This window comes from Rhodonellum sp. (assembly GCF_030656585.1).
GTDB classification, from domain to species: Bacteria; Bacteroidota; Bacteroidia; order Cytophagales; family Cyclobacteriaceae; genus Rhodonellum; species Rhodonellum psychrophilum.
Window position 1 is genome coordinate 1 of the sequence record NZ_JAUSPP010000059.1, and the last position, 57428, is coordinate 57428.

Below are 57428 nucleotides of genomic sequence, written 5' to 3' on the forward strand. Positions count from 1 at the left end.
CTTCAATAAAAGGGAAGTTGCCTCATATTCGGGAGCAAGTTCCCCTCTTCTGAAGAAACCCAATTCTCCCCCCTGAATGGCCGAGGCGGGATCTTGGGAGTATTGTTTGGCAAGCGTGGCGAAATCACTTTCTCCAGTGCCAATCATCCTTTTGAATTCGAGCATTTGTTTGACAATGTCATTTTTTACCTCTCTACTGACTTCGGGTTTTTTCACAATCTGCCCCACGGTTACTTCTGCAGAGAAAAACGGAAGGGAATCCCTTTGGATGGAATTGAAGAATTTCCTCACTTCAGCCGGAGATACAGCCAGACCTTGCGTGATTTTCCCCTGCATTTTTTGCACGGTCAACTGTTCTCTTAGCGCCTCCTCGATTTCTTTTTTCAATTGTTCTCCGGTTTTACCATAAATCTCAACTAGGGTTCCTTCGTCTCCCCCGAATTGCTGCATGACCATGGCAAATCTCTGGTCAGCTTGAATGATTACTTCAGCATCGGTTACCATGACCGAATCGATTTCCGCTTTGGCCATCATCAGCTTGTTGATCATCAAGGATTCGAATACCTCGCACCTTGTGGGTACTGGGAAACCTTCCTGAGACTGTCCTTGGGCTTCTAGGAATGCTTTTTGAAGATCCGATTCCAGGATGATGTAATTGTCAACTTTTGCGATGATCTTGTCCACCACCTGACCCGAAGTGGGCGTAGGTGTTGCGGGTTTGGCTGTCGCAGTAGTGTCTTGACCCTGTGCAAATGAAATTTCCTGCGCAAAGAACATCAGGAAAATTATCAGCAATCCATTTATCTTAGTCATATAATCTAATCTCATTGTTTTCAAGTGCTCGGTTGTAAATTTCTTTTTGGAGCGCATCGATTAAAGATACCCTTTTTTTATTGATCAGGATTTTGGAAATCTCATCTTTGACAAAGTCCAGTGGTGGAATTTGATCTTGCAATTTGTATTCCAATATTTTGAAGTAATAACGATAATCCTCATCGTCTACCTTTATCAATGAATTCTGCTTCAAGAGTTGCACCTTATTGTTATTGGAGACAAGGGGGGTGTTGATGATAATATCTTCAAATCTGACCCAGGTGGAGTCTTCAAGAAAGTAATTGACAGCATCCTTGAGTGCGATTTTTCTAACGTCCTCTACGGATTTGTTTCCGGAAAGCAATTTTTCAAGTTCCCGGTTTTGGCTGTTTCCTTTTTCCATCTTGAGGAAATTTGTCCGCACGATGATTTCCCGCAGGGTGAAATTTTTTTGATTGGCTGCGTAATACTCCTCTATTTCCTGCGGACTGATTTCTTGGTCTATTTTGGAGTTCACATAGGCTTTTTCATACTCATAGACCATTAGGGCATATTTGTAATCCAGGAGCTTTCTGTTGATTTCCGCCTCATCAAATTCCATGGATTTACCTGCCTCTCGAATCATCAGTTGTTTTTTGATCCAAGATTGGACATAGCGGTTGGCCATTTCCATGCTGTCTTCTGCAGTTGAACTTTCTGTTTTCACGAAGGAAAGCTCCGATTTTCTAAGGTGTTGGTTGGCCACTGTGGCCACGATGGGATCTGATTCGTCCAGTTCTTCCTGTGATTTGAATTTGAAAAGGTCACAGGAAGTGACGCTGATCCCAATGGTAACAAACAGCAGGAAATTACCTATTGACCACAGTTTCGAAAACCCTTTGTTTTTCGTCCTCATTGATCCTGATGATATAATTTTTTTTCAATATCCTGACCATGTCTTTTTCCAGATATTCCTGGAAATCCTGAATGACTTTCCCTCTGGTCTCCTCAAATTTTTTGGGCCCAGCAGGAACTTTCTCCCCGAGGACCAGAAAAACCACCTTTCCGTCTATTTTCAAATCTTGAAAAGTTTTAGTCGGATCGGCTTTTTTCAAGACGGGATGTGCCTCCAATTCGTAAATTCCTTCCTCCATTGTAAATGCCAAAGGATCTTTGTCCAAGAAGGTGTTTTCAAGTCTGTCCTGAAGATTGGGGAGCAATTTTTTGTCGGAAAGGAATTTTTTGACGGCTGGAGCCGACTCATCCTTGCCCATTTTGACGATCAGGGCATTTACCCGTTCTTTCCATTGATACCTTTCGATGTTTTCTGCGAAGAAATTTTGTTGGCCTAAGCTGTCCTCCAATGCTTTTTGCCAAACTTTCTCATTCATCAAAGAAAACAACAAGATGCCATCCCTGTATTCCTTGATCAGGAGCCTGTAGTCGTCATTGTTGGCCAAAAGATCGGCTTCTTCTGCTTCATTGAGGCTCACTTCAATAAACTTATCAAACCAAGACTTGAAGTATCCCTCTCCTGTGATGCGTACGTTTTGGCGGTCTGCTTTGGTAAAACCGAAAAAATCAGCAACCGTTTTGGGTTTGGCGTTAATCGTGAAAAGCGCGCTGTCCAGCAATTGTTTTTGCGAGACAATTTCCTGAATATTGTTTTTTTGATTTTCAGTATACACCTTTTTCACTTCCTCGATAAGCGCTTCATTTTCGACAAAGCCGAATTTTGATTTTTGCATCGCCAATACTTGGGATTGGATTAAGCCGGACCGGCTATCGCGTAAGATTTTTGACTTGATGGCAGCTTCCATCTCCTCATAGGGTGCAATGGGCTTTTTATCTTCAAGGCGAATGATGTGAAAGCCATAAAGTGTTTTTACTGGAGGAGAAATTTCACCTTCTTCCGTCAGGGCAAAGGCAACTCTCTCAAAATCGGGAAGTACTGCTCCTACACCAATCCAAGGCAGGTTTCCGCCAGTATTTTTGGTCCCCAAATCCTCCGAATAGGCCTGGCAAACTTCTTCCCAGATACTTTCGGGTTTTTGCAATTCGGTGTAGATGTCACCGATTTTGCGCAAGGCTCTTTCTTCGGAAACAGGGTCGCCAGCTTGGGTTCTTACCAGAATATGGGAGACCTTGATTTCACCAGGATTTGGTTTTCTATCTTCGAGTTTGATGATATGATATCCAAAATTGGTCAAAACCGGGGAGGAGATTTCCCCTGGATTGAGGGAAAATGCGGCATCCTCAAATTGGTACACCATCTGCAAAGCAGTGAAATAACCCAAACTGCCTTTGTTTTCTTTGGCCGAGGGGTCATCCGAGTATTTGGCCGCCAATTCATTGAAATCAGCACCTGCCTCCGCTTCCTTTTTTAGTTTTTCGGCCATGCGGAAAACAGCAATGGAATCTTCTCTGCTTGCATTGTTTGGGAATTGGAGCAAGATGTGGCTGGCTTTCACGACCTCCTGCATCCTGTTGTAGGCTTTCATCAATTCGCCTTCTTGGAGAGAATTTTTGATTAAAAAAGGTTTGATCAAGTCTTCCTTGAACATTTCAAATTCCCTATCAAATTCCTCAACCTTATCCAAGCCGAGGTTTTCGGCTTCTTTCACTTTTAGCTTGAAATTGATGAAAAGGGCTAGATTTTTTTCAAACTCTTCTGAGGTAAGCTTCTCATCCATTGTCTGAAACTCTCGGCTTTTGGAGAGAATGTGCAAAAATTCCTCTGAAAATACTTCCTCGTTTCCAATGATTAAAAGTGGCTTTGGTGTATTGTCTTGTAGGGTCTCTTGTGGAATTAGAGCTTTGGGGCTACAGGAAAAGACGAAAACCAGTATAACAATACATAAATGTTTGACGCTCATATTTAGTGACATGCCGAAAATGATACTGCAATGTTACAAATTAAAATGTAGAAATATTGGGCCAGAATGGAGAAAGAAGCAATTATTAACAATTATTTGGATTTTAGGTTCTTGAATAATCGACAGGTGTTTTCTGTTTCCGAAGATTCAAATTCGATTTTATCCATGATTTTTTTCACCAAAATAATACCCAATCCTCCCTTTCTTTTTTCTTTGATGACACGGGACAATTCAGGCTCTTTGTATTCCAAAAGGTTGAAGGCAACACCATAATCCTTTATTTCGAAAATCAAGCCTTCCTCGCTTTGTCTGGCGGAGAGTTCTATAAATTCAGTGGAATTACAGTCATGGGAATGGATGATGAGATTGGCGCACACTTCCTCGACGGCGAGGGTGACTTGGTGCTGTTCGATCTCTGGTAGTGGGGTAGTGATCAGAAAGTCGTTCAAAAACAATCTTAGCTCCGCAAGTTGTTGCGTATCACAATATAGTCTTAACTTATTTTGCATAAACGACTTCCAGCGCCTCCTCTTTAGTTTCTTTGATGTTGATCAATTGATCAAGGCCCAGAATGTGAAACACCTGTTGGACTTTATCACTCAAGCCAAAAATCACCAATACGATTTCTTTTTCTTCGAATTCTTCCAAATAGGACATGAAAACGCCAAGTCCGGCAGAGGATATGTATTCGAGTCCAGTTCCGTCAACAAGGATGCTTTTGGCATCTTCCTGGACCAATGTCTGGATAGCATCATCCAGTTCCACTGAATTGCTGGCATCCACTTCTCCAATCAATTGGAGGATGACACTTTTCTGGACAATTGTTTTTTCGATCCTTAACATGGTTTCTTATACGCTATTGAAATGCTTAAGTTATTGGTTGAAACGAATTACCATTACTGAATAATCATCATCGATAATTGCATTGTCACCTATAAACTCAAAAACACCCTGAATGATTTTTTCATTTATTATTTTTGCGGATTGGGTATGATTGGCTTTTACCAAAGCCTTCAATCTGTCGTAGCCAAACTCCTGTCCATTTCCGTCTTTGGCCTCCAAAATCCCATCGGTGTACATCACCAAGAGGTCATCTTTTTCATAATGGATTTCGTTTTCGTGGACATAATTTTCATAAAGCTTATTTCTGACAATCCCCAAACCCATTCCCCCAACACGTAAAAATTCACAGGAATCGGTGCTGGCATCAAAAAACAAAGTTGGGCAATGACCCGCTCTCGAAAAGTAGATGTTTTTGTTCTTGGTATCCAGGATATAATAAGTGGTGGTAATGAAATGGTTTTTTTCGAGGCATTTGCTCAGTGCGGTGTTGGCCTTGATCAAGAATTCGCCGGGACTGGGATCGATCTGGACCAGGCTGTGGAAGATGCCTTTCATTTGGGACATGTTGAACGCCGCAGACGTTCCCTTGCCCGAGACATCACCAATGATTACCGCAAAACGATGCGTATCGATTTGATGGGTATCATAATAATCACCACCAACTTCATCCGCGGCTTCGGAAAAGCCAAAGATCTCGAAGGTCTCATCATGGTTGAGTTGAGAAGGAAGTAGACTCCGCTGTACCTGTTGGGCTATTTTCAATTCCTCCTTGTACCGTTCGTTTTTGATGGCCTCATTGAGTAGCCTTGAGTTTTCGACGGAGATACAAGCCTGGCCGACAAAGGTGGATATGATGTTGATCATTTCCTTGTTGAACCCATCCTTTACTTCCTTTGCCAGGAAAATCCTGCCCATTGTTTCCTTATTGACCACCAGTGGAATGACCATGGCAGACTTGAATTTTGGATGCGGAATTTTACCATAAAAAACCTTTCTTTCATTCCCTTGATCCTGCCAGTTGAATTCCAAGAAAGGTTTTGCCATGTTGATCATCTCGTAGAGCTCTCTTCTTTCTTTGTTTTTCACAAACCGCTGATGGATAAAATGGGACTTATGGTCTTGTCTCAATTCAAGCCAAGCGGCATCGACATAGGCTGCACTCATGCACGAATCCACAAGAATGTCCAATACCTGGCTTTCATTTTCCCCTGGTTTGATGGATTGGCTTAGCCGCTGGAAGTTGATCACCTCCAAGAGTTTTTGTTCAAACACAGAGGAAGTCGGCAGGTTGAAAAACGTCACCAGGAAACTGAAAAGCGAGTAGATAAAGACGAATCCAAACAGCGAAAGGAGAAAGAGATTGTCCGTCAGGTTTACCAAGATATCTGCACTTTCACTGTAGGAAAGCAACTGGAAAAAGAGAAAACTGGTACAGAGCAGTATGATGCCCAAAAACAGGATCGATTTCCATTTCTCCTTGAAAGTCAGATAAGGAATCCACTTCAGGTTGGCGGAAAGACTGGTGCCAAAGATCAAGAGAAAAAACAATCCAAAAAGAAAGCTGTAATCAAGCGTGTTTTTGTTGAAAAATATGAAAAACATACTGATCAACAGGGTGATTTCAAATGCTTGCCATTGTTGGACAACCTTCTTGTTTTTTTGGTAAAGGATCAGATGCCGCCATAACAGCGTGCTTGAAATGAGAAATAAGGTGATAAAGGCAAAATTGACATGGTAGAAAAAATTAAACAGCAGGGGATCAGTCGCCAGCCTGCTTTCGCCGAGAAGATAATAAAAAAACATGATAAACAAAGAAACTGCGGTTGCCAAAATGCCGGTGGTGGCTCCCCGCCAAATCATATCCAGAAAATTGTTGTTCTCGCTTTTTTGGATGGAGTCATTGTAAAAAATGTACACCATTATGAAAAAAGAAATTTCCAGAACCCAGGAAATTTCAATGGAAATACCCGAATCAATTTGGCTTAAAACGGCAAAAATCCTTGATATATCTACAAAAAGTAAGGCAAGCCAAGTTAAAATGGCAACCAATAGACTTATCTTTCCGATATTTATGCTGGGGATTTTAAACATTATTCAAAGACAAGCGCAATAATACAAAACAAACTTAATAATCCCGTTCACGTTAGCCTGATCAAATATAAATTAATGTTAAAATATTTAAAGTTTCCCATGCGAAATCCCTACCCATTCCTGATTATCATGCTGATGTTTTTTACCGCCTGTACCACCTCGGACTTGAACAAAGTGCTGCAGGGTGTGGGCGGGCAATTGCCACTTTCACAACAGGAAGTCGCCGGAGGTTTAAAAGAAGCCTTGGTACAAGGCATCCAAAATGGAGCAGATAGGGCTTCCCAGACAGATGGTTTTTTCAAGAATGACCTGATTAAAATTCTACTGCCTGAAGATGCCCAAAGAGTAGAGAACACCCTGAGGCAGTTGGGACTTGGAGCAGAGGTGGACCGCGCCCTATTGGCCATCAATCGTGGTGCAGAAAGTGCCGCTAAAGAAGCCAAGCCTTTGTTTATCAATGCCATCAAACAGATGACCATCCAGGATGCATTTGCCATTCTTAAAGGTGAACCTGATGCTGCCTCTCAATACCTGAGGAGATCAACCGAAACCCAATTGATTGCCTTGTTTCAACCGAAAATCCAAGAGGCCTTGAATGAAGTTGGTGCAACCAAATATTACGGTGATTTGGCCAATGGCTATAATTCCCTTCCCTTGACCAGCAGGAAAATAAATCCAGATCTAAAAGAATATGTGACCGAAAGGGCCATTGATGGGCTTTTTAAATTGGTCATGGAAGAAGAAAGGAAAATCCGGGAAAATCCATTGGAAAGGTCGACGGCTTTGATGAAAAAAGTGTTTGCCGCCCAAGACAAGTAATTCACTACAAAAAAACCAATTCTTCTATCACACCTTTGCCAAACTGTTTTTCGATCAGGTCCATGACTTTGGACCTGTTCATGATCAGCTCTTTCTTGACAGGTCCGGAGGTGAGTTTGACAAAGAGTTTCTTTTCCTTGATATAAATCGAGCTGGTCCTGCTGGCGATGGTTTGACCAATGATTTCTGGCCAAGCTTGAATGATGCGCCTTTCGTCAAATTTATCCTTGAGTCTGTAGGCTTTCAGCAATTCCTCAATCGCATCTTTCAGAGGGGCTATCTCTTTTTTCCTTCCCGTAAAATCCTTGTGTTTTTCCATCCTTGGCTCAAAAGTAAATGGAATTTATGATATAAAAAGAGAAGCGGCAATACTATCGGCCAGGAGTTTTCCCCTTCTTGTCAGTACGAGATGATTTTTTAAATTCTCGACCAAACCTTCTTCCGTCAGTTTATTGAGGATCTCCTGATTTACCTTTAGGAGATCCAAGTCGAACCTTTCTGTGATGTAAGCAAGGTCAGTGCCCCAAATGGTTCGGATCGAGGTGAGGATATATTCATTCAGAAGGTCCATTGGGATCATTGAATCTACCTCAAACACAGGTTGATTCTGCTGTAAGTTTTTGATGTAATGGGCATTGTGTGCCCGATTGGATCCACGGTCCTGTCCATCAAAGGAGTGTGCGCTTGGTCCGATCCCGAGATAGGGGATTGCCTTCCAGTAATTGGTGTTGTGGAGTGCGAATGCTTCCTCCCGTGCAAAATTGGATATTTCATACTGAATGTATCCAGATTGGTCCATTGTGTCTTGAAGGATTTCGAATTGCCCGGCAGCAAAATCCTCCGAGGCAGGCTGGAAAATCCCTTTTTTTGTCCAATTCCCCAAGGCTGTCTTTGGCTCCACAGTCAGGCAATAGCTGCTGATATGTCCAGGGTCCTGGCCAAGTGCGATTTCCAAATCCTTCTTCCATATCTGGTGGTCGGGGGAAGGAAATCCATAAATAAGGTCAACGGAGAGTTTTTGAAACCCTGCCTGTTTTGCCAGCGCAATTGCATGCATTGATTCCTTGGCATTGTGTGCCCGGTTGTAGAATTTGAGGATCTGCTCATCGAAACTTTGGATGCCGATACTCAGCCTGTCGAAACCCAATGCCTTCAATTCCAGTAGTTTTGAGGGTTGAAGGTCATCAGGGTTGGCTTCAAGGGTCATTTCTTTCAAGGCCAAAGAATAATGCTTCGCAATCACTTCCAAAATTTGATCCATCTGAGCCAGCGAAAGCAGCGATGGCGTACCCCCTCCGAAATAAATGGTTTTAATCGGGTTTTCGGAAGGGAGATAGTTTTTTCTTAGGATCAATTCCTTGCAGATCATGTCCACCATTTCCTGCATTTGGGAAGCATTGGTGCTGAAATGAAAGTCACAGTAGTGACAAGCCTGTTTACAATAGGGGATGTGAATGTAGATACCGGACAATTTATTTACTTTTAGCCACACAAAGATAACCAAACTAAAGCGCTGACATTGAAACAAGTGGTATTTTTCCTGATATTTTTCCTTTCGCTTCTGGGGCAGCAGGCTTTTTCGCAGGAGAAGAAATGGCTCCAACTGGAGCTCTCCGGAGGAATCACCCAGCGGCAAATCCTTGCCTTTGAGGATACATTGGGCTTGGTGAATTATGTGAAAAGCCGATACCAAGAGATCGCATTGTTGGGATATCTGAATCCTTTGGCAATGCCTCAGTCTTCCTCTTCGGACACATTGTCTCTCCATATCCAAACCGGTGAGCGGTTTGAATGGCTGCATCTCGGGAGGGGAAATGTGGACCCGCTGCTGTGGGTAAAATCCGGGATTGATGTCAAACAATTCCAGAACAAGCCTTTTGAATATGAGGAGGTGGCCAAAGTTTTCGCAGTGCTTTTGAGGGAATCGGAAAATTCAGGGTTTCCATTTTCCTCCATCAAATTGGACAGTATCCAAAGGGCGGGGAAGGGTTTTTCGGCCTCTCTAAACCTTGATCCTGGGCCTTTCATAGCCTTTGATTCATTGCGCATCACGGGCAATTCCAAGATCAACCCCACCTATTTATCCAAGTTGCTCCAGATCCGTCCGGGGGATCCTTTTTCCCAAAAAAAAGTGGATCAAGGCATCGGTCAAATTAAGAATCTTCCCTATCTACGATGGGAGGGAGAGCCAGAATTGAGTTTTCAAAACGAGGAGGCGATACTTTATCTTCCCCTAAATGATCGCCGGATGAATACTTTGGATGGCATCATCGGCTTTCTTCCCAATGAAATCGAAAATAACAAGTTACTGGTCACCGGACAATTTGACCTTGCCCTCTACAATGTCGGTGGAAGAGGTCGGAATTATCAACTCAATTGGCAACGCCTCAGCCAATACTCTCAAAATCTAAAAGTCTCTGGGATAGAACCGCTCATATTGGGGTCGATGCTGGATATAAAGGCCTCTTTTTATCTTCTAAAGGAAGATACTACTTTTTTGAATCGTGATTTCAGGGTGGATTTGGGTTATCGGCCCAGTGCTAATGGCTACCTGAGTTTCTTTTATAGAAGACAAGCTGGGGATTTGTTGGCGGTTTCGGATTTGGGTCAAATCACAACATTGCCTGAATTTTTGGATTTCAGATTCAATAATTATGGGGTCCAATATGAATTGTTTCTTTTGGATGATGTTTTCCAGGCAAGAAGAGGGTTTTACGGACAGTTTGAATTTGGGGTGGGGAACAAGTCCATTTTACAAAACACAGGCATACCCCAAAGCGTCTATGAAGGCTTGGACGCAAAAACGGTACAGTATTTTGTCAAAGGTGCTTTGAAAAAATATTTTTATCTCAATCAGAATTTTGGTGCATTTACTGGATTATCTGCTGGGATGATGGACAGCAAGAATCTTTTTGGCAACGATCTATATCGATTGGGAGGTTTGAAATCCATCAGAGGCTTCAATGAAAATTATTTTTTCGCGCAAAACTATATCTATTTCAATGTGGAGCCGAGATTTTATTTTGATACCTATTCTTATTTTCTGATTTTTGCAGACTTGGGAAGACTGGGAAACAATGTCCAGGGTTTTCCGGCGGATTACCCAGTATCTACAGGAGTTGGCATCAGCTTGGAAACCGGAAGCGGGATTTTCAACTTCATCTATGCCCTAGGGAAATCCAATGCACAGGAGTTTGTGCTCAATTTCTCAAAAATTCACTTTGGGTACACCGGAAGGTTTTGAACTATGATTTACAATAAAAGATTATTTTTCCTTTTCACATTGATTTTTTGCCTGCATTTTGGCACTGAAGGCCAGGTGATTGAAAATTATGAAAGTAAACTTAAGACAGTAGATCAGGTTGATGGATTCCAGTTGTCAGAGATGATCCAGGTCAACTTGGATGTGAAGAATTTCCCGCTTAGTGTTTTCAAAATCAGTATTCCTGCAACCTCAACCGTTTTTTTGGATCAAAAACTTTGGTTTTACGCTGTCAGGGACACGGCATTCCGAGTCCCAAGTTCTTTTTTGAGGGAGAATTTTAAAATGGCAAATGCAGGGAATTTGGAATTGACAGTCTTCAAAAAAGAAATAGTTAAAGAGGAGGTTTCCGTAATAAAGGGGTATTTCGGGGTGGAGACTTCGGAAACCGAAGTGAGACTGGTTGACAATTTGCCCCAGAAGCGAGCAAAGACCGAGTTTTATGATTTTTACTTTCTCGCATTGATAATCGTATTGTTTTTGGTTGCGATCTATAAAATGATTTATCCACTTGTGCTGGCATCCATTATTACCCCAGTATCGGTTTTTTCAGCGGAGGATTTCTCGGAGAGCAATTCCATTCAGAAGTTTTTTTCCGTTGATGTCATTTTTTATATCCTGATCGTCAACATGCTTTTGACCCTGCTTGTGATGGCGGTGATTCAAGGGTCAGGAATTTCCAAATGGTACACCTTTGTCGATGGAGACCTGAACCAGCTCTTTTTAAATTGGCTGCTCGTCACCTTGATCTTATTTGGAGTGACCATCCTCAAATTTTTATTTTTAAGATTTTTGGCCTTTATTTTTGACCTTGGGAAATTTGAATTTTCCCATTTCTTTTATTTGTTGAGGATCATTTCCATTTTGGTTTTTCTAATGGTGGTAGTAATCGCCCTGTTTGCGTTAAATAACCCGGTAAAAATTCCTTTTGCAATCAAATATGGCTTAACCAGCTTCTTCTGGGTTTATGTATTCGGTATTTTCATGTTATTTATCATAATGATGAAAAGAGTTTCGTTTAAAAAATACCATTTATTTGCTTACATTTGCACCGCAGAACTAGTCCCCTTTTTGATAATTGCAAAATTGATTCTTGGGTTGTACTGATTCTTACACAAGGTAAAATTTAGGAGAAGCGAAAGAAGATGACTAAATCTATTAAAGACAGATTCAATCCAGTGAGGAGTATATTAGTTTCACAACCAAAGCCAACGGATTTAAAATCCCCCTATTTCCAGTTGGCTGAAAAATATAAATTGAAAATTGATTTCAGACCATTCATTGTGGTGGAGCCAGTTTCAATCAAGGATTTTAGGAAGCAGAAAATAGATATCCTGAAGCATACCGCAGTTATTTTTACAAGTAGAAATGCAATTGATCATTTTTTCACGATTTGCAAAGAGCTGAAAATAGAGATGCCACCGGAAATGAAATATTTCTGTATCTCTGACCAAACCGCACACTACCTTCAAAAATACATTGTTATCAGGAAGAGAAAATTATTTGTAGGTCAAAAAACGGCTTCAGATCTTTTCGATTATTTCAAGAAGCATAAATCAGAGAAATACCTTTTCCCTTGTTCTGACATCCGAAAGGGTGAAATTCCTGATTACATGGAAAAGAACAACATTGAGTTCACGGAGGCGATTATTTATCATACCGTGTCGGCGGACCTTTCAGACCTGAGGGATATTAAATATGATGTTTTGGCGTTTTTCAGTCCCTCCGGGATCAAGTCACTTAAACAAAATTTTCCCGAGTTTGAGCAAAACAATACCAGAATCGCTGCATTTGGACCGACTACTGGCATGGCTGTAAAAGAACTCGGTCTAATCTTGGATATTGAAGCCCCCATGCCGAATGCTCCAAGCATGACTGGCGCCCTAGAGCTTTATATCAAGAAGGCGAATAATTTATTATAGCATCTTTTTAATCTTTTGTGGCCATTTTCAGTTTAAATGTGTAAAATAGAGACTTAAAAGATAAATCTTTTGATACATGGTTAAACTGAATTTTTCTCATCTTAGATTTTTCCTGATCCTTTCGGCCGGTCTTTTGTATGCTGTGCAATCCATTGCCCAGCAGGACGCGCAATTTACACAGTACATGTACAATGGCCTGTTTTACAATCCGGCATTTGCGGGAAAAGATGCAGGCTACCGATTTTCGGCTCTGCATCGGACACAGTGGTTGAATTATTCCGGAACCAACGGTCCAGCACCAGTTACTCAATTGGTAACTGCTTCGGGAACCCTGGGAGATAGAGGAATCGGATACGGCTTGACTTTTGTGAATGATAATATTGGGTTGACCAACAGCCAGGAAATCAATTTGGCGCTTGCGTATCACAGAAATATCAGAGGAGGAAAACTTAGTTTTGGAGTTAGTGGAGGGGTTTTTTCGAGCACCATTAATTTTGATGAATTCAATGTGGTCAATCCTGACCCACTTGTCCCAGATACTGGAAGTGAAACCCAGATGAATTTGAATTTTGGAGCAGGAGTGGTATTGGACAAAGGGAATTATTTTGTGGGCTTAAGTAGCAAACATCTCAATGAACCAGGATTTGATTTTGGGGATGGAGCAATCGATAACCAATTGAAAAACCATACTTATCTACTAGCAGGCTATAGGTTCAAGACTTTTGCTTTGTGGGTATTTGAACCAGTTTTTCTTTTAAAAACAGTTTCTTTCAATAATTTTTCTTACGATGTGAGCGTTATAGCAACGCATAAACAAAAAATAAGTGGGGGAATTGCATTTCGCGGCGAAGAGTCGGTATCATTATTGATAGGGTATAGCATTCTTAAGGACAACTCTTTGAAAATAGGATACGCCTTTGATTTGGTTGTGGGTGGACTTGATGCCAAATCACCTACCAGCCACGAGTTTATGTTAACGTATAATTTACCTTCTGTGTCAAGGGAATTGCAAAAAGTGATTCAGAGAACGCCAAGGTTTAGGTTTTAAAAAAAAATAATAATACCCGAAATTGATATGCAATTTGTGTTTTTCTCGGATTTTGCATTAAATTTCAGGCTCGTTAAATTTGAATTATCCTTAGTTATTTATATAACTTAATTTGTGTTGTTTATGTATACAAAAATGAACTCTAGGTTTTTACCCCTTATAGCAGGTTTTTTAGTCGCCGCTACTCTTCAAGGTTGCGGCCTTCTGGGGAAAAAAGGGTCTTCGAGTGAGAAAGACAATAGAAGGGGTGAAGTAACCGGCGTTCCAAAAAGAACCAACTGGCAACAAAACCTTCCCATCGATATGGTTGCAGTCAAAGCAGGTACTTTTTGGATGGGGCAAGCAGATGAGGACATTGGATATACCCAATCTGCATTTAACAAACAGGTTACCATCTCGGAATTTTTCATGGATAAGTATGAAGTATCCAACAACAAATACCGACAATTTTTGGAAGCGGTTAGAGCGGGGGAGTATTCTTACAGCACACCGACTACTTTAAAAGATCCACCACAATTCAATTTGGATGAGGTTATGCCAGACACTTCTGTTTGGTCTACTAGTTTTTCCTATCACTACGGAGATCCATTGATGGAATTCTATTTTGACCATCCAGCTTTTGACAATTATCCAGTTGTAGGAATCAGCTGGGAGCAAGCACAGAAATATGCGGAGTGGAGAACGTATCACATGAACGCCAACGATAAATCTGATTTTGATTTGCCGAGATTCAGGCTTCCTACAGAAGCGGAATGGGAATATGCGGCAAAAGGTGGAAAAGACATTGCCAAGTATCCATGGGGAGGTCCTTATATCAAAAACAAAAGAGGTTGCCTAATGGCTAACTTTAAACCAGGGAGAGGGAATTACATCGATGATGGATTTGCCTACACCGCCCCCATCGACGTCTTTGCACCAAATGGATTTGGCCTTTACAATATGTCTGGAAATGTTGCGGAGTGGGTACTTGATGCCTACAATCCAGTAAGTAGTGCACTTACTTGGGATTTGGATCCAATAAACCATGATCCCAACGAGCCAAGAAAAGTTGTTAGAGGTGGATCTTGGAAAGATGTGGCCCATTATTTGGAAACAAGTACAAGGACATATGAATACCAAGATGTAAAAGCTGCCCATATTGGCTTTAGAACCGCAATGACCTTTATCGGAAGATCTGGTTCAATGGATGTAAGTAATAATAGAAGAAGAAAAAGATAATTTTAAAATTTAAAACCTACCAACAACAAATCACCTTTATCACCAATGGAAAACAATAAAAATTCATTCAAGCACAAATTCTATTTTAGTATCATGCCTAAAATTTATGGTATTGGTGCATCTGTTGTTATTTTGGGAGCCATGTTCAAAATCTTGGATTGGCCATTTGCCAGTTTAATGATTGGGGTTGGTCTATCTACCGAAGCAGTCATATTTTTCCTTTCTGCATTTGAACCCAAAAGTGATGAGATTGATTGGACTAAAGTATATCCTGAATTGGCCGGTGAAGAACCTGCTGTTAGGAAATCAGTGAAAAGCGGTGGCGGTGAAAGTGTTTCACAAAAATTCGACGAAATGCTTTCCAATGCTAAAATCGGCCCGGAATTGATTGATAGTTTGGGTAAAGGAATGCAAAATCTTGCCTCTTCTGCCCAAAAGATGGGGAATTTGGCAGATGCTGCAGTTGCTACAAACGAATATGCATCGAATGTGAAAAACGCTTCAAAATCATTGGTGGAAATGAATCAGTCCTATGGCAAAACAGCTGCTGTTTTGACTGAACTTTCTGCTGCTTCTAGTGATGCCAAAGCGTATCATTCCCAAGTGTTGACTGTGACTAAGAACCTATCGGCCCTGAATGTAGTCTATGAAATGGAACTTCAGGATGCCAATAGTCATGTAAAAGCCCTCAATAAATTCTATTCCAATGTTACTTCCGCAATGGAAGGTTTGAGCGAAGCCGGTAAAGAAACCGAGGCTTTCAAAAATGAATTGGCAAAATTGAATCACAACGTGAGTTCTTTGAATAAAATATATGGTGGCATGTTATCAGCCATGAAATCATAGTCCTTTTATTAATTATTAATTAAGATTTTAGAAAAGAGCTATGGCTGGTACTAAAGAGACACCGAGGCAACGGATGATTGGAATGATGTACTTGGTGCTGACAGCATTGTTGGCACTTCAGGTAAGCAATCAAATCCTTCAGAAGTTTGTCTTGTTGAACGATGGTTTGGAAAGAACATCAAGGAATTATATTCAAAAAAATGAGTTTACAGTAACTTCTATTGAAAGTACAGTAGAATCGCAGGGAAACAATGCCAAAGATGTACCAAAAGTAGGTGCAGCAAAGGAAGTTAGGGTAATCACTTCGGAAGTGTTTTCGTATTTGGAGGATCTCAAGCAAGAATTGATAACGGTATCCAATGCAAAAAACGACCAAGGAACCTATAATAACTCCGCATTGAAAAATGTGGATGTACCTGGTAATATTTTCAATAACAATAAGAAAGGATTTGAGATGCAAGAGAAGCTGAATGCTTACCCTGCTCAAATTTCTGAGGTATTGGCAAAGATTGGGATTGACCTTACATTTGAGCCTATCGCAAAAGATGCAAAGGATATTGATTTGTTCAAAAACGATCCGGATGTCAGAGGTAAAAACTTTGTCAACCTGAATTTTGTGAAATCCCCTGTTGGAGCGGTAATGGCTTTGATCTCTCAATTTCAAAATGAGGTATTGAACATAGAAAGTGAGTCCTTATCTGAAATAACAAAATCCATCGGTTCGTTTTATTTCAAAGCGGATATTGTGGAAGCGAGAGTTGCAGCATTGTCAAACGTTGTCGCAGCAGGTACAAAATTTGAGGGAGATATGTACATCGCTTCAAGTTCTTCTACAGCCGCCCCTATCATGAGATTGGATGGTAAAGCAATCCCAGTTGAAAACGGATTTGGTAAAATTGAATTCACTGTAGCTCCAGCAGGTCAATACGATGATAGAGGTCTTGCAAAAAGAGTCCTAAAAGGTGAAATCGTAACGAATGTCGGTGGTGAAGACAAAGTTTTGCCCGTGGAATACGAATACTACGTGGCCCAACCGATTATCAAGGTTACTTCTGAAGTAGTCAATCAGCTTTACGCTGACTGTGCAAACGATCTTTCCATTGATGTTCCTGCATTGGGAAACAGTTATGCACCTGATTTTAGCATTAACAATGGTAGCATCATCAAAGGAAGCAAGCCAGGCCAAGTAACTGTAATTCCAGGGAATTCTGGGAAAACGGTCATTGGAGTAAGCAGTGGTGGAAATAAAATCGGTGATGTGAGTTATGATATCAAACCTGTTCCTGCGCCTAGTATTCGTCCTTATGACGCAAGGGGCCCGATAGATTTGAGTACCGCTTATCCAGCTCCAGGTCCTTCATCATTGATCATTGAGGCAATTGCCGAAGCGAATTTTGGAAGGACAATGGCAAGGGACTCTAATTTTGAAGTTACAGGAGGAGAGGTAATTCTCCTTAGAAATGAAGTTCCTAGAGATAAAGTTACCATCACGGGTAAGAATGTTGGGATCAGGAATCTTTTGGCCGCAGCCAAAAGCGGAGATAATCTGATTGTAAGAGTTACTGAAGTGACACGTACGAATTTCCGTGGAAACAAAATCAAGAGCAACCAATCTGAAATTATTAGGATTGCAATAAAATAATTGATCAAGAGATGTGTTTTGGACATCCTCTTTAAATGAAAAGGCATATGAAACTACATGTTAAACTAATTGGAATGCTATCTCTCCTGGGTACAATGCTCGGGACTGATGTAATGGGGCAGGGTGCCACAAGTGTGAGTCCCACTGTCTTTGGAGATCGTCAATTCAAAGTGGATACCGTATTTTCTGCCAGACCGATCAGGGAGGATGACAAAATGTATCAAGTTGCCGTTTGGAGAAGGATAGACCTTAGGGAAAAGTACAATCTTCCTCTTTATGGATCTGGGGATACCAAAAACAACGGGATCATCAGCCAAATCTACAAAGCCATTGTGGATGACAATGCCCTAGAGGTATTTGGAGACGAGGATTTTAAGCAGCCTTTGTCCATCGCTGATTTCCAGGAAAATTACTGGTTGGCAGCAAATGGGGATAGTATTTTCTCAAAAAATCTTTATTATTTGGATTTTAGAGAGGATTTTATCTTCGACAAACATCACTCTCAGGTTAGGTTTGATATCAAATACCTAGAGTTGGTAATGCCTTCCCCTACAAATTCCAATGCAGGTCAGAAGACTATCGCTTATATTCGGTACAAGGATTTTTACAATCATTTCAAAGATCATCCAGAGGCAAAGTGGTTGAATTTTCAAAACACGGCTAAAAATTTGACCTATGATCAGGCCTTTGATTTGAGATTGTTCAGATCGGTGATTCGAAAATACACCAATTCAGATGATGCATTGGTTGCGGATATGGTAAGGGCAGACAATCCAAATCCCCAACTGCAGGCTTTTCTCGATGCACTTGAATATGAATACAGTCTCTTGGAGTTCGAAAGTGGGCTTTGGGAATGGTAATAAAAAAAGCGGGTTTAATCACCCGCTTTTTTTATGTCCTTGAAGGATTGAATAAGCTTTTCCGCCTTACTTTTTCCAATTACCGCCTCGAGGGATTCCACACTGGCCTCTTTAATTTTTTTCACAGATTTGAATTGCTTTAACAATTTTTCCGCTGTTTCCGGCCCGATCCCCTCAATTTCCGTGAGTGATGATCCCAATGCCTGTTTGCTTCTCAAATCCCGGTGGAAAGTAATGGCGAACCGATGGGCTTCGTCCCTGATTCTTTGCAAAAGTCGGAGGGATTCCGATTTCTTGTCGATATGCAACGGATATTGGTCTTCTGGAAAATAGATCTCTTCCAATCTTTTGGCAATTCCGATAATTGGAATTTTACCATAAATCCCCAATTGCTTCAGTGCTTCCACTGAGGAAGACAATTGCCCCTTGCCACCATCTATGACGATCAACTTTGGTAGTGGTTTCGCTTCATCCAAAAGCCGCTTATATCTTCTCCCAACCACCTCAGTCATGCTCGCAAAATCATCCGGACCCTCGACTGTCTTGATGTGGTAATGCCGGTACTCCTTCACTGCAGGCTTTCCATTTAAAAAGCAAACCATACTTGCCACTGGATTGGTCCCATGGATGTTGGAATTGTCAAAACACTCGATGTGATCTGGGAGCTCCTTTAAAGAAAGGTCGGATTGCAACTGTTTTAGTACCCTGAATTTTTTGTCTTGGACTTCTCCAGAAGCGAGTGCTTTTTCTTTTTTGTAAAATTTGGCGTTTTTCAGGGAGAGCTCCACAAGTTTTTTCTTGTCTCCGATTTTCGGTACAGTGATGTTCAATCCCTCAAATTCCTCCTCAAAATCAATGTTGACCAAAATCTCTTGGGCATCACTCTGGAATTGATCCCTTAATCTTACTATGGCAGTCAAAAGAAGTTCGGTGTCTGTTTCATCCAGCTTTTTCTTGAGTTCAACTGTTTTGGTAAGGATGATTGCCCCTCTTTTGATCTTAAGAAAATTCACATATGCGCTTTTTTCATCCGTTTCTATCGCAAAGACATCCAGATCGAGGATTGAGGGGCTGGTGACCAATGATTTTGCCTGATATTTTTCCAGCAACTCCATTTTGTCTTTAAAAAATTGCGCCTTTTCAAAAGCCATCATTTCAGCATATTTCAACATCTGATGTTTGAAAAAGGCCTTTGGGATGCCAAGGTTTCCTTTAAGAATGTTTTTCGCTTGCTCGATTTCGTTGAGGTAGTCAGGCTCTCCTTGTAGGCCTTCACAGGGTCCAAGACAATTTCCCAAGTGGTATTCCAAACACACCTTGTACTTCTGCTCGCCAATTTTGTAGGGGTTCAAATCAAGTTTGCATGTCCGAATGGTAAATAAGCTCCTGATCAACTCCAGGACATTGTTCATTCCTCTTATACTGGCGAAAGGACCATAATAGATTCCCTTTCCCTGAATCATCTTTCTGGTTGGGTAAATCCTTGGGAAAGGCTCTTTGGTAAGCAGGAGGTAAGGATAAGTTTTATCGTCTTTTAATAAAATATTGTATCTGGGCTGGGTTTTTTTGATCAGGTTGTTTTCCAGCAAGAGGGCATCAAATTCTGAATCAACGATCGTGATCTCAATCCTTCTGATTTCCTTGACCATCTTTTTGGTCTTGTAATTCAACCCAATTGTTTTGGTAAAATAGCTTGCTACCCGTTTTTTTAAACTCTTTGCTTTGCCAACATAGATCAGTTCATTCTCACTGTTATAATATTTGTATACCCCAGGCTGGTCGGGTAATAGATTGCTTTGGTCCGGTGTGTAAAAGGAGGCTTCCATGATGCTGTAAATATAAAAAAAGCAGCCTCGGAAGAGGCTGCTTTTTTTGCTTGTCAAAAAAGAATTTTAGAAATCATTTTTTTTCGGATCAAAATCGAAATCACTGAATTGATTGCTTTCCATTTCATATTGATCACAATTGATTTCTATGCTCAATGGTCTTTCCGGTCGAGGGAATGGGCCTTTGGTAATGTTCAATGCTGGATCAGCATAAACCTTCGCCATATATTTCACCCAAATGGGTCTTGCCGTTTGGCCACCTTGCCCACTAATCCAACTCCTGAAGTGAATGGCTCTGTCATCTCCTCCAACCCAAACACCACTTACCAAGTCTTTGCTGACACCCATGTACCAACCATCGGAGGCATTTTGTGTGGTTCCTGTCTTTCCGCCCAATTCATTTCCATTGTCTCTGATATCTCTGGAAACTCCTTGACTTGTCCCTCTTGTTTCCTCAAATCCACCTCTTAACATGTACAACATTAAGTAGGCATGCTCTTCGCTCATCGCCGGTTTTTTCCTTGGCGTAAATTGCTGTAAGACATTGCCATTTTTATCCTCAATCCTATCGATATAAAAAGGTACGATATGCTCACCCTTGTTAACAAAGGTGCCAAATGCCCCGACCATTTCGAATATGGTCACGTCGCTTGTGCCCAAAGCCAATGCAGGAACTTCCTCCAAATCACTGGTGATACCAAGCCTGTGTGCTGTCTCCACCACTACTTTTGGACTTAATTTCTTCATCATATAGGCGGTAACAGAGTTCACGGACTGGGCCATTGCTCTTCTTATCGTCATGTTGGTGTAGGAAAATTTTCCATCGGCATTTTTTGGACTCCATGCAGGTTGTCCAGGAATGTTGACCTGAACAGGCTGGTCCATGACGGTATAACAAGGACTGTAACCATTTTCGATGGCAGCAGCATAGACAAAAGGCTTGAATGTAGAACCTGGCTGTCTTTTTCCCTGTTTCACATGGTCATACTTGAAATGTTTGTGATTGATACCACCTACCCAGGCCTTGATATGCCCATTTTCTGGATCCATGGATACAAAACCGGCCTGCAGATGCTTTTTATAATGACGCAATGAATCCATGGTACTCATAAGCGTGTCAATTTCTGACCTATTCCAGGAAAATACGCGCATTTTCTTTTTCTCGTTCAATTTGATTTGGATAGAATCGGAATTCTGTCCATACCTGTTGACCAACAAACGATAGGTTTCCGTCCGCTTTACAGCAGTTTCCAAGAAATTTGGGATCACTTTTCCCGTATTGTCAATCCAAGGATCACGGTTGCCGATTTCCTTTTCAAACTTCTTCTGAAGTTCCCGCATGTGTTCGTCCACGGATTCCTCAGCATGGCGTTGCATGCGGCTATCGATAGTGGTGTATATTTTTAATCCATCACCAAAAAGGTCATAAGTTGAACCGTCCGATTTTAAATTTTCTTTGGTCCATTTGATCAAATCCGCTTTGATGATTTCTCTGAAGTAAGTGGCAGAGCCTTGGTTTTGGTTGTCCACTCTATAATCCAATTCTACTGGGAGTTTGGATATCGAATCGTATTCTGCCTCAGTGATATATTCATATTTTTCCATTTGTCCCAAGACGGTATTTCTTCTTCGCAGGGAGTTTTCAGGATTGTAAACAGGACTGTAATAAGAAGGAGCTTTGAAGAGGCCCACCAAGGTCGCAGATTCCTGAATATTAAGATTGTTGGTTTCTTTTTTGAAGAAGGTTTTTGCTGCCGTTTTGATTCCGTACGCATTGCTCCCGAATTCGGATGTGTTTAAATAAAGCGTAAGAATCTCATTTTTGGTGTAACTCTTCTCTAATCTTGTAGCGACGATCCATTCTTTGGTTTTGATAATCAGCATTTTCAAGCCCGGGATTTTACTCAGTAAGCCTTGGGATTCCTGGGTTCGCAATTTGAAGAGATTTTTTGCTGTTTGCTGACTTAAGGTACTACCTCCACCGGCGGATTGTCTCAAAATGAGAGATTTGAACAGTACACGGCCCATGCTTTGGAAGTCGATGCCGGAGTGTTTTTCAAACCGCACATCTTCAGTGGCAATAAGTGCATGGACAAGATTTGGGGAGAGGTCATTGTAAGTGACCGGGCTTCTGTTTTCACGGAAATAATTTCCGAGAAGTACCCCGTCAGCAGAGTAGAGTTCGGATGCTTGCTCGCTTTGGGGGTTTTCCAAGGCTTTGAAATCCGGCAATTCACCAAACAAGCCTAAGAAATTTCCACTTACTGCCCAGATAAACAAAATAAACCCTGCTAGGCCTACAGTGAAAGTTATCCAAATATATTTTATAATTTTTTGGGTCATTTTATTTTATTACTTGAAGATTTACTGGTATGTTTTTTTATAGAAATTCCTGTATTCATTTATGTCTTTTCTTTTATTCAATTCCTGGAAATTCTCTATGGAGATCAGGAAACTGTTGTCTTTGTCCGATGAATTCAAGGAGCTGGTGTTGAAATCCTGCATGAACTTTTCGCGATAGGCCAATGCCCTTTCGGCATTGTTGAACGGACTTACAATGAAAATCGCATTTTCAGAATTTAGGTTCATATTTCCTGTCCTCAACCGTGCATTGGAGAAATTTTGACTGTGGAAATTTTCCAAATCCGCCAGCAAGCCCTTCGCTTCCGCTGCCTGCTTTGGTTCTAAGACGATGACAAATATATGTGTTTGGTTAGGATTTTCTTTGTAAGGAGTCACTTCTTCTGCTTCTTCGGAATCCGATTCTGATTTTTGGTCATCTCCTTCCTCTGAAGTACGTGCAACAGCCTCTAATCCTTCATTTTTTTGTTCTGTTTTTGGTTTCTCGCCTGTCAAAGCTATCAGCATATTTCTTGCCATATTTAACAGTCCAGGATCTTCGGTATTCTGAATGTAATTCTCCAATCTGGATTGGTATCTTTCCCGATCATCGATTTTCCCTGACACCATAATATCCAAAAGCATGAATTTCTCGGTATTTCGGGTAAGTGGATAAGCTTCCAGAGTTGAACGGATGATGGATCTTGCCTCCTGATATTGCCTCGAATAATACTTGGAATAGGCCTCTTCATATTTTTTGGACGACTCCAAGTATGCCAGATTGCCAGTTGCCCCTTCGGGATTATTGACAGAAAAGGTAAATGGAGATTCCGGAAACTCCTTGTTGAGCTTTTCCACATAGCGTCTGGCATTTCCATTGATCTCGGTTTGTGCAAGATAGAGCAGGTAATAGGATTCGGGCTTTTTGACAGAATTTGGATATTTTTCTATATGGTTTTCCAAATATCCAATGCCGGGATCTGGTTCTTTCAGGTCCAAAAACAAAAGCTTACCCAGTTCAAAATAGGAGATGTCAAGCGCTTCCCTGAGGCCCCTAAGAGACTCTTCGGTTTTTGGGATCTGGGCCATGAGACTTTCCTTGTCCGGAAGTTGCCCAAGCAAAGGTTTTTCGTCCTCAACTTGAATACTGTCTGAGGGACTCGGCTTGATTTCAATATTTTGCTCAGGTTCTGAAATGGCACTTTGAAATCCCTGACCACTTCTCCTCCAATTGTCCTGCAGTGTCCTGTTTCCCCAGTTTCTGAAAAAATCAATGGATCCTTGCTGAAGGGCCACTGCATTGTCGAAATAGAAGTTTTCACCTGATCCTCTGCCGCTAAAAGCCAAAAGATTCTCAAAGATTCCGGAGCTCTTTGGTTCCTCTTTCTTTGCAGCTTCCCTAAGCAGTCTTTCTTCCTCCCCTTTGATGAATGCATCAGCTATCAATTCCTGTTCCTCTGGAGTCAGGAGGCTTAAGGCGATAAGGCTATCATTCCTGATAATGGTCTCAAAATGGATGACATAGTCGTCCAGCACTTCCTTCCTTTTCGTGATGGGGGAGTGGGAAGGATCGCTTGGCTTGAAATAAACCAAGGCACTGTCTAGATAGTATTTGGCCGCTCTGTAATCTTTTTTAAGGTCAAAACGGATATCGGCTAATTTTTCGTAGATATAACCTTTTTGGATTTGATTCTTTCCTTCCTCCTTTGCCGCAAGGGTCAGTAAGCGCTCGGCTTCCTCTTCTCCATTTTGTTTCAATTCAAAAAGGGCCCTTTCATACAGGATTACATCCCTTAAATCCCTGTTTTTACTGTCGTCATATAGGCTGCCGTAATAGTTGCGGACGCGTTGCAAATCCTTGCTTTTATTTAATTCCGCGACTTGTTGAGCATAAAGTTTTGCGAAAAAGCTTCGCTCATAGGGTGGGTTTCCTTTTTCCGCTTCACCATAAAAACTGAAGGCCAAGGCATCCAAATCTTCCCGTTGATAGAGTTGCGCTAGGATAAAATTGATTCTTGATTTGTCTTTTTTGTCTTTTACATATTCAAGGGATTTATCCAATGCTCCGATTTTTCCGTTGATTTCCCCACGAGTATCATAATAATAGGCCAATGTTTTGAACAGGAGGAATTTGTTTTCGGGATTGATTTTGGATTCCTTGGAAAGATAATCAATCACAAATGCTGCATCTTCGTTCTTTTTGAGGTCGGTAAAGATCCGAAGCAACTGGATAAGGCTTCTGTGACGCAAATCCTTGTCCTTGCTGTTGACGTTAATGTATTTGAATGTGTTGATGGCATCATCAAAATTTGCTTGGTAGTAGTCGATCAATCCGATCAAAAAATAACTGTCGTCGACCCATTTGCTTATCCTGTGCCAATCGATGGCCTTTGAAGCAAGTTCTCGGGCTTCTTTTAAGAGAGCTTCGTTTTGTTCGATAGTTGCGCTATCAACCGGGTAGAAAATCGGTAAAATCTGGCTGTAATCTTCTTGGTGCTGGCTTTGAAATAAGTTTTCCAATTCAATGATCTTTTCCTTTGCAAGAAAAAAGGCATTGTATTTTGCGGTCGTATTGTGGTACAATCTATTGGGGAAGGTGTTTTTCTCCGATGAGCATGCTGATAAAAGCAGGGCAAAACATAAAATAACCAGACTTGATTTTGCGTGCATGCGAAGGGATACGTTATAATAATGACCAAAATACTCCATTTGATTCAATTAATTAAACGCTTTTGGTTAATATTATATTTTTGAAGACATCAAAACATAAACCCACCATGGCTTGAAGATCCAGCGAAAATTAAAAGATTGGATAAAAACCAAATTTCTTTTCGTAATCAGAAAGGAAGATGATTTTTCTGTGATCACTTCCTTTAGCATCACCAAGATCCGTGTTGCGCTGATTTTGGTTTTGTTCTTTTTGTGTGCCTTTGGTTTTTCGCTGTTGATGTCCAGGACTTTTTTAAGGTCTTGGTACGACCCTGAGTTTGTGGAATCCGAAAACATCACCAAAATTCTTGCTTTGTCCGAGGCCATAGACTCACTGACGGTGGAAGTCAACCAAAGGGATGCATATTTGAAAAATATACAGGGGATTATTTCCGGAGAAAACATCAGCGAGGAGCAACAGGAAATCTCCCGCCGAGAGGGATTGACAAATCGGGGAAATGTCCAGGAGGGAAATTACCAAGAAAGCCAGGCAACAAAAGCCATAATCGAGGAATTTAAATCGGCTCCTTTGGATTTTTCCAATCCGAAAACAATGGCTTCGGCGCCTTTCACAGATACTTACTTTTTTTCACCCATCAAAGGCGTGGTCACCGCGGTCTTCCAACCAGAAAAGGGGCACTTTGGGATAGATGTGGTGACCAAGGAAGATGAGCCCGTCAAAGCAATCGGTGATGGAACGGTAATATTGGCAGTATGGACATTGGAAACCGGGTTTATCATTGGTATCCAGCATTCCAATGAATTGATTTCCATATATAAGCATAATTCGGTAATTTTGAAGAGGATGGGTGACTTGGTAAGAAGTGGCGAGATTATTTCCATTGTCGGTGACACCGGCGAACTTTCATCAGGGCACCATCTTCATTTTGAATTATGGTATAAAGGTAAACCATTGAATCCACAGCATTTCATAACATTTGATTAGACTATGTTCAACAAAAGCGAGAAAATCGAGGAAAAAAGAACTATTGCAGTCGAGCAAACTGACACTAGCAATGTGATTTCCAAAGAAACCAGGATCACAGGTGATATCCAGGCTTTGGGGAATATCCGAATAGAAGGTTCTGTAGATGGAACTATTTATTCCAAAGGGAGAGTGGTCATCGGGGAAGTCTCCGTGATCAAGGGAAATATCACCTCTGTAGAGGCAGAGATTTCCGGAAAAGTCGAGGGTGAGGTGACATGTACCGAAATATTATTTCTTAGAAGAAGCGCAATTATTTCGGGGAACATTACGACCCAAAAACTTGTGGTGGAAAACGGAGCGGTCTTCAATGGGAAATGCCAGATGAACACAAATGCGATGGTGGTATCCAAATCTGAAGACAAAAATGAGCAAAGAGGAAAACAAAGTGCCACGGGATAACTCCCCAAGCTACCTCAAATACATCGGATTGTCTTTCCAAATGATCGCCGTCATCGGATTGGGAACTTGGTTGGGTTGGGAAATCCAACAAAAAAGTCAGATGAATTTCCCGGTGTGGCTATTGACATTTTGTTTTTTATCCATTGCTGTTTCGTTTTATCAACTTTTCATTTCGCTTAAAAATGATGAAAAGGAGCAACAGAAAAATAAAAAGCCCTAGATTTGCGACCTGATTCACACGGTCATGAAGCCAATCTTGATATTTACCTTAAAAGTCCTTTCCTTTTCCTTGGTCATTGCAGGAATTGTTTATTCGCTGCAAAATTTTATTATGCCCGAGTTAATCCATGAAAGTGTATGGAAAGTGCTTTCTTTTTTTGCTTTGTTGGTGTGGGCTTCAGGACTATTTGTCCAATACCTCATGAAGTTGAGCAAAGAAAATTCTTCAAATATCCTTTTAGGAGCAACAGTTATTCGATTTATTGCCAGTGCAGGCTTCGTTGCAATACTCCTTGTACTGGGTGTCGAGAATAAAATTCTGTTTGTGGCCAATTTCTTTGCTATTTATTTCTTATTCTTATTGTTTGATATATACAGCTTAATGGCTAATTTGCGCCCTCATTCGAAATAGGTTTTAAAAATTCATTTAATGATTCGTAAATTTCTTTGGCTAACTGCTTTATTGACAGCACTTTTATTACCGCTTGCGAATGTGGCTGTTGCTGCTTCAGATGAGGAGGATAAGACTGGTTTTATCATGCATCACGTGAAGGATTCCCATGAATGGCATTTTGCCACTTTTGGGCATACGCACATTACCCTTCCCCTTCCCGTGATTGTTTATTCAAAGGACTCTGGTTTGGAAGTGTTCAGCTCTTCAGATTTTCAGAATCCTGGGACCCATGCATTTGGAAGGGAATATGGAAAAAACGGATTCTATATTGATGAACATGACCATTTGAAAGCTGAAGTTGAGGACAGATCCTTTCTTGAGCTTTCCATCACAAAAAATGTCGCCATGTTGTTCATTGTGTTGATCGTCGTTATTTCATTGACACTCTCTGCGGCGAGTCATTACAAGAAGCATCCGAATACTGCACCGAAAGGCGTGGCTTCATTTATAGAGCCTTTGGTGGTTTTTGTAAGAGATGAAATCGCCTTGTCTAACATCGGTCCCAAATACAAAAAATTCACGCCTTATTTACTGACCATATTTTTCTTTATCTGGTTTGGCAACTTAATGGGTTTGATCCCAGGCGCAGCCAACATGACCGGTAACATCGCAGTAACAGCAACCTTGGCGATATTTACGTTTTTCGTAACCAATCTAAACGGAAACAAAGACTATTGGAAACACGTGGTAGCGACTCCAGGAGTCCCGCTTCCACTCTTATTGGTCATTGTCCCTGTGGAGATCATCGGCTTATTTACCAAACCTTTCGCATTGATGGTTCGACTTTTTGTCGCCATTACCGCAGGGCACATTGTGATCCTGAGTTTTATCGGATTGATCTTTGTGTTTGAATCCATGGCAGTGGGCTTTGCCAGTACCATCATGGTGGTCTTTATCAATATGATTGAGATTTTGGTTGCCACGATTCAAGCCTACGTCTTTACACTCTTCTCTGCCATGTACATCGGTCAGGCAGTAGCGGAACACGATCACCATTAATGAATGCGTAATTTCTTTGTTCAATTTATATAAATAATACACACGTATGTTAACTTCAATCTTGTTATCAGCCGGTCTTGCACTTATGGGTGCTGGAATCGGTGCCGGAATTGTCGCGATAGGCGCAGGTCTTGGTATTGGTAGAATCGGTGGTCAAGCCATGGACGGTATCGCTCGTCAACCTGAAGCAGCTGGAAAAATCCAAACTGCCATGTTGATCATCGCGGCACTTATCGAAGTTGTGTCTCTTTTCGCAGTGGTAGTTTGTCTACTTATTGCTTTGAAAGAAGGTTACACTTTCTAAGAAAAAATGTATAGGGTTGGCATTAAGTCAGCCCTATCTTTTCTTTTTATTGAACAAAACAGAGATAATAACTAAAATATAATTCTTTATGGATCTTATAATACCTTCATCAGGATTGATGATTTGGCAAATAATCGGCTTCTCGATTTTGCTTTTTATCTTGGCGAAATTTGCTTGGAAACCGATTTTGTCGGCATTGGACGAAAGGGAAAGCAGCATTGAAGCAGCACTTCACGCAGCAGAGTTGGCTAGAAATGAAATGGCAAACATCCATGAAAAAAGCGAAAAGCTTTTGATGGAAGCCAGAATGGAAAGAGACGAAGTCTTGAAAACCGCACATGCTGCATCGGACAAAATCATTGAGGCAGCAAAAGAGGTTTCCTTATCAGAAGGTGCCAAATTGATTGAAAATGCCAAAGCTGTCATTGAAAACGAGAAAAAAGCGGCTTTGACAGAAGTGAAAAACCAAATTGCCATTTTGACTTTGGAAGTAGCTGAAAAGCTGATGAGAAAGAATTTGGCTTCCGATTCAGCTCAAAAAGAGTTGGTAGAGGGATTTGTTAGAGATCTTAAGTTAAATTAAATCCGCCCATGTCATCTATTAGAGTAGCTTCCCGATACGCCAAATCCATTTTGGAACTTGCCATTGAAAAGGGTATCCTTGAAGAAGTACACCAAGACATGCAATTACTGTTGACCTTGGACAAAGCAACTCCTGAATTGGGGGTGATGCTGAATAGTCCCATTGTCAGCTCAGATAAAAAGCTTAAAATTCTAAAAGCCCTCTTTCCCGAAGGTTCATCGGAATTGACTTTGCCTTTTTTTGAGATTGTTTCCAAAAAGAACAGAGACAATGTATTGATGGAGATTGCTAAAGAATTCCACAATCAATACAACGAAAGCAAAGGGATCCAATTGGCAACAGTGACGACCACCTTTCCCATCGATGAGAAGCTGAAAAAGGAATTTATCGAGATAGTGAAAGAGATTTCGGGTCTTGAAAAAGTGGAGTTGATAGAAAAAATAAACCCTGAGATTATCGGTGGGTTTATCTTGAAAGTAAATGACAGGCAATTGGACGAATCCTTGAACAGCAAATTGAAAGCGCTGCGACTTGAATTTTCCCAAAACCTTTATGAAAAGAAGTTTTAAAAATTAGCAATAACAGTATAAAGATATAAGCATGGCAAATGTAAGACCTGACGAAGTTTCAGCAATTCTGAGAGAACAACTCTCTGGAGCTAAAACGCAAGCTGAACTTGAAGAAGTGGGAACTGTCCTTCAAGTAGGTGATGGAGTAGCCCGTATTTATGGACTTTCTAAAGCTCAGGCGGGTGAGTTGCTCGAGTTTGAGAACGGTCTGAAAGCAATGGTGCTTAACCTTGAAGAAGATAACGTTGGAGCCGTACTTTTCGGTGATTCCAAAGGAGTGAAAGAAGGAGATGTCGTAAAACGTACCAAGAAAATTGCTTCCCTCAATGTTGGAGAAGGCATGCTCGGTCGTGTTGTCGATACCCTAGGCAATCCAATTGATGGGAAAGGTCCATTGTTGGGAGAGCTTTATGAAATGCCCCTTGAGCGCAAAGCCCCAGGTGTTATCTATCGGCAGCCGGTGAATGAGCCGATGCAGACAGGAATCAAATCCATCGATGCGATGATCCCAATTGGCAGAGGCCAAAGGGAACTGATCATTGGTGATCGTCAGACAGGTAAAACTGCCGTTGCCGTGGATGCGATTATTAACCAAAAAGAATTTTACGAAAAGGGTGAGCCAGTTTATTGTATCTATGTGGCCATCGGACAAAAAGCCTCTACGGTAGCCGGTGTGGTTGCAGTTTTGGAAAAAGCCGGAGCCCTTCCTTATACAGTGGTCGTTGCTGCTTCAGCTGCTGATCCAGCACCAATGCAGTTTTTTGCACCTTTCACAGGAGCGGCCATTGGAGAGTTTTTCAGAGATACCGGTCGTCCGGCATTGGTGGTTTATGATGATCTTTCCAAGCAAGCTGTAGCTTACAGAGAAGTCTCTTTGCTATTGAGAAGACCTCCGGGAAGAGAAGCATATCCTGGTGACGTGTTTTATCTTCACTCAAGGTTGTTGGAAAGAGCCGCTAAAATCAACGGTTCGGACGTAATCGCCCGCCAGATGAATGATCTTCCAGATTCCATCAAGCATTTGGTAAAAGGAGGAGGGTCTTTGACTGCACTTCCGATTATCGAAACACAAGCTGGTGACGTTTCTGCCTATATTCCAACCAACGTGATTTCCATCACGGATGGTCAGATTTTCTTGGAAACCAATCTTTTCAACTCCGGTATCCGTCCTGCGATCAACGTGGGTATCTCGGTATCCAGAGTGGGTGGTAATGCTCAAATCAAGTCCATGAAAAAAGTGGCAGGTACATTGAAGTTGGATCAAGCACAGTTCCGTGAATTGGAAGCTTTCTCTAAATTCGGTTCTGATTTGGATGCAACTACCAAAAGGACGATTGAAAGAGGTAGAAGAAATCAGGAAATCCTGAAGCAAGCCCAGTATTCTCCAGTAGCTGTTGAATACCAAGTGGCCATTATCTATGCCTCCACAAAAGGACTTATGGATGGAGTTCCTGTTGACAGATCAAGGGAGTTTGAGAAGGAATTCTACAACCTTTTGTCAGCGGCTTATCCTGAAGCATTGGTTGCGATCAAGAAAGGGGACGTTGATACTGCTGGTAAATTGCTTGCAACTGCAGCAAAAGAATTGACTCCAAAATACGCTAAATAAACATCTTCAATTCTTATTGACGCATCCAGACGGGTGCGTCAATAAGAATTTATATCTATTGACCTCGTCAGTACATCAATAAGCTATGGCTAACTTAAAGGAAGTAAAAGAAAGGATTAATTCTGTAGTTTCGACGCAGCAAATCACCAAGGCCATGAAAATGGTTTCTGCTTCTAAATTGAGAAGAGCGCAGGATAAAATCATCCAAATGCGTCCTTATTCCCAGAAATTGACTGCCATTTTGAATAATGTTTCTTCTGCCAGCGAAGGCGATGAGGATATTGTTTTTGCAGAAAAAAGAGAAGTAAAAAATGTCTTGATCGTACCGATTACTTCCGATAAAGGTCTTTGTGGAGCGTTCAATTCCAACATTCTCAAGGCGGCTAATTTGGCTATCGTCCAACGTTTTGCAGATAAAAACGTCACAATACTTCCCCTGGGAAAAAAAGCTTTTGAGTTTTTCAAAAAGAAAGACAACAAGTTTATCGGTGAGTTTTATCAGGTCTTTTCAGAAGTGACTTTTGAAAATGTGAGAAGGGTTGCTGATTTTGTGATGGAGGGATTTGTCAACGGTGACTATGATCAGATCGTTTTGGTTTACAACGAATTTAAGAATGTGGCGACGCAAAACGTAATCGTTGAAAAATTCCTTCCGATGGAAAAAATAGCCGAAGAGGGAGTAATAAAAGGTGCAGATGTGGATTATATCCTTGAACCTTCAAGAGAATTTATCATCGAGGATTTGGTTCCAACTTCCTTAAAGATTCAATTCTACAAAGCGATTCTTGAAAGCAATGCTTCCGAACATGGTGCGCGTATGACCGCTATGGACAAAGCAACCGAGAACGCAGGTGATCTATTGAAAGACCTAAGGTTGATGTACAACAGAACCAGACAGGCTGCCATTACCAATGAAATCTTGGAAATTGTCTCCGGGGCAAACGCTCTTGGTGGGAAATAATTTTTGAATCCCATAAGAACACAAAAAAAACCAAAGCTCTTTCAAGCTTTGGTTTTTTTTGTGTTCTTTAAAATGACATTCAACCCGAAATATGCAATAGGTTTCCAAATGGGATTGAAACTGAAAGAAAATCAGACTATTGCGAGAATAATTCCTGAAACCAATAGGAATAGGGTGAAGTCAAAATTAGCCAACACCTAATTGATTATCAGTAAATTAAAATTTTAAATGGAGTTCATAATGCATAAAACGGGTTAAACAAAGATCATTTTTTGATTTTTTCGGCAACTACCTTTGCCATGATGCCGAGTCCTTCCGTATTGGGATGCACACCATCGGCAAGCAAATCTGATTTTCCTTCAAATGGAGAATGAAGATCGATGATTTCTATACCTGTTTCCTTAGAAATGTCCAGCAAAATTGGCAACATTTCTTCCCTGATGATATTCTCAGTGATGCCATAATTGGTTTGGAAAACAGGAACCGGAAGGCAGATATAAATCTTTCCGTCTTCAGGCATGGATGCTTTTACTGAACTGATCAAATCCAAATAGTCTTGTTTGAACTCCTTTGCGTATTTCCAATTTTGGGGTTTAGAATCATTTGTCCCCAATTTTATAACCACGATATCCGGTGTATAAGCCAAAACTTCCTGATATTGGGGTTCATTCCAATAGGGGAAGTCTCCATTTTTCAATAGCGTCCGACCACTTACCCCAAAATTTCTGACATCATATTTGTCCCCTAAAATGGTTTGCATCTGTAGCGGGTAACTTTCTGGATTGTCCCTTCCCGGGCCTTGCGTGATGCTGTTGCCGATACACGCAACTTTGATTTGTGATTGGGAAAAGGAAAAACCCGCACTGATGAGGATCATGAATAATCCCAAAAATGATTTTTTCATAGCAGTAGATGAATGGTTTATTGAGGTTTGAAAGTAAAATATTAATTAATGAGTGCTGAATGGGAGGATGTCAACTTTACCTGTTCTAAGCATAACCAATTTTATTCCAGCCTAAAATGGCTTTAAAATTAGTCTTTGGTTACAATTATTGACCGCATCAAATCGGTTAATTGTCTTATGCACCAGATAGTTTGATTTTCTTGGCGTTTTAATGTCCATTAGGAAACCAAATGCATATTTTGGGTTTAACCTCTACACTTGATTGATTTTCTACATGGCCAATTTAGAAATTTGTCCTGTGTTAACCTTTTAAAACTGGATAATTTTAATGAAGCTGCTATCTTTATTTTTTAATATGAAAGGTCTTCAAAAAATCCACCAAAAACTCAATTTGCTCTCTTTGGATGTGGTCTTCGGAGCGGTCGCAGGGATGGTGTTTTTTTCCACTGTCCTTGGTGTCCATCCAAGAGCGCTTGAATATCTCTTGTTGGCTTTGGCGGTTTGGGGGGTATATACTTTAGACCACCTTATTGATGCATGGAGTTTGAAAGAAATTGCACAAACAAAAAGACATTCTTTTCACCAAAATTACTTTAAAACGATTTTTGCATGCTGGGGAACTATGGTCTTGCTGGGAACTGCTTTGGTCATTCTTTCAGAATCTTTGCATTATGTATTGCTCCCTGGTCTGGTTTTAGGGGTAACAATGGTTTTATGGATGGTAGTGATCCGCAAGCTTGTTCCTCAGGCGGTATGGCTTAAGGAAATTTCAATCGCGCTTTTTTATGTTTTGGGAATCCTACTGGTGCCTTTCCTGAAAGCGGATCGGGAATTGATCAACAGCTCTTCTTACTTTCTGGCGTTTGGTTATGTTTTGGTTGCTTGGTTGAATCTTTTGATTCTTTCCTATCAAGATAGGGATTCGGATAAAAAAGATGGTTTTGAATCTATTCTGAGTTTTCTATCAAAAGGGCAACTGGAAGTTTTGATCATTGGACTCGGTGTTCTTGGAGGGATGTATTTTGTGGGTTTACTGCTCTGGTTGCCCTCCTATTTCCACATTTTTTCAGGAATCCTTTTGTTGATCTTACTCTTTCATGCCATCCAATTTCTGAAAGCAGGCCAGAACCCCGAGCTTATGCGAAGTAGATTGGAGCTTTCCTTTTTACTCCCCTTTTTATTGCTGCTTTTCAATTAAGGCACCGATGATCTCATCGAAATAAGCGCCGTTGTAAGGGCCAAACCAATTCATGTCCCGAACTTCGTGGTATTTCTCTTGGTAATACTTATCCGGCGTAATGTAGCCGATGTAGCCACCATTAAAAGAGGTTATGATCAAATTTAAGCCCAATTCTGCAGCTTTCTTTTCCCATTTGTCGTAAAACACGCCTGAGATTTCGCCGCTGGAGCCTATGAGCAGCGTATTTCCCAAGACAAGGATGTCAAAGTGGGCATTCGTTTCCCCGAAAGCCCAATTGAAAATCCATGGTCTCAACCGAATATTGTCGCTGAGTCTGTAATGGACTTCCCTTAATTCAATGGGTAAGTAGGCTGTCAGGATTTTGGCCTTGTTGATCAACTTTGGTTTTTCGCTTTGGTTTGGCAGGTTATTGTTTAGGTCCAGGGCATATTGTTTTACGTCCTCTGGTTGGTTCCCATTTGCTACCGGTCGATGGCTCCCAACAGTTCCCGCTGCAAAAAGTGAAAAAACGTATCCGTTCTGCTCCAAGGCTTTGTTGAAATAAAAGGGATAATCCCCCGACAAACCCATATACTTGGAACTTAGGATAGTGGGATGGGCGCTATAGGTCAGGAAAGTGCCTTTTTGACCGTTTCTTTTTTCGAAAACCAATTGGCGTACAAAAGGGTCGGTGGGATCTTCCGATTTGAATCTATTGGCGACCAAACTGTCTGCATTTGCCCTTTGGTAGTGAAGAACAGCGGTGTCCTGCGTTGCCAAAGCCGATTTGATTCCTTCAAGCGTTTTTTGCTCCAAAAGGGAAACGATGGTTTCATCGAATCCTCCGAATGCCAATTTCCCCATCAAGCCGGGAATGTATCCGCCATGTCCGCTGTGGGTATGTGTTGCTGTAAAATAAACAAAGTCTATGGGGAGATTTTCATTGCGAATGGCGGCTTGGATTCTTTTGGACAAATAGGGGTGGACAATCAACAATTCATAATTGAGAATCGCCACATTCTTTTTTCCATTTCCAAGGACCAGGGTTTTGACATATGAGCTGTCCAGTACAAATTCGTAATTGCCCCTAGGTCGGTACCCGACAAGGGCTGTGGGTTGTTCAGGAGTCGCATTGATGGTTGACCAACCCACCATCCAGGTGTCTGATGCTGAGGAATTGAATTGTAACTCCTGCAGATCGGACATCGTTTCGGTATAATAATCCTTCTCTCTGTAATCTTCCCAATCCACCCATGTAATCGTCAAAAGAAGCAGAATCGCCATTGTTCCCAATATCCAAGCCATGATGTACAAGGATTTTTGGATGAGGGACTTTTTTTGACTCATTATGATGCTTTAGGGTTCCGGTAATTTATCTTAAAGGGAGAATGATCCACTAAATTTTTGTTGATGGCGGATACAAATGTCAATATTCAAATATACCGTGACTGCTCTGAATGGTTACTTTTTTGCCTTTATTCGCAGCAACCCTTCCAATGATCTGTGCTTCTACTCCGAAGGATTCGGCGATATCGATCACTTCCTCCGCATATCTTTCGTCCAAATAGATCTCCATACGGTGGCCCATATTGAAGACTTTGTACATTTCCTTCCAGTCGGTATTGCTTTCTTCTTGGATGATTTTGAAAAGTGGCGGGGTTTCAAAGAGATTGTCTTTGATGACGTGGACATTGTCCACAAAATGGAGCACTTTTGTCTGTGCTCCACCACTGCAATGGACGATACCATGGATTTTTGGCCTTAAGTATTTCAACACATCCACCATGATAGGGGCATAGGTTCGGGTAGGGGACAGTACCAGTTTGCCCATGTTGACGGATGTTCCAGGTGCAGGGTCTGTGAGGTTGTATTTTCCTGAGTACACCAAGTCGTCGGGAACGGCAGGATCAAAACTTTCAGGATATTTGGTTTTCAGTACTTTGTTAAAAACATCATGTCTAGCGGAGGTGAGGCCATTGCTTCCCATTCCACCATTGTAAGCATCTTCATATTTGGCTTGGCCAAAAGAAGCCAGACCGACGATGACATCTCCGGGTTTTATGGCCTCATTGGAAATCACATCTTCCCTTCTCATCCGACAAGTAACGGTACTGTCCACAATGATCGTCCTTACCAGGTCGCCCACATCGGCAGTTTCCCCACCTGTGAGGACCACATTCACTCCATGGTCCCTGAGCATTTGCAAAACTTCTTCGGTTCCGTTGATCAAAGCAGAAATGACTTCGCCGGGAATTCGATTTTTGTTTCTTCCGATTGTGGAAGAAACCAGAATATTGTTCACAGCACCCACGCAGAGGAGATCGTCTGTGTTCATGATGATGGCATCCTGTGCAATTCCCTTCCAAACACTTAGATCACCGGTTTCTTTCCAGTACATATAGGCCAAGGAAGATTTGGTGCCTGCCCCGTCCGCATGCATGATATTGCAATATTCCGGATCGTTGCCTAGGCTGTCTTCCACGATTTTGCAAAAAGCATTGGGATAGAGGCCTTTGTCCAATTTTGAGATTGCTTGGTGGACATCTTCTTTGGAGGCAGAAACCCCCCTTTGCATATACCGTTCGTTCATAGGGCTATTGGTGAGCGTTATTGGAAATGCAAAGTTAAGGATTCTGTTTGGATTGGGGATGAATATTGAAAGATTGCCGTTTAAAAGCTTTTTGGATGAGGGATTTGATATGCATAACTGTGTTTTGATGGGTAAAACCAGTACCATCCCCACCGATTTGCCTTTGTTTTGGCAAATCAAAAAGGTTCAATACGGCAAGTATTGAAGAAATGGAATTTTTTGCTTTTTTTAAATTTCAAAGTAAATTTCAATTTCCTATATTTAATCTTTGGAAATTTTATCAAACCCCAAAAAAGTAAAGACAGAAAATCGATAGGTTTGAAGTTCTGAAGCTTTTTTTTCAAGGCTCAAGGGTGTTGTGTTGAAAATTACAAAGGAATGATTGCCGCTGATTTCAAGTTGACTTGAAGTTTAATTGTCTTTTCATTTTGCCTTTTGATTTTAGGTAAAATGATTTGGATTTTTTATTTCCTTTTGAAAATGTATTTTTACGGACTGATTTTAAAAACAAATTAAATAATAATATATGCCCTATTTATTTACCTCTGAATCTGTTTCTGAGGGCCATCCTGATAAAATAGCAGATCAAATTTCCGATGCCTTGATTGATAATTTTTTGGCTTTCGATCCCCGCTCCAAAGTAGCTTGCGAAACGTTGGTTACCACCGGACAGGTTTTTTTGGCAGGAGAAGTGAAATCGGACACCTACCTTGACGTTCAAAAAATCGCCCGTGATGTGATCAACCGTATTGGTTATACCAAAGGAGAATATATGTTTGATGGGAACTCCTGTGGTGTGCTTTCGGCAATCCACGAGCAATCTCCCGATATCAATCAAGGTGTGGACCGGAGCAATCCCGAAGAACAAGGCGCTGGAGATCAAGGAATGATGTTTGGTTATGCCACCAAGGAAACTGGCAATTACATGCCTTTGGCATTGGATCTTTCCCACAGAATTTTGAGGGAATTGGCAGCGATGAGAAGGGAAAACAGCGAAATTGCTTACTTAAGACCCGATTCCAAGTCACAGGTTACTATTGAATATGATGATGACAATAAGCCAACGAGAATTGATGCCATTGTAATCTCAACGCAACACGATGATTTTGATATCGAAGCTACTATGTTGGCCAAGATCAAAGAGGACATGATCAATATCCTGATCCCTAGGGTGAAGGAGCAGCTCCTTCCAGAAATCCAGGCGCTTTTTACAGATAAAATCACTTACCATATCAATCCAACAGGAAAATTCGTCATTGGGGGACCACATGGGGACACGGGTTTGACAGGGAGAAAAATCATCGTGGATACCTACGGTGGAAAAGGAGCCCATGGAGGAGGAGCATTTTCCGGGAAAGACCCTTCCAAAGTTGACCGTTCTGCAGCTTACGCAACCCGTCACATTGCAAAAAACATGGTGGCAGCGGGATTGGCAGACGAAGTATTGGTTCAGGTTTCCTATGCGATTGGCGTAGCCAAACCAATGGGTATTTATGTCAATACTTACGGAACAGCAAAAGTGAAACTCTCTGATGGTGAAATCGCCAAAAAGATTGAAGAGATTTTTGACATGAGACCTTATGCCATTGAGCAACGTTTGAAATTGAGGTTCCCCATTTATGAAGAAACAGCAGCTTATGGACACATGGGCCGTGTGAATGAAGTGGTGACCAAAACCTTCAAGACCCCAGATGGAAAACCACTTACCTTGGAAGTGGAACTTTTCACTTGGGAAAAGTTGGACTATGTGGAAAAGATAGAAAAAGCATTCAACCTTTGATAAAACAAAAAAGCGACTCTCAGGAGTCGCTTTTTTGTTTTAATGGAATTGCATTTTTGGGACGGAGACTTTTTCAAATGTGCCTTCAATGAAACATTTCCTCGATCAATGCGGTATAAAAATCCTTGATTTCCATGCCTACTGCCCGGACTTGCTGGGTGATCAAACTGGTTTCAGTCTGCCCGGGAACCGTGTTGATTTCTATAAAGTAGAATTTGTTGGTTTCGAATTCCAAGAAGTAATCCACCCTGACGGCTCCTTTGCAATTGAGTTTTTGGTAAACTATGGCTACGACTCTTTTGACGCGCTCTACTTCCTCTTCAGACATTCTTCCCGGCGTGATTTCTTCCGTGATGCCCGGTGTATATTTGGCTTCAAAGTCAAAAAACTCCTTAGAACTTACGATCTCAGTGGCTGGTAAAACTGTTGTTGTCCCTGCGGCTTTGAACACCCCGATGGAGAATTCCCTTCCGGAAACAAATTCCTCCACCAAGACTTGATTGTCTTCCGCAAAGGCCTTGTCCAGCGCTTCCTGAAGTTCCTCGGGATTTTTGACCTTACTCATTCCGATACTGCTGCCACCATTGTTGGGTTTGACAAAAAGCGGGAGTCTCAATTCCTTCAGGATTTTAGCGGTGTTTTCTCCAGTATTCTCGAAAAGTTGCAGGGATTTTGCCACATAAAGTTCAGGGATATCCTGTACAATCGCCTTTGTATACCCCTTATTCATGGTAATTGCAGAAGTAAGGGCATCGCAGGTGGTGTACGGGATTCCGATCATGTCAAAATAACCGGCAAGCTTTCCATCTTCCCCAGGAGATCCGTGGAGAATGTTGAACACGCCATCGAAGGTGATTTTTTGGTCATTCAGGAGAATGGAAAAGTCATTGAGATCGACGGATATTTTTTCGCCGGATTCGGTTTCGTGGTACCAATCCCCTGGATAAATCAAAATCTTAAAAACAGTGTACTTTTCCCGATCAAGGCTTTTCGCTACTTCCGTAGCACTTTTAAGGGAAATGACGGATTCACCGGTATATCCTCCGGTGACCAAGGCAATTTTTTTCTTCATAGCGCTCAGGGGTTGACACCACGAATTACATAAAAATCAGCTTAATTTATCAAAGAATGATCGGGAAATTTTCAAAAGACAAAGGATTGAGTTCACTTTTGAATCTTTCTCCTTATATGTGGAATTGGTTTTGTTAGGGGTGAGCATTGCAAAACGATTGAAAATCAGGCATTCCTAGAGTTTGTTTATTTTTCAATTCCCCGAAATCTCTACCCGTCTAACGTAAGGAACTGTTGTGAACCTATGCTTCCATTTATCAAAAAGAACATTTCCGTTTGATCAATTTATTTAACTTTAGCATTGGAAATAAAACCCATTTATTCATGAATAAATTAAAGATATTCTCAGCATTGTTGCTGGGCCTGTTGCTTGTCAACAACTCGATTGCCCAAGAAAAAAAGAAAGTCGCCTTAGCCGATGTGTTCAAGTCCAATGCTTTTAGCCAAAAATCCGTCTATGGGATCAACTGGATGAAAGACGGGCAATATTACAGTTCCTTGCAACGTGGTACAGCAGGTCCAAAGGTCGTCAAAATCAATGTGGCCACCGGTGCTGAATCAGGAGTTTTGATTGATGGTGCTGCCCTAGGCGTGGATTTTTCCAGTTATTCCTTCAATCCCGATGAGACTAAAGCCTTGATCGGTTCCGAAGTGGAAAGCATTTACAGGCGATCCAGCAAAGGCGTTTACCATGTGGTGGATCTCAAGACAGGTCAAGCGCAAAAACTCATGGATGGCGAGAAAATCATGCATGCCACCCTTTCTCCCGACAACGATAAGGTTGCCTTTGTGAAGGACAACAACCTTTATATGCTTGCCTTGGCAAACAATCAGCTTACGCAAATCACGACTGATGGAAAGTGGAACCATATCATCAATGGATCGGCAGACTGGGTTTATGAAGAGGAATTTTCCATGTCAAAGGCATTTGATTGGTCTCCAGACGGAAAGAAAATCGCTTTTATCCGGTTTGATGAAACCGATGTTCCCGAATTCAACATGCAGACTTGGGGGAAATTGTATCCTGAAGATTATAAATTCAAATATCCAAAAGCCGGGGAGAAAAATGCCGAAGTAAGCATCCACGTGTATGAATTGGCGACACAAAAAACCGTTAAGGTGGATGCTGGAAGTGAAATAGATATTTATCTGCCACGGATTTATTGGACAGGGGATGCCAATACGCTCGCATTCTTGCGCGTCAACAGGCTCCAAAATCAAATTGACCTGCTCTATGCGAATGGAGAAACAGGAGAGACCAAATTGATACTTGAAGACAAATCAGAGACCTATGTGGATTTGGATTACAATGATGACCTTCGATTCTTGGAGGGCAACAAAGGCTTTATCAGGACTTCAGAGAAGGATGGCTACAAGCATATCTACCACCATGACAACCAAGGGAAGTTGATTCGACAGATCACCACCGGAGATTGGGAAGTGACCAATCTGGTCGGTATTGATGAAAAGGGAAAGAAAATTTACTTTATGTCTACCGAGGTTTCTCCGATGGAAAGGAATCTTTTTGTCATCAACTTGGATGGAAAGGGCAAAAAAATGCTGACACCAGAAAAAGGGACCTATTCGGTCAACATGAGCAAGGATTTTAAATATTTCATTGCCAATTTTTCAAATGCAAGCACGCCTTTGCAGGTGACGCTTCATGATTCCTCGGGGAAGCTTCTGAAGGGATTGGAAGACAATACTGCACTTCAAAAGTCGCTTGAAAATTTCGAAATCACGCAAAAGGAGTTTTTTAAATTCAATACCGTAGACGGAACCTCCTTGAACGGCTACATGATCAAACCGGCAGATTTTGACGAGGGTAAGAAATATCCGGTCTTGATGTATGTTTATGGTGGACCGGGTTCGCAAAACGTCAACAATTCCTGGGGAGGAACCCGGGATTTTTGGCATCAGCATTTGGCAGCTGAAGGCTACATCGTAGTCTGTGTAGACAATAGAGGCACTGGGGGAAGAGGTAGGGATTTTAAACATGTGACCTACGCCAATCTGGGCAAGTATGAAACAGAGGATCAGATAGCCGGAGCCAAATATTTGGGAGGATTGCCTTTTGTGGACAAAACTAGAATCGGTATTTGGGGATGGTCTTATGGTGGATACATGTCCTCATTGGCCTTGATGATCGGCAATGATGTGTTCAAGACAGCCATTGCAGTGGCGCCTGTGACCACTTGGAGATATTATGACACGGTTTACACCGAGCGCTTCTTGCAAACGCCACAGCGCAATGCTACGGGTTATGACGACAACAGTCCGATCACCCATGTCAATAAGCTGAAAGGCAATTTCTTTTTGATCCACGGAACGGGGGATGACAATGTTCATTTCCAGAATTCTGTTGACTTGGTCGATGCGCTTATCAAGGCCGACAAGCAGTTTGAAACCATGTTTTATCCCAACAAGAACCATGGGATTTACGGAGGAAACACCACTTGGCATTTGTATTCTTTGATGACTGACTTTATTAAAAGGAAGCTGTAAATAATTTACAGTTAGGAATTTAAAAAATACAGTGATTCCTTTTGCGAGGCTATGACCTCTCCAAATGCAACAAAAAAAGGCAAGATCCATTTCACGGGGATCTTGCTTTTTTGTTTTTTTGCTTAAAATCCCTATCTTATTTCAATTTAAAACCCCAAAAAGCAGCCATTATGAGAGAGAAACTGAATGCATCCATACAATCCCTGAGTTTGATCATCGTGGCGGCAGGGCTTTCCTGGGTGGTGTGGGCGGGCGATACGACCATGCGCGACATGCTCACCTATTTGATCATCTTGGTGACTTTCATTGAAATCTTGAGTCTTTATTTGGTGGGTAAAATTTATCCCGATAGCCATACGACTTTAAAAATCGGAGTGATTGCTGGACTGATGATCCTTCTGGGAATCAAAACGATGTTGCCCTCATTTTTCATTCCCCTGACAATCACCGTTTTTGCCTTGAATTTCTTTTATAATTTCTATACCAACAACAAAAGGAGGAGGGGAACTTTTAGGAAAAAATTCGGCAAAAAGTTCAAGCTTTAACCCGTGTTTTGCATGATCAACTCCATTCCAGTCTGAAAATGCGTATTCATCAGTCTTTGACAATTATTTTTGACTTCAACTTATAGGTTCTATTCCTTGTTTACCATTGGTCTGATTTTCTTCTGGTTTAAACCCAATTGAGTAGCCTAAGCATATTTCGGATTTAAGTGTTTTTGTCTTCGTATATTGGCACATTATTTGAAATTTCAAAATTCACGAAACAAACAACGCTTTAATGAAAAAATTAATATTGGTTTTCATGCTTTTTTCGCCTTTGTGTCTTTTTGCCCAAGCCAAACTTGACAAAATGGTGAACGAAAGAAACAGCCTGCATCAACAGTGGAGAACCTCAGAAAACAAGAAAACAGGGATTTTCGGCAACCGAACCAAAAAAGACATGGTGGAAACGAATGACTGGATGGAGCGGATCATTCAAAAGGACAACCAAATCATGGATGAATTGAAGTTGATGAGTGAGATCGAAAAAACGGAAATCACCTATGAGAAAAATGACTACAAATTCATTTCACAAAAGCAGGAAAGGGAAATCACCCAGTTGAAAAGGGCATTGACTGAAAAAGAGGAAGTGGTGAATGAGAAAAAATCCGATAAAAGGGTTTATGAATGGACCACCTTGATATTTTTCCTAAGCACTGTTGTCTTGGGATATAAATTTTTCAAAAGGAAATAATAAGAAAAAGAAAGCCCTTCAAGCTTAAGTCAATTCTGGAATTAGGGATAAAGAAAAAAAGAAAAACCTTCCTAAAATCCGTTTGGCCTTTTAGGAAGGTTTTTCTTTTAAGGTGCGATTTCCATGGAATTATAGGAAGCACAAAAGACTGGAAGACCCTATAATTTATGGCCTTTTAAGCCTAGCAATCGGCGTAAATGCACCCTTGGTTTTGTCGTCGATCTTCACGAGTATTTCAGCATCCAGCGGGAGAAATACATCCACACGCGAGCCAAACTTGATAAAGCCAAATTCTCCTCCCTGAATGACGGGACTGCCTTCTTTCACATACCACTTGATTCGGCGGGCCACCGCGCCAGCGATCTGTCTGACCAAAAGTTTCACACCATCCTTGTTTTGGATGACCATGGTGGTACGTTCATTTTCGAAACTGGATTTTGGGTGCCAAGCCACCAGATATTTCCCGGGATGGTATTTGAAATATTCTACCACTCCGGAAATGGGAGACCTGTTGACGTGAACGTTTATAGGGGACATGAAGATGGAAACTTGTTTCCTTCTCTCATTCAGGTATTCCGATTCCATGGTTTCCTCGATGACCACGACTTTGCCATCTGCAGGTGCATAGACAAGGTTCTCATCATTGGGCAAAGGGATATATGGGTTTCTAAAAAATTGCAAAACCAATAGATAAAGGATTACGCTGACAAGCAGGCTGAAATTCAAGAGCATTTCCTGCTCCGGCAAAAACTGGTGTAGGGCTAAGTTTAATCCTGTCAGTATAATCAACATCCAGAACAATAATTTCCTTCCTTCTTTGTGAATTGTCATGTTGGGGTAAAAATTTAAAAGGTGTGGAAATCGCTTCCACACCTCAAATATAATAAACTTTCTTATTTCAGGGATTAGAAACCTCCTCGGTAGGTATAAGTCTTAGCAACTTTATCGATGGCTACGATGTATGCTGCTATCCGTAAAGGCACTTCATATTTGACCGCTGTAGCATAAACATTGTCAAAAGCGTCTTTCATGATCCTGTCAGACCTTCTGTTGACTCTTTCTGCAGTCCATTTGTATCCCAATCGGTTTTGGACCCATTCGAAATAAGAGACTGTCACGCCGCCTGCATTGGCCAGAATATCCGGCACTGCCATGATACCTTTTTCATTGATGATGGCATCTGCCTTTGCGGAAGTTGGCCCGTTGGCGCCTTCTACGATAAGTTTTGCCTTGATCCTGTCCACATTGTGGATGGTGATCACATCTTCTACCGCTGCAGGGACCAAAACGTCCACATCCAATTCCAACAATTCCATTGGATCATTGAGTTTGTCTGCCCCGGTGAATCCTTCAAGCGTACCTCTGTTACCATCTCGGTAGGCAATGGCTTCCTGGATATTGATCCCAGCTGCATTGAAATAAGCACCTGAAATATCGGAGATCGCAACGATTTTCAAGCCTCTTTCTTCCAAAAGCAAGGATGCCCAAGAACCCACATTTCCAAAACCCTGCACGGCGCAAGTGGCTTGAAAAGGATTGATTTTTAGTTTTTGCATGGCTGCAAGTGTGGACACCATCACTCCACGTCCGGTGGCTTCGGTTCTTCCCAAAGAACCACCCAAAACAAGCGGTTTACCTGTCACCACTGCATTCACGGTCATTCCATGGGCTTTGGAGTATTCATCCATCAGCCATGCCATCTCCCGTGGACCTGTCCCCATGTCTGGAGCAGGGATATCCTTGTCAGGACCGAAAACATCCAGCATCGACAGGGTATAGGCGCGGACGAGCCGCTCAATTTCACCTGCGGACATTTCGCGGGGATTGCATTTAACACCACCTTTACCACCTCCGAAAGGAATATCCACGACAGCACATTTCCAAGTCATCCATGCGGCCAATGCCCTTACCTCATCCAAGTGAACATCTGGAGCAAAGCGGATTCCACCCTTCGCAGGGCCCAAAATATTGGAGTGAATCACACGGATGCCTTCAAATACCTGGATTTTTCCATTGTCCATGGTAATGGGAAGCGATACGATTACTTGTTTGGCGGGATTTTTCAGCACGTTGTAAACCTCATCGGAGAGGCCTAGTTTTTCAGCTGCAAGGTTAAACCTTTCCATCATTGACTCCAAAGGATTTTCTTTGTCCTTAATAGGAGCCGGTTCAATGTAAGCCATATTTGGGGGTCATTTAGTTGATTGAATCAATTACAATACAATATTAATGAGATTTTTAATAGGGTATAGGCATTTTTAAAAGATTTTCAAAAATGCGGCAATAAATGGGGCAGATAATAGCAATCCGTCAAAACGATCCATAAATCCACCGTGCCCAGGCAAGGCCTTTCCGGAATCTTTGATCTCGATGCTGCGCTTAAAAAGCGATTCTATCAGATCTCCATAAGTACCTGCAATGATGATAATTCCTGTGATGACGTACCATTTCCAAGATTCCAGGGAATTGAAATAGTTGGAAAGGATAAAAGCCATCAAAAACGCAGTGGCTGCACCTCCCAAAAAACCCTCCCAGGATTTTTTGGGGGAAACCCTTTCGAACAATTTTGTCTTTCCAAATTTCGTTCCCGCAAAGTAGGCACCGGAGTCACTTGCCCATAAGATCAGAAGCGATCCAATGATGACTTCATAGTGAAACGTCCCATCAACGGCAAAGGCGGATACATTCAGGAGTGAAAAGGGAACGGAGACATAGAATATACCCAAAAAGGTGTAGGCGATCCCCGTAAATGGTTTTTTGTCAGATTTCCGATAAAGCTTGATGAAGAAAATCAAGGAGGCCAAGGGGAATATCAGAAAGTAGAATTTATTTCCCAAATGTCCGATTTCAATAAAAAATGAAAGGGTGAAAATCGTCAGACCTAAGAAAGTACCGAAACTCCTCAATGGCAACATGCCATCAAGGCCCGAAAGTTTGTAAAATTCCATCTGGGAAAACCCCAAAAGCAATCCGAAAATAATAAAATACGCCCATTCACTGTAAAGTGAACCGATGATGATGATACTTGCGCCAATCAATGCTGTGATTACCCTTTGGCCAAGATTGCTGTAGTTGTTGATGTTGAACCTTGACCTTAGTTTAAAAGGTGATCTCATGCTGTATGATGTTAATGGCCATAAGTGAATTGTCATTGGGTACCATTACTTCATATTGGCCATGAATTTGGTAGACTGATTCTTTTTTATTGATGATGACTGCATTGATTCCATGTTCCTCCAAGACCCCCTTGACGATCTCAGCCCTCACCGGGGATCCGTTTTCAAATACCTTCTGCCAATTTTTCATTGTCTCTTTGCTGTTGGTTTTTTTCCTTAAAAACTTTGATGCCCAGGATCATGATCAATAAGCCCAGCAGGGCGAAAGATATGGAAACCTGATCCGTTTCCTCGATATCAAAGTTAACTTTACCCAATTTATTTAAATAAACCAAGATAACCGTAAAAGCATTGTTCATTATGTGTGCGGCAATCGGATAAATAAGGCTTCCAGAGTACAGATACAAATATCCGAAAATTGCTCCCAAAAGCATTCTTGGAAAAAAACCATAGAACTGTAAATGGATTGCAGAAAAAATCAAGGCAGTCAGCCAGATGCCAATATGGGCGTTTCCGGTGTACAGATGCAGTTTTGGTTGCAATACGCCGCGAAAGAGGAATTCTTCTCCCAAACCCGCCAATAGGCCAATGACCAACAAGCCCATCAAAAATTCCCCAACATTATCAAAATCCGTCAGGAATTTTGTCATCCCCATGGCCATCTCCTCTTTTTCCTTTAACACTTGCTCCAGACCACTCAGCATTTCCGGGAATTTGACATTGGCATTCCAGTCAATCAAAAGAGCATTGAATAGGACTCCGCCAACCATCACCAAGAGTGTCAATCCCAAACCCGTGAACCTAAAGTTGTAAATTTGTTGTTTCCATTCAATATCGGCTTTGTCCACCCATTTGATAATCACCAAGGCTGCAAGAAAAAAGGCCAATCCGCCGCCTAATCCCTGAACAAAGAGAAAGGCCATTCGCCCATTGGGGTGTTGACTTTCACCCGTGAAAAGGGAAACCATTTCATCCAAGGGAATGGAAAAAAGGGGATTGATCAGTAAGATTCCAATGCCTTGCATGACGATCATTACCCCAATCGTGATCAAAACAATCACGATTATCGATAAAAGCCAATTACTTCTCGAGGCAATTGTGGATTGTGTTTTATATATCTCCATAATTGCGGTAAATTTACACGAAAATTATAATTCAGTAGTGGTAAAAATAGGAAACTTAGAATTGGGGGAATTTCCCCTGCTGCTTGCGCCCATGGAGGATGTAAGCGATCCGCCTTTCAGAGCTGTTTGTAAGGAGAATGGTGCAGATTTGATGTACACAGAATTTATTAGTTCTGAAGGTCTTATCCGCGATGCAACAAAAAGCATCCAAAAACTCGATATTTTTGAATACGAGCGCCCTGTAGGCATCCAGATTTTTGGGAGTGAAATCCAATCCATGCGGGAAGCTGCAGCAATTGTTGAAGCTGCGCGTCCGGATATTCTGGACATCAATTACGGCTGTCCTGTAAATAAAGTGGCCTGTAAAGGCGCTGGAGCTGGAATCCTTTTGGATATCGACAAAATGGTTGCGATGACTGCCGAGATCGTGAAAGCAGTCAATATCCCGGTAACGGTCAAAACCCGCCTGGGATGGTCCCAAGATACCATCAGGATTGTGGAAGTGGCAGAGCGGCTTCAGGATGTTGGCATCCAAGCCATCAGCATCCACGCCAGAACCAGACAACAGATGTACAAGGGTGAGGCCGATTGGTCCTACCTGAATTTGGTGAAAGCAAACCCAAGGCTTCACATTCCTGTTTTTGGCAACGGTGACATTGACAGTCCTGAAAAGGCAAAGGAATATCGGGACAAATACAATGTAGACGGCATGATGATCGGTAGGGCATCCATTGGATATCCCTGGATTTTCAATGAAATCAAGCATTACTTCGCCACCGGAGAAAAATTAGCCGCACCAGATCTGGAGCAGCGCATCCGTGTGACCAAAAAGCATCTTGATTTCTCCGTACAGTGGAAAGGGGAAAAACAGGGAATTTTGGAAATGAGAAGGCATTATACCAACTATTTCAGAGGAATGCCCAATTTCAAGCCATTCCGGGCCGAGATGGTTACGGCAGAAACCTATCAGCATGTTTGTGCCGTTCTCGATCAGGTAGCGGAGGTGTATGCGGATTATGAGTTTTAGGGAATTCCGGTAGGATTCTTTGCCCTACCGGAAAAACCACATTTAGAGGCACAAATTATTCTTAAAATCACCCCTTTCATAGACTCTGCTCTATTTGACCGGGTCAACGAACACATGGTCTAACAAATGACAAAAGATTTGCAGCAGGAAAGTGCCCTGAAAGCCTGGGGATTTCTGATCGTATTGGCCTTGATTTGGGGAAGTTCTTTTATTTTGATCAAAAGGGGTCTTGAAATTTTTTCCCCGGGAGAAGTCGGTGCTTTTAGGATTGTGGCGGCGGGAATGGTTTTGATCCCACTCTCTATTCCCAGATTAAAGCAGCTAAACAAAAGGCAAGTCAAGAACCTGATCATCGTTGGACTGGTGGGGAGTTTTATTCCCGCATTTTTGTTTGCAAAAGCCCAAACACAGTTGAGCAGCTCACTGACAGGGGTGTTCAATGCCATGACGCCCTTATTTGTGGTGATTATCGGAGCCTTGTTTTTCAAGGCGAGAATAACGTCCAGGAACATGGTGGGCTTGTTGATTGCCTTTGTCGGTGTGGTCATCCTGCTGATGGTAAAGGAAGGAGCGGGTTTTGAGGGTTTTGGATCCATCAATTCCTATGCTTTTTTTGTGCTTTTGGCCTGCGTTTGTTATGGCATCAACCTGAATATCATCAAATACCGATTTGTTGCATTGAAACCTGTGGCGATTACGGCCATTTCATTGCTGATGGTCTTGCCAGCTGCCTTGATTTATTTGTTTGCTTTCACCCAATTTTCCTTCAAGTTGGTGCATGTGGAAGGTGCATGGACGGCAGCCTCCTACATCATGCTTCTTGGGATTTTGGGGACCGCCATTGCACTGATTCTTTTCAATGTGATGGTGAAAGTCGCCACACCGGTTTTCGCAAGTTCGGTCACTTATCTGATTCCGATCGTCGCTATTTTCTGGGGCTTGCTGGACGGAGAAGTGCTTCTGCTTGGCCATTATTTTGGAATTGCAGCCGTGATTGTCGGGGTTTGGGTGGGGAACAAAAGGTAAGGACAAAAGGAAAAATTCATTTGAAGCCTTCCTTTTTTTTGGTTTTTTCGATGAATAAATGTGCAGCTCCGACATCTTTTTTTGAAGAACTCATAAAAAAACAATAGCTACGGAAACGAATTTCAATCAGTAATAAAAAATTAGGATTAAGTATTTGATTATCAATACTATAAAATCAAAATAAGTTAAAATCCCCAACTGTTTTTGGCAATTATATTCTTTTTAAAAGTGATCAAACTAAGCCGATTCCAAAGGAAGAAAAAGCCAATGGCCATATGGGGTTAATTTGATTCTTGGTGTTTTTTGAGTTCTTTTTTACTCATTTCTTTGGTGACCATTGCTCCTGGATGTACGGCGGTGATTTTTGTGCCCGTTTCTGGGACTATGGAACCAAGGCTTTCATCATAGAATTTGGTCTGGATCGTTTTCATTGTCAATCCCTCATTATTCTTTTCCAGCCTGGTTTGGATCATTCTAACATGTCTTCCGGATTCATATTTCTCTCCTGAGGATTCTGCCAAAACATCACCGGGAAATACCGTTTCTCCAATTTTTACCTTGACAGAACCTGCCTTAAGCACCACAAGTTTGGTAAAGGTACCGTCCTCATGGTAGAGTTCGATGAAGTTGTCCAAAGCACTGAAGGTGTAGCTTGTGCCTTTCAGTTCCTCATCCTCCTTTATTTGACTCACGACGCCTTTTCTTGGCGTGCAAATCAATGTAGGTGACTCAAAATGAATGGAAATCCCAACATAACTTTCGTTGGTTTTTTCAAATTTTAAGCTGTTTTCCAAATGGGTCATGTTGTAAACGGTCACTTCCACTCCCTTGTCCACGGGGAGAAGGGAAGGGATTTCTTCCTTGTTTTTGGCGAGAAAATTCCCTTTGTAGATGGTGGTGGCAAATTTAACGGTGGTACTTTGATTTGGATCCTGTTTTCTAAGCTTGGCGACTTGACTTCTTCCCGGGCTGGCAACTGCAAAGGAAGCCATCCCCGAGGAAGGGATCAGGTTTGTCAGGGATTTGAATTCAATTTTCAGCGAATAGGGAATCACATCGGGATTTTCTGCGTAGATCAACACATTGCCATCCTTATCATATTCGGATGTTGTATTCACTTGGGAAAAGGCGGAAAAGCTAAAGATGACCGAAAACAGGGGGATTAGAAAAAAACGCATGACCGAAAGAGTTTTGATTTTAACTTTAAATTAAGGCCATCTTTTTGAAACACAAAAACAATTTGACTAATTTATTATTTATTGGTGCAAAAAAATTAAAACCATTACTCGTTAAGGCTATTTCTCCATGCAAAAGCCAGCATGGGCAATTGTTGGTAACTGTTGACTCCCGCTTTTACCCCCTGTGCTTTTAGGAAAATATCATTGGATTTTCTGCTGATTTCCAATGAAATGGGCTTATACTGTTGTCCCGTTTCATTGATTGAGACCAAATCATTTCGGATGCCTCTTGGAAGCGTTTTGTAAAAATGCGTATACAATTCCTTGGACATTCTGTAGAGGTCGTTCATCTGATACCGAAGGAGTCTCAGCTGCCCCGAATACTGCAACAAGGGGTGATCGCTATTGGAGCAAATGACCCAGCCTATAAAATTGGCTTCTCCCTCGTCCGTTACACCATAGCTGTGCGCCATTTCGTGGGCGATGGTGAAGGGTTTTTCCAGGGGATGCAAGGAGGGGTCGATATAGCTTTCTCCGGTAAAGGGGAAATAAATTCCCAGAATTCCCATTCTCCGCATAAAACCAGCTGGATAAAATTGTTTCGTTCTGGGTTCACCCGTAAAATTCAATCCCAAAAGGAACATGTTTTCGCGCATGTTTGCCCGAACCAATTTTTCAAGGTCATCGTATTCCATGGTCTGTCCAATCGGCACGGTATCTTCTTCGATATTGTAGCGGAGCTGGTTGAGGATATTCCTGGTCAGTTCAATTTCTCTGATCAGCTGTTCCTCATTGAGCGGAACCGGTTTCATCCCGATTTGCTGAAAGATCGGTATCCTTTGGTAATTGTATCCCCAAAGCACCAAAAAGAAAAAAACCAAAGCCCCAAGATAATTGAAGAGGGAACGGATGGAATGTCCCAACTTGTTTTTCCAACCTTGCTTTTTTCTGAAATGATAAATGAAAATCCCAAAAAAAATGAAAATGGAGGCAACGAATAGATACACTGTGGCAAAAGGAAGCTGGGAGATGGTTTTGTCAATCAGGTTTCTGACGCCCGGAAAAATGGTCCTTGAGTAGATTGCCTCTGTTTTTATGGGGTTTTGAATAGTTAAATACCGAATCAACAGACTGATCAGCCCCAAGAGGGTCCATGTCCAATTCCCTTTGAGCATTGTGGTGGTGAGGGTTTATTTGAGGTTTGAGAAATCAAAAGGATGCTATCCTAAAGGTTACCGTTGTTAACCCTTACGTCACAAATGTCTCCAGGTTCCCAATAAGGATTGAGAATCTGGAAACTTGTGTTCATGTGTCGTATTTTTTTTGAAGAAACGGAGGATTACACTCCTTCGGCCACCACTTCCTTAACTTCAGGGAGCATGCGGGTCAGAAGATTTTGTATGCCGGCTTTGAGGGTGACGGTACTTGAAGGGCAACCTGAGCACGACCCTTGTAATAGTACCTTAACCACGCCTTCGTGAAAACTGTGGAAGACAATCGCACCACCATCCTGCTCGACGGCAGGTCTGATGTATTCATCCAATATTCCTTTGATTTTTTTCACGACTTCAGAGTCGTTTTCATCGAACAGCGGATCTTTTTCAAAGTTTATTTGTACGGCAGGTTTTCCGGACTCCAGATAATTTTTGATATGGCCGCGGACGATGTCTTGGATTTCTATCCAATCTACCTCAGTGTTTTTGGTTACCGTTACAAAGTTCGAAGCAATAAAGACACGCTCCACTGCGTCGAAATTAAACAATTCATTTGCCAAGGGCGAATTTTCAGTGCTTTCCTGATCAGGAAAGTCAAAGCTTACGCCATCGTCAGCCAACATAAAATTCACCACAAACTTCAGTGAGTTTGGGTTTGGGTTGGCTTCCATATATATATGAACGGGTTTCTTTTGAGCTTGCAACATGGTAAGATTGAGTTTGAATTGTGATTCGTAATTTTAGTAACAGCATTCGGGGTGATAAGTTCCAGAAACCATCAATTTTGCCACTTTGGTTTGAGGATTTGAAAAAGGTAACTGAGGGTAAATTCCAGATTGGTTGAATTCATGTCAAAAATCCTGTTTTGACTTTCTGGTCGTCCAAATTCATAGGAGAATCTCAAATCTGCCGCCACTGTACTTTTTCCAAACAGATTGGACAATCCAACTCCCGCCGTAAGGCCATACATAAAATTCTTGGGGGCATCCCCAGCTCCGCCATAAGTGGGCAACAAGCCATTCCCTTCATATTCTCTCTTTAGGTCAGTTGCATTCATCAGAAAACCGAAGTGTGGACCAAGCTTGACATGAAATTTACCCCTGTTTCCAAAATAAAAGTTCGATAAAAAAGGAATTTTAAGGTATTCCAAAGAGGTTTGGTTGACTCTTTCCAAGGTGTCTCTTTGGGTATAGCCGAGTTTGATAAACTGGAATTCCAGGCTCGCACCCGCATTTTTTGCCAAATACTGTTCGATGACAAACGAAAAAGTGGGGGCTTTGATTCCTCCGACTCGGTCTGCCCGTCTACCGACCTCCGCCCGGTAGGTGAGGGTGGAGGTGGAAAAACCACCCCTAATCCCAATGTTTGTTTGGGCTTGAATGGTTTCCGTCAGAATCAAACCAAGAGAAAAAAGACAAACCAGTATTTTCCATTTCATGCCCAAAAATAAGAAATGATTTACCAAGCCATACACTTTGACGATAAATCATTGATTTAATCTTGGTTTTCCATCGTACAAAAATGGAGGTTGAGGGCTGTTTTCTAAAAGATTTGAGTTGAAGAGGTTTAACCCGTTTTATGCATTGGCTATTTCCTCCCACCCTATAATTGAATTAGGATCATTTAGGTGTTTGCTTTTATTGACTTCAGCCTATCGATATTGCCCCTCATTCTTTAAATAGGCTGATTTTCTTGCAGTTTCAGCTCCGCTTTAGGAGACCTGATGCCTATTTCAGATTAAAAAAAATCACAGCAACGTTTGGGTTGCTGTGATTTTTTGAACTTTGTAGGAGGACTTTCCCTCCTTTTATTTGGAGAAAGGATTTAGGATGGAATTGGAAGAGTACTTATTTTTTCTTCTTGCCCGTCTTGATATCATCAATATCTTCCCTGTCCTTCAGTTTCTTATCTTCCACGTTTTTGTTAAGGAATTCATTGAGCTTGTCGATGGGAAAACTGCTGGAAATTTCACCGAATGAATTGATGTTCATCTTGAACCCTTCAAGATCACTGTGGACTTTGGGGTTTTCTTCCTTTTTTGATTTCTTGGCCATGGTCATTGCGGTTGTTTCTCTCGGATGAATTGGACAGACTTAGATTTGTTTACAAGAATCTAAAGGTCCAAATCCAACGAAGAGATGGTTTTTATGAATTTACTTTCAAGGTTTCTAACGCAAAAGAGATCCTTTTGATTAATTCTTCTTTCCCAATGATGTTGAAAACAGGCATCAATTCAGGTCCCGCTCCAACACCGGTTACTGCGAGTCGAATCGCTTGCATGATTTTGCCGAGTTTTATACCATTTTCTTCCGAAGCGGCTTCCAGTAGTGATTTTGCGTTCTCAGGGGTGAACTCACCCGAAAATTGCAAAAGCTTTTCTCTGTACGTCCCCAAAACTGTTTCGGTATCTGTATTCCACTTTTTTGAGGCGATGTCTTGGTCGAATTGACTTGGCGCAATCAGCATAAACCGACCTTCTTTCCAAAGGTCAGCAGGGAAAGTTGCACGCTCTTTGACGACATGGGCGATTTGGGCAGCCTTGCTTGCCTCCATGATCAATCCTTCTTTTTCTATATCAGCAATCAGATATGCCGCCAATTCCTCGTCCGTTTTGGCTCTAAGATATTGCTCATTGAACCATTTGGCCTTGTTGATGTCGAATTTGGTGCCTGATTTCCCAATCCGCTCGACTGAAAATGCCTCTACCAATTCCTCCAAAGTGAATAACTCACGATGGTCCCCAGGATTCCAACCCAAAAACGAAAGGAAGTTCAAAAATGCATCTGGCAGATATCCAGCTTCCCTAAAACCTGCAACAATATCACCGGTGTTTGGATCAGACCAGTCCAAGGGGAAAATAGGAAAACCGTGTTTTTCGGCATCTCTTTTGGAGAGTTTACCATTTCCATCGGGTTTCAACAACAACGGCAAATGGGCAAACTGAGGCATGGTATCTTCCCATCCAAAGTACTTGTAAAGCAAGACGTGTAAAGGTGCCGAAGGCAGCCATTCTTCTCCACGGATCACATGCGTGATTTCCATAAGATGATCGTCCACGATATTGGCCAAGTGGTAAGTGGGCATGCCGTCTGATTTCATCAGAACCTTGTCATCCAGTGAATTGGAATGAACCAAAACCCATCCACGAATCATGTCATTCAGTCTTACTTCTTCTTTTCTAGGTATTTTGACGCGGATCACGTAAGGTTCTCCAGAGGCCAATCTTTCCTTTACCTCATCCTCGGGAAGGGTTAGGGAGTTTTTCATCTGGGTTCTTGTGATGGAATTGTACTGCGGAGACACAACGCGCGCTGCCGTCAACCTTTCCCTCATGGCATCCAATTCATCGGGCGTATCGAAGGCGTAGTATGCGTGGCCTTTTTCGATCAGATCCATTGCGTATTGCATGTACATCGGCTTCCGCTCAGACTGCCTGTAAGGCCCGCAATCTCCCGGATTCCAGGGGCTTTCATCAGGTGCGATTCCCAACCAATTCAAGGATTCCTTGATGTATTCTTCGGCACCTGGAACAAAACGGTTTTGGTCTGTATCCTCGATTCTCAATAAAAATTTTCCGCCCATTTTTCGGGCAAAAAGATAATTGTAAAGGGCGGTTCTAACCCCTCCTATATGTAAAGCTCCCGTCGGGGAGGGTGCAAATCTAACGCGTACTTCCTTATTCATGGTATTGATTTATGCTTTGTACAACACGGGAATTTCCCACTTGTTTTGGTTGTCCTGAATCAATTCAGACTGCAAAGATAGGAAAAGATAAGGATTGGTCTAAACAAAAAGGGCAAGCGCTTTGGATTCCCTGCTGCGTTCATTTATTTATGGAATGCTTTTGTTGGTTTTGCTTTCCAAATAATCAAAAATCAATTGAATTCTTAAGGACTCAGCACAAATTTTCAAAAGAAAATCCACCCCATCAGCATGTTCCCCATCACTGAAGATTCTTTCAAAACATTGTCGAGAAAAGCTATCGTTTGTGGTTCAACCCGAAATATGCAATAGGTTTCCTAATGGGGTTTGAAGCGATAAAAAAATCAGGTATAGGCCAGATAGGGTGAAGATAAAAAACAGCAAACAAAACTCACTCACGGATTATTTGGGTTTTTTAGGCTGGAATTAAATGAATAACGCATAAAACGAGTTCAATCAAGTCTTTCATACCAAAAAACAAGACTTAAAATCAAAAAAAAGGAACCGTTTCCAGTTCCTTTTTTTTGATTGATTTTAAGATTAGGCTTTTCTGCTTCTGATCTTTTCTTTGATCTTGGCAGCTTTTCCTTGACGTCCTCTCAAGTAGAACAATCTTGCTCTTCTCACCTTACCTTCTCTCAGCAATTCGATTTTCTCGATGCTTGGACCCAGGATAGGGAAAATTCTTTCTACACCCACACCATTGGATATTTTCCTTACTGTGAAGGTTTCACCATTGGAATTGATGTTTCTCCTTTGGATCACTGTACCCTGGAATTGCTGGATACGGTCTTTGTTTCCTTCGGTGATTCTCACGTGAACATTGATGGTGTCCCCCGCTTTGAATGTTGGGAATTTGGCTCTCACCTCTTTATATTCCGCTTCTACAAATTTAAGTAGTTCGCTCATAGCTGTATATTTTATGTGCTTGTAGCAATCACGCCTCAGCGCAATTTTTTGTGAATTCTATAATTTTAAGCTCTTATTACTATCGCCTTTGGAAATCCTACCCTTCCAATAAGTCGGGTCTTCTTTCCTTGGTCCGGCGAACCGATGCCTCAAATCTCCATTGCTCTATTTGGGCTTGATGTCCTGACAGCAAGACCTCCGGTACCGCCATACCTTCGTAATCGGCAGGTCTGGTGTAAACCGGTGGCGCCAAAAGTCCGTCTTGAAAGGAGTCTGTCAATGCCGAAGTTTCGTCATTGAGCACGCCCGGTATCAACCGGATAATGGCATCCGTTACCACTGCAGCAGCGAGTTCTCCGCCCGAAAGGACATAATCACCGATGCTGATTTCTTTGGTAATGAATTTTTGCCTGACCCTTTCATCCACGCCTTTGTAATGACCGCAGAGGATAATCATATTGCCTTTGAGCGACAATGCGTTGGCCATTTTCTGATCGAATGTTTGACCATCCGGGGTCATATAAATGACTTCTTCATAATCCCTTTCGCTTTTGAGTGCTTCTATACACTTTGCGATAGGTTCTATAGACATGACCATTCCTGCGCCGCCACCAAAAGCATAGTCGTCGACTTGCTTCTGCTTGCCACTGGCATAATCCCTTAAGTTGTGGACCCTGACCATGGCCA

The 57428-nt window shown here is 41.7% G+C and carries 55 protein-coding genes (1 of these 55 running past the window's edge); 27 read left to right on the forward strand and 28 right to left on the reverse strand.

Translation table 11 applies throughout. The annotated features are described in order from the left end of the window. From Q7J63_RS14015 to Q7J63_RS14040, 6 genes are all read right to left on the reverse strand, one after another. Positions 1 to 813 (reverse strand): peptidylprolyl isomerase (locus tag Q7J63_RS14015; RefSeq protein WP_304887012.1); only part of this gene is annotated, 813 nt, incomplete at its 3' end. Next, positions 806 to 1708 carry a peptidylprolyl isomerase gene (locus Q7J63_RS14020; protein ID WP_304887014.1) on the reverse strand — a complete coding sequence of 301 codons (903 nt, stop codon included), beginning with the start codon at positions 1706 to 1708 and terminating at the stop codon, positions 806 to 808. The genes Q7J63_RS14020 and Q7J63_RS14015, both read right to left, overlap by 8 nt. Then, positions 1662 to 3668, reverse strand: a complete 2007-nt coding sequence (locus Q7J63_RS14025; RefSeq protein ID WP_304887016.1) for a peptidylprolyl isomerase — start codon at positions 3666 to 3668, stop codon at positions 1662 to 1664. The genes Q7J63_RS14020 and Q7J63_RS14025 overlap by 47 nt, the downstream gene beginning before the upstream one ends. A 92-nt stretch (positions 3669 to 3760) precedes the next feature. Further along, positions 3761 to 4177, reverse strand: a complete 417-nt coding sequence (locus Q7J63_RS14030) for an ATP-binding protein (RefSeq protein WP_026333484.1) — start codon at positions 4175 to 4177, stop codon at positions 3761 to 3763. Beyond that, positions 4167 to 4511 carry an STAS domain-containing protein gene (locus Q7J63_RS14035; RefSeq protein ID WP_304887019.1) on the reverse strand — a complete coding sequence of 115 codons (345 nt, stop codon included), beginning with the start codon at positions 4509 to 4511 and terminating at the stop codon, positions 4167 to 4169. The genes Q7J63_RS14030 and Q7J63_RS14035 overlap by 11 nt, the downstream gene beginning before the upstream one ends. A 30-nt stretch (positions 4512 to 4541) precedes the next feature. Further along, positions 4542 to 6431, reverse strand: coding sequence for a PP2C family protein-serine/threonine phosphatase (locus Q7J63_RS14040; protein WP_304887021.1), 1890 nt, complete (start codon positions 6429 to 6431; stop codon positions 4542 to 4544). Position 6432: 1 nt separating this feature from the next. Between Q7J63_RS14040 and Q7J63_RS14045 the strand changes: the two genes are divergently transcribed. Then, positions 6433 to 6624, forward strand: a complete 192-nt coding sequence (locus Q7J63_RS14045; protein WP_304887023.1) for a hypothetical protein — start codon at positions 6433 to 6435, stop codon at positions 6622 to 6624. Positions 6625 to 6701: 77 nt separating this feature from the next. Then, positions 6702 to 7421, forward strand: coding sequence for a DUF4197 domain-containing protein (locus Q7J63_RS14050; RefSeq protein WP_019596600.1), 720 nt, complete (start codon positions 6702 to 6704; stop codon positions 7419 to 7421). A 4-nt stretch (positions 7422 to 7425) separates the two neighbouring features. On the opposite strand, the gene Q7J63_RS14055 is transcribed toward Q7J63_RS14050, so the two are convergent. Then, positions 7426 to 7740, reverse strand: a complete 315-nt coding sequence (locus tag Q7J63_RS14055; protein ID WP_304887025.1) for a DUF721 domain-containing protein — start codon at positions 7738 to 7740, stop codon at positions 7426 to 7428. Between the two features lie 24 nt (positions 7741 to 7764). Beyond that, positions 7765 to 8892, reverse strand: a complete 1128-nt coding sequence (gene hemW, locus Q7J63_RS14060) for a radical SAM family heme chaperone HemW (RefSeq protein ID WP_304887026.1) — start codon at positions 8890 to 8892, stop codon at positions 7765 to 7767. Between the two features lie 57 nt (positions 8893 to 8949). Here hemW and Q7J63_RS14065 point away from each other — a divergent pair, with 57 nt between their 5' ends. The 8 genes from Q7J63_RS14065 to gldN all read left to right on the forward strand — a co-directional run bounded on the left by Q7J63_RS14065 (position 8950) and on the right by gldN (position 18219). After that, complete coding sequence (locus Q7J63_RS14065; RefSeq protein ID WP_304887202.1) at positions 8950 to 10665, forward strand: POTRA domain-containing protein; 1716 nt, start codon at positions 8950 to 8952, stop codon at positions 10663 to 10665. A gap of 3 nt (positions 10666 to 10668) precedes the next feature. After that, positions 10669 to 11790 (forward strand): DUF4271 domain-containing protein, encoded by a 1122-nt coding sequence (locus Q7J63_RS14070; protein ID WP_304887028.1) that lies wholly within the window; start codon positions 10669 to 10671, stop codon positions 11788 to 11790. 38 nt (positions 11791 to 11828) lie between these two features. Continuing rightward, positions 11829 to 12605 (forward strand): uroporphyrinogen-III synthase, encoded by a 777-nt coding sequence (locus tag Q7J63_RS14075; RefSeq protein WP_019596605.1) that lies wholly within the window; start codon positions 11829 to 11831, stop codon positions 12603 to 12605. 76 nt (positions 12606 to 12681) lie between these two features. Beyond that, positions 12682 to 13653 carry a type IX secretion system membrane protein PorP/SprF gene (locus Q7J63_RS14080; protein ID WP_304887030.1) on the forward strand — a complete coding sequence of 324 codons (972 nt, stop codon included), beginning with the start codon at positions 12682 to 12684 and terminating at the stop codon, positions 13651 to 13653. Between the two features lie 123 nt (positions 13654 to 13776). Continuing rightward, positions 13777 to 14871, forward strand: coding sequence for a gliding motility lipoprotein GldK (gene gldK, locus Q7J63_RS14085; RefSeq protein ID WP_019596607.1), 1095 nt, complete (start codon positions 13777 to 13779; stop codon positions 14869 to 14871). Positions 14872 to 14916: 45 nt separating this feature from the next. Beyond that, positions 14917 to 15717 (forward strand): gliding motility protein GldL, encoded by an 801-nt coding sequence (gene gldL / locus Q7J63_RS14090; protein ID WP_019596608.1) that lies wholly within the window; start codon positions 14917 to 14919, stop codon positions 15715 to 15717. Positions 15718 to 15757: 40 nt separating this feature from the next. Further along, the gene (gene gldM, locus Q7J63_RS14095; RefSeq protein WP_022582277.1) at positions 15758 to 17359 is read left to right on the forward strand and encodes a gliding motility protein GldM; all 1602 of its coding nucleotides are present in this window, start codon (positions 15758 to 15760) and stop codon (positions 17357 to 17359) included. A gap of 74 nt (positions 17360 to 17433) precedes the next feature. Next, positions 17434 to 18219, forward strand: a complete 786-nt coding sequence (gene gldN / locus Q7J63_RS14100) for a gliding motility protein GldN (protein ID WP_236613217.1) — start codon at positions 17434 to 17436, stop codon at positions 18217 to 18219. 14 nt (positions 18220 to 18233) lie between these two features. Here gldN and uvrC read toward each other — a convergent pair whose 3' ends face one another. The 3 genes from uvrC to Q7J63_RS14115 all read right to left on the reverse strand — a co-directional run bounded on the left by uvrC (position 18234) and on the right by Q7J63_RS14115 (position 25055). Further along, complete coding sequence (uvrC, locus tag Q7J63_RS14105; protein ID WP_304887204.1) at positions 18234 to 20045, reverse strand: excinuclease ABC subunit UvrC; 1812 nt, start codon at positions 20043 to 20045, stop codon at positions 18234 to 18236. 66 nt (positions 20046 to 20111) lie between these two features. After that, positions 20112 to 22388 carry a penicillin-binding protein 1A gene (locus Q7J63_RS14110; RefSeq protein ID WP_304887033.1) on the reverse strand — a complete coding sequence of 759 codons (2277 nt, stop codon included), beginning with the start codon at positions 22386 to 22388 and terminating at the stop codon, positions 20112 to 20114. 21 nt (positions 22389 to 22409) lie between these two features. After that, positions 22410 to 25055 (reverse strand): gliding motility protein, encoded by a 2646-nt coding sequence (locus Q7J63_RS14115; RefSeq protein ID WP_304887206.1) that lies wholly within the window; start codon positions 25053 to 25055, stop codon positions 22410 to 22412. Positions 25056 to 25167: 112 nt separating this feature from the next. Here Q7J63_RS14115 and Q7J63_RS14120 point away from each other — a divergent pair, with 112 nt between their 5' ends. The 10 genes from Q7J63_RS14120 (at position 25168) to atpG (ending at position 32179) form a co-directional block, all read left to right on the forward strand. Then, the gene (locus Q7J63_RS14120; protein WP_304887035.1) at positions 25168 to 26040 is read left to right on the forward strand and encodes a M23 family metallopeptidase; all 873 of its coding nucleotides are present in this window, start codon (positions 25168 to 25170) and stop codon (positions 26038 to 26040) included. Positions 26041 to 26043: 3 nt separating this feature from the next. After that, positions 26044 to 26481 carry a polymer-forming cytoskeletal protein gene (locus Q7J63_RS14125; protein ID WP_019596615.1) on the forward strand — a complete coding sequence of 146 codons (438 nt, stop codon included), beginning with the start codon at positions 26044 to 26046 and terminating at the stop codon, positions 26479 to 26481. Beyond that, entirely contained in the window at positions 26447 to 26701 is a 255-nt protein-coding gene (locus Q7J63_RS14130) for an AtpZ/AtpI family protein (protein WP_022582278.1), read from the forward strand. The genes Q7J63_RS14125 and Q7J63_RS14130 overlap by 35 nt, the downstream gene beginning before the upstream one ends. A gap of 24 nt (positions 26702 to 26725) precedes the next feature. Next, the gene (locus tag Q7J63_RS14135; protein ID WP_019596617.1) at positions 26726 to 27112 is read left to right on the forward strand and encodes a hypothetical protein; all 387 of its coding nucleotides are present in this window, start codon (positions 26726 to 26728) and stop codon (positions 27110 to 27112) included. A gap of 18 nt (positions 27113 to 27130) precedes the next feature. Further along, a complete protein-coding gene (atpB, locus tag Q7J63_RS14140; RefSeq protein WP_304887040.1) occupies positions 27131 to 28153 on the forward strand; it encodes a F0F1 ATP synthase subunit A in 1023 nt (340 codons plus the stop codon). A 46-nt stretch (positions 28154 to 28199) separates the two neighbouring features. Further along, complete coding sequence (gene atpE / locus Q7J63_RS14145) at positions 28200 to 28457, forward strand: ATP synthase F0 subunit C (protein ID WP_019596619.1); 258 nt, start codon at positions 28200 to 28202, stop codon at positions 28455 to 28457. Between the two features lie 88 nt (positions 28458 to 28545). Continuing rightward, complete coding sequence (gene atpF / locus Q7J63_RS14150; protein ID WP_304887043.1) at positions 28546 to 29040, forward strand: F0F1 ATP synthase subunit B; 495 nt, start codon at positions 28546 to 28548, stop codon at positions 29038 to 29040. Positions 29041 to 29048: 8 nt separating this feature from the next. Further along, a complete protein-coding gene (gene atpH / locus Q7J63_RS14155; protein ID WP_019596621.1) occupies positions 29049 to 29609 on the forward strand; it encodes an ATP synthase F1 subunit delta in 561 nt (186 codons plus the stop codon). A 31-nt stretch (positions 29610 to 29640) separates the two neighbouring features. Further along, the gene (gene atpA, locus Q7J63_RS14160; RefSeq protein ID WP_019596622.1) at positions 29641 to 31218 is read left to right on the forward strand and encodes a F0F1 ATP synthase subunit alpha; all 1578 of its coding nucleotides are present in this window, start codon (positions 29641 to 29643) and stop codon (positions 31216 to 31218) included. A gap of 85 nt (positions 31219 to 31303) precedes the next feature. Next, positions 31304 to 32179 carry an ATP synthase F1 subunit gamma gene (gene atpG, locus Q7J63_RS14165; RefSeq protein ID WP_304887047.1) on the forward strand — a complete coding sequence of 292 codons (876 nt, stop codon included), beginning with the start codon at positions 31304 to 31306 and terminating at the stop codon, positions 32177 to 32179. 265 nt (positions 32180 to 32444) lie between these two features. Here the strand turns inward: atpG and Q7J63_RS14170 are convergent, their stop codons facing one another. Further along, positions 32445 to 33083, reverse strand: coding sequence for a GDSL-type esterase/lipase family protein (locus tag Q7J63_RS14170; RefSeq protein ID WP_019596624.1), 639 nt, complete (start codon positions 33081 to 33083; stop codon positions 32445 to 32447). A 355-nt stretch (positions 33084 to 33438) separates the two neighbouring features. Here Q7J63_RS14170 and Q7J63_RS14175 point away from each other — a divergent pair, with 355 nt between their 5' ends. Continuing rightward, positions 33439 to 34281: a hypothetical protein gene (locus Q7J63_RS14175; RefSeq protein WP_304887049.1), complete on the forward strand. Its 843-nt coding sequence runs from the start codon at positions 33439 to 33441 to the stop codon at positions 34279 to 34281. Here the strand turns inward: Q7J63_RS14175 and Q7J63_RS14180 are convergent. Continuing rightward, positions 34261 to 35610: an alkaline ceramidase gene (locus tag Q7J63_RS14180; RefSeq protein WP_304887051.1), complete on the reverse strand. Its 1350-nt coding sequence runs from the start codon at positions 35608 to 35610 to the stop codon at positions 34261 to 34263. The two genes, Q7J63_RS14175 and Q7J63_RS14180, sit on opposite strands and share 21 nt — an antisense overlap. A 79-nt stretch (positions 35611 to 35689) precedes the next feature. Next, positions 35690 to 36853: an AIR synthase related protein gene (locus Q7J63_RS14185; protein WP_304887053.1), complete on the reverse strand. Its 1164-nt coding sequence runs from the start codon at positions 36851 to 36853 to the stop codon at positions 35690 to 35692. Between the two features lie 526 nt (positions 36854 to 37379). Between Q7J63_RS14185 and metK the strand changes: the two genes are divergently transcribed. Further along, a complete protein-coding gene (metK, locus tag Q7J63_RS14190; protein ID WP_019596630.1) occupies positions 37380 to 38633 on the forward strand; it encodes a methionine adenosyltransferase in 1254 nt (417 codons plus the stop codon). A gap of 85 nt (positions 38634 to 38718) precedes the next feature. Here metK and Q7J63_RS14195 read toward each other — a convergent pair whose 3' ends face one another. Beyond that, a complete protein-coding gene (locus Q7J63_RS14195) occupies positions 38719 to 39705 on the reverse strand; it encodes a D-alanine--D-alanine ligase (RefSeq protein ID WP_304887055.1) in 987 nt (328 codons plus the stop codon). Between the two features lie 323 nt (positions 39706 to 40028). Between Q7J63_RS14195 and Q7J63_RS14200 the strand changes: the two genes are divergently transcribed. The 3 genes from Q7J63_RS14200 to Q7J63_RS14210 all read left to right on the forward strand — a co-directional run bounded on the left by Q7J63_RS14200 (position 40029) and on the right by Q7J63_RS14210 (position 43445). After that, complete coding sequence (locus tag Q7J63_RS14200) at positions 40029 to 42209, forward strand: S9 family peptidase (protein ID WP_304887057.1); 2181 nt, start codon at positions 40029 to 40031, stop codon at positions 42207 to 42209. Positions 42210 to 42379: 170 nt separating this feature from the next. Next, positions 42380 to 42754: a hypothetical protein gene (locus tag Q7J63_RS14205; protein WP_304887059.1), complete on the forward strand. Its 375-nt coding sequence runs from the start codon at positions 42380 to 42382 to the stop codon at positions 42752 to 42754. A gap of 235 nt (positions 42755 to 42989) precedes the next feature. After that, positions 42990 to 43445, forward strand: coding sequence for a hypothetical protein (locus Q7J63_RS14210; protein WP_019596634.1), 456 nt, complete (start codon positions 42990 to 42992; stop codon positions 43443 to 43445). Positions 43446 to 43610: 165 nt separating this feature from the next. Here Q7J63_RS14210 and Q7J63_RS14215 read toward each other — a convergent pair whose 3' ends face one another. The 5 genes from Q7J63_RS14215 to Q7J63_RS14235 form a co-directional block, all read right to left on the reverse strand. Then, the gene (locus Q7J63_RS14215; RefSeq protein WP_019596635.1) at positions 43611 to 44276 is read right to left on the reverse strand and encodes a phosphatidylserine decarboxylase family protein; all 666 of its coding nucleotides are present in this window, start codon (positions 44274 to 44276) and stop codon (positions 43611 to 43613) included. 74 nt (positions 44277 to 44350) lie between these two features. After that, positions 44351 to 45628 (reverse strand): Glu/Leu/Phe/Val dehydrogenase, encoded by a 1278-nt coding sequence (locus Q7J63_RS14220; protein WP_019596636.1) that lies wholly within the window; start codon positions 45626 to 45628, stop codon positions 44351 to 44353. Between the two features lie 75 nt (positions 45629 to 45703). Continuing rightward, positions 45704 to 46561 (reverse strand): phosphatidate cytidylyltransferase, encoded by an 858-nt coding sequence (locus tag Q7J63_RS14225; protein WP_304887063.1) that lies wholly within the window; start codon positions 46559 to 46561, stop codon positions 45704 to 45706. Continuing rightward, on the reverse strand, positions 46545 to 46751 hold the full coding sequence (locus Q7J63_RS14230; RefSeq protein ID WP_019596638.1) for a DUF2007 domain-containing protein: 207 nt from the start codon (positions 46749 to 46751) through the stop codon (positions 46545 to 46547). The genes Q7J63_RS14225 and Q7J63_RS14230 overlap by 17 nt, the downstream gene beginning before the upstream one ends. Then, the gene (locus Q7J63_RS14235) at positions 46726 to 47685 is read right to left on the reverse strand and encodes a CPBP family intramembrane glutamic endopeptidase (RefSeq protein ID WP_304887065.1); all 960 of its coding nucleotides are present in this window, start codon (positions 47683 to 47685) and stop codon (positions 46726 to 46728) included. Before Q7J63_RS14235 ends, Q7J63_RS14230 begins: the two co-directional genes overlap by 26 nt. Positions 47686 to 47722: 37 nt before the next feature. On the opposite strand from Q7J63_RS14235, the gene dusB reads away from it, so the two are divergent. Further along, entirely contained in the window at positions 47723 to 48712 is a 990-nt protein-coding gene (dusB, locus tag Q7J63_RS14240) for a tRNA dihydrouridine synthase DusB (RefSeq protein WP_304887066.1), read from the forward strand. Between the two features lie 126 nt (positions 48713 to 48838). After that, entirely contained in the window at positions 48839 to 49738 is a 900-nt protein-coding gene (locus Q7J63_RS14245; protein WP_019596641.1) for a DMT family transporter, read from the forward strand. A 281-nt stretch (positions 49739 to 50019) separates the two neighbouring features. On the opposite strand, the gene Q7J63_RS14250 is transcribed toward Q7J63_RS14245, so the two are convergent. The 8 genes from Q7J63_RS14250 to trmD all read right to left on the reverse strand — a co-directional run. After that, positions 50020 to 50916, reverse strand: a complete 897-nt coding sequence (locus Q7J63_RS14250; protein ID WP_304887069.1) for a hypothetical protein — start codon at positions 50914 to 50916, stop codon at positions 50020 to 50022. Positions 50917 to 51020: 104 nt separating this feature from the next. After that, a complete protein-coding gene (locus tag Q7J63_RS14255) occupies positions 51021 to 52091 on the reverse strand; it encodes a DUF3810 domain-containing protein (protein WP_304887071.1) in 1071 nt (356 codons plus the stop codon). Between the two features lie 164 nt (positions 52092 to 52255). Further along, complete coding sequence (locus Q7J63_RS14260; protein WP_019596645.1) at positions 52256 to 52837, reverse strand: NifU family protein; 582 nt, start codon at positions 52835 to 52837, stop codon at positions 52256 to 52258. 71 nt (positions 52838 to 52908) lie between these two features. After that, the gene (locus Q7J63_RS14265) at positions 52909 to 53568 is read right to left on the reverse strand and encodes a porin family protein (protein WP_019596646.1); all 660 of its coding nucleotides are present in this window, start codon (positions 53566 to 53568) and stop codon (positions 52909 to 52911) included. A 409-nt stretch (positions 53569 to 53977) separates the two neighbouring features. After that, positions 53978 to 54184 carry a hypothetical protein gene (locus Q7J63_RS14270; RefSeq protein ID WP_026333492.1) on the reverse strand — a complete coding sequence of 69 codons (207 nt, stop codon included), beginning with the start codon at positions 54182 to 54184 and terminating at the stop codon, positions 53978 to 53980. 91 nt (positions 54185 to 54275) lie between these two features. Further along, positions 54276 to 55814: a glutamate--tRNA ligase gene (gltX, locus tag Q7J63_RS14275; RefSeq protein ID WP_304887073.1), complete on the reverse strand. Its 1539-nt coding sequence runs from the start codon at positions 55812 to 55814 to the stop codon at positions 54276 to 54278. A 558-nt stretch (positions 55815 to 56372) separates the two neighbouring features. Next, the gene (gene rplS, locus Q7J63_RS14280; RefSeq protein WP_019596650.1) at positions 56373 to 56741 is read right to left on the reverse strand and encodes a 50S ribosomal protein L19; all 369 of its coding nucleotides are present in this window, start codon (positions 56739 to 56741) and stop codon (positions 56373 to 56375) included. Positions 56742 to 56838: 97 nt separating this feature from the next. Continuing rightward, positions 56839 to 57428, reverse strand: partial view of a tRNA (guanosine(37)-N1)-methyltransferase TrmD gene (gene trmD / locus Q7J63_RS14285; protein ID WP_019596651.1) — the 3' portion only. 88 nt of this gene lie beyond the right edge of the window; only the last 590 of its 678 coding nucleotides appear in the window; its start codon lies off the right edge, out of view; the stop codon is at positions 56839 to 56841.

What these genes read in the sequence shown, in the direction of transcription:
- Q7J63_RS14215 (WP_019596635.1), bottom strand. Translation starts at nt 44,276, where the DNA reads ATGACAATTCACAAAGAAGGAAGGAAATTATTGTTCTGGATGTTGATT.
- Q7J63_RS14185 (WP_304887053.1), bottom strand. Translation starts at nt 36,853, where the DNA reads ATGAACGAACGGTATATGCAAAGGGGGGTTTCTGCCTCCAAAGAAGAT.
- Q7J63_RS14130 (WP_022582278.1), top strand. Translation starts at nt 26,447, where the DNA reads ATGAGCAAAGAGGAAAACAAAGTGCCACGGGATAACTCCCCAAGCTAC.
- Q7J63_RS14050 (WP_019596600.1), top strand. Translation starts at nt 6,702, where the DNA reads ATGCGAAATCCCTACCCATTCCTGATTATCATGCTGATGTTTTTTACC.
- gldL (WP_019596608.1), top strand. Translation starts at nt 14,917, where the DNA reads ATGGAAAACAATAAAAATTCATTCAAGCACAAATTCTATTTTAGTATC.
- Q7J63_RS14255 (WP_304887071.1), bottom strand. Translation starts at nt 52,091, where the DNA reads ATGCTCAAAGGGAATTGGACATGGACCCTCTTGGGGCTGATCAGTCTG.
- Q7J63_RS14115 (WP_304887206.1), bottom strand. Translation starts at nt 25,055, where the DNA reads ATGCACGCAAAATCAAGTCTGGTTATTTTATGTTTTGCCCTGCTTTTA.
- uvrC (WP_304887204.1), bottom strand. Translation starts at nt 20,045, where the DNA reads ATGGAAGCCTCCTTTTACACACCGGACCAAAGCAATCTATTACCCGAC.
- gltX (WP_304887073.1), bottom strand. Translation starts at nt 55,814, where the DNA reads ATGAATAAGGAAGTACGCGTTAGATTTGCACCCTCCCCGACGGGAGCT.
- Q7J63_RS14040 (WP_304887021.1), bottom strand. Translation starts at nt 6,431, where the DNA reads ATGGTGTACATTTTTTACAATGACTCCATCCAAAAAAGCGAGAACAAC.
- gldM (WP_022582277.1), top strand. Translation starts at nt 15,758, where the DNA reads ATGGCTGGTACTAAAGAGACACCGAGGCAACGGATGATTGGAATGATG.
- Q7J63_RS14110 (WP_304887033.1), bottom strand. Translation starts at nt 22,388, where the DNA reads ATGACCCAAAAAATTATAAAATATATTTGGATAACTTTCACTGTAGGC.
- Q7J63_RS14175 (WP_304887049.1), top strand. Translation starts at nt 33,439, where the DNA reads ATGAAAGGTCTTCAAAAAATCCACCAAAAACTCAATTTGCTCTCTTTG.
- atpH (WP_019596621.1), top strand. Translation starts at nt 29,049, where the DNA reads ATGTCATCTATTAGAGTAGCTTCCCGATACGCCAAATCCATTTTGGAA.
- Q7J63_RS14265 (WP_019596646.1), bottom strand. Translation starts at nt 53,568, where the DNA reads ATGAAATGGAAAATACTGGTTTGTCTTTTTTCTCTTGGTTTGATTCTG.
- atpB (WP_304887040.1), top strand. Translation starts at nt 27,131, where the DNA reads ATGATTCGTAAATTTCTTTGGCTAACTGCTTTATTGACAGCACTTTTA.
- Q7J63_RS14260 (WP_019596645.1), bottom strand. Translation starts at nt 52,837, where the DNA reads ATGTTGCAAGCTCAAAAGAAACCCGTTCATATATATATGGAAGCCAAC.
- gldN (WP_236613217.1), top strand. Translation starts at nt 17,434, where the DNA reads ATGCTATCTCTCCTGGGTACAATGCTCGGGACTGATGTAATGGGGCAG.
- atpE (WP_019596619.1), top strand. Translation starts at nt 28,200, where the DNA reads ATGTTAACTTCAATCTTGTTATCAGCCGGTCTTGCACTTATGGGTGCT.
- Q7J63_RS14235 (WP_304887065.1), bottom strand. Translation starts at nt 47,685, where the DNA reads ATGGAGATATATAAAACACAATCCACAATTGCCTCGAGAAGTAATTGG.
- Q7J63_RS14245 (WP_019596641.1), top strand. Translation starts at nt 48,839, where the DNA reads ATGACAAAAGATTTGCAGCAGGAAAGTGCCCTGAAAGCCTGGGGATTT.
- Q7J63_RS14125 (WP_019596615.1), top strand. Translation starts at nt 26,044, where the DNA reads ATGTTCAACAAAAGCGAGAAAATCGAGGAAAAAAGAACTATTGCAGTC.
- Q7J63_RS14030 (WP_026333484.1), bottom strand. Translation starts at nt 4,177, where the DNA reads ATGCAAAATAAGTTAAGACTATATTGTGATACGCAACAACTTGCGGAG.
- atpG (WP_304887047.1), top strand. Translation starts at nt 31,304, where the DNA reads ATGGCTAACTTAAAGGAAGTAAAAGAAAGGATTAATTCTGTAGTTTCG.
- metK (WP_019596630.1), top strand. Translation starts at nt 37,380, where the DNA reads ATGCCCTATTTATTTACCTCTGAATCTGTTTCTGAGGGCCATCCTGAT.
- atpA (WP_019596622.1), top strand. Translation starts at nt 29,641, where the DNA reads ATGGCAAATGTAAGACCTGACGAAGTTTCAGCAATTCTGAGAGAACAA.
- Q7J63_RS14195 (WP_304887055.1), bottom strand. Translation starts at nt 39,705, where the DNA reads ATGAAGAAAAAAATTGCCTTGGTCACCGGAGGATATACCGGTGAATCC.
- Q7J63_RS14205 (WP_304887059.1), top strand. Translation starts at nt 42,380, where the DNA reads ATGAGAGAGAAACTGAATGCATCCATACAATCCCTGAGTTTGATCATC.
- atpF (WP_304887043.1), top strand. Translation starts at nt 28,546, where the DNA reads ATGGATCTTATAATACCTTCATCAGGATTGATGATTTGGCAAATAATC.
- Q7J63_RS14250 (WP_304887069.1), bottom strand. Translation starts at nt 50,916, where the DNA reads ATGCGTTTTTTTCTAATCCCCCTGTTTTCGGTCATCTTTAGCTTTTCC.
- Q7J63_RS14180 (WP_304887051.1), bottom strand. Translation starts at nt 35,610, where the DNA reads ATGAGTCAAAAAAAGTCCCTCATCCAAAAATCCTTGTACATCATGGCT.
- Q7J63_RS14135 (WP_019596617.1), top strand. Translation starts at nt 26,726, where the DNA reads ATGAAGCCAATCTTGATATTTACCTTAAAAGTCCTTTCCTTTTCCTTG.
- Q7J63_RS14025 (WP_304887016.1), bottom strand. Translation starts at nt 3,668, where the DNA reads ATGAGCGTCAAACATTTATGTATTGTTATACTGGTTTTCGTCTTTTCC.
- Q7J63_RS14220 (WP_019596636.1), bottom strand. Translation starts at nt 45,628, where the DNA reads ATGGCTTACATTGAACCGGCTCCTATTAAGGACAAAGAAAATCCTTTG.
- rplS (WP_019596650.1), bottom strand. Translation starts at nt 56,741, where the DNA reads ATGAGCGAACTACTTAAATTTGTAGAAGCGGAATATAAAGAGGTGAGA.
- Q7J63_RS14210 (WP_019596634.1), top strand. Translation starts at nt 42,990, where the DNA reads ATGAAAAAATTAATATTGGTTTTCATGCTTTTTTCGCCTTTGTGTCTT.
- Q7J63_RS14230 (WP_019596638.1), bottom strand. Translation starts at nt 46,751, where the DNA reads ATGAAAAATTGGCAGAAGGTATTTGAAAACGGATCCCCGGTGAGGGCT.
- Q7J63_RS14055 (WP_304887025.1), bottom strand. Translation starts at nt 7,740, where the DNA reads ATGGAAAAACACAAGGATTTTACGGGAAGGAAAAAAGAGATAGCCCCT.
- Q7J63_RS14045 (WP_304887023.1), top strand. Translation starts at nt 6,433, where the DNA reads ATGAAAAAAGAAATTTCCAGAACCCAGGAAATTTCAATGGAAATACCC.
- Q7J63_RS14020 (WP_304887014.1), bottom strand. Translation starts at nt 1,708, where the DNA reads ATGAGGACGAAAAACAAAGGGTTTTCGAAACTGTGGTCAATAGGTAAT.
- gldK (WP_019596607.1), top strand. Translation starts at nt 13,777, where the DNA reads ATGTATACAAAAATGAACTCTAGGTTTTTACCCCTTATAGCAGGTTTT.
- Q7J63_RS14200 (WP_304887057.1), top strand. Translation starts at nt 40,029, where the DNA reads ATGAATAAATTAAAGATATTCTCAGCATTGTTGCTGGGCCTGTTGCTT.
- Q7J63_RS14070 (WP_304887028.1), top strand. Translation starts at nt 10,669, where the DNA reads ATGATTTACAATAAAAGATTATTTTTCCTTTTCACATTGATTTTTTGC.
- Q7J63_RS14270 (WP_026333492.1), bottom strand. Translation starts at nt 54,184, where the DNA reads ATGGCCAAGAAATCAAAAAAGGAAGAAAACCCCAAAGTCCACAGTGAT.
- Q7J63_RS14225 (WP_304887063.1), bottom strand. Translation starts at nt 46,561, where the DNA reads ATGAGATCACCTTTTAAACTAAGGTCAAGGTTCAACATCAACAACTAC.
- Q7J63_RS14075 (WP_019596605.1), top strand. Translation starts at nt 11,829, where the DNA reads ATGACTAAATCTATTAAAGACAGATTCAATCCAGTGAGGAGTATATTA.
- Q7J63_RS14080 (WP_304887030.1), top strand. Translation starts at nt 12,682, where the DNA reads ATGGTTAAACTGAATTTTTCTCATCTTAGATTTTTCCTGATCCTTTCG.
- Q7J63_RS14035 (WP_304887019.1), bottom strand. Translation starts at nt 4,511, where the DNA reads ATGTTAAGGATCGAAAAAACAATTGTCCAGAAAAGTGTCATCCTCCAA.
- Q7J63_RS14170 (WP_019596624.1), bottom strand. Translation starts at nt 33,083, where the DNA reads ATGAAAAAATCATTTTTGGGATTATTCATGATCCTCATCAGTGCGGGT.